This window comes from Alteriqipengyuania abyssalis, assembly GCF_019857185.1.
In the GTDB taxonomy this organism is placed as follows: Bacteria; Pseudomonadota; Alphaproteobacteria; order Sphingomonadales; family Sphingomonadaceae; genus Alteriqipengyuania; species Alteriqipengyuania abyssalis.
This window is the reverse complement of record NZ_JAHWXP010000004.1, coordinates 226,842-276,440: the sequence shown is the minus strand read 5'-3', so window position 1 is coordinate 276,440 and position 49,599 is coordinate 226,842. Positions and strand designations below refer to the sequence as shown.

Here is a 49,599-nt window from a genome sequence, read left to right as displayed (position 1 = left end):
GCCGGTGGTCTTGGCGTCGCCGGCTGCGCCCGGCCGGCACTGGCTCAGTCGCAGCGCCTTGCCCTGCTGCATGCCCTCGGCGATGTCGAACAGGACGATGTCGCCCATTTCCTTCTTCGCGGCGAGGTGGGCGAGGGTGCCTCCGATCATGCCGGAGCCGATGAGGGCGATCTTCTTGCGTCCTGCGGGAGTGGCCATGGGAGCGTATCAGTCCTTTTTGCCGGGGACGCCGCGGTTGCCGTTCGTTGGTGCAAGACTCTCACGCCCCTTCGGCGTCCCCGAGGGATTGCGCGCGAAAGCCTGCTTCTGGCGAAGGGACGTAGGCCCGGGTTTGCGCGATTGCAACCGGCAAAAAGGACAAGGGGCCGGGTGTTTTAGATAATGATTTGCAAGAGCTATTAGCGCGCTATGCGGCGCGCAATCCGTCGCCCTCGCGATCCTGCGCCAGCAGCATCGCGGCGAGGTAATCGGGCACCGCGCGGCTGAAGAAATAGCCCTGGCCCAGCGTACAGCCCGCATCCCGAACGGTTTCGACCTGGCACTGTTCCTCCAGCCCTTCGGCGACGATCTCCATGTCCAGCCCGCGGCCCATGGCGGCGACAGCGCGAATGATTGCGTGCGCACGCGGGCCCACATCCGCCCCGGAGACGAAGCAGCGATCGACCTTGATCTTGGAGAACGGGTACTTGTGGATGTACGAAAGCGAGGAATAGCCGGTGCCGAAATCGTCGAGCGCGAAGCGCACGCCCTTGGCCGACAGCTCGTTGATAAATGCGGCGGTCTGTTCGTGATCTTCGATGAACAGGCTCTCGGTCACCTCCAGCTCCAGCCGGCGGGGATCGAGATTGGCCTCTCGCAGCGCCTGCTCGATCGCGAGTACCGCGCCGGGCGCCTTGATCTGGAGCGGCGAGAGGTTGACCGCGACGCTGACGTCTTCGGGCCACTGCGCGCAGGCGAGTGCGGCCTGGCGGGTGATCCAGTTGCCCAGCGTCACGATCACGCCGGTTTCCTCGGCCACCGGGATGAACTCGGCCGGGCGCAGCTCGCCCTTGACCGGGTGGAACCAGCGCAGCAGCGCTTCGAAACAGCGGATGCGGCCGGTCTGCAGGTCGATGATCGGCTGGAAGAACAGCGACAGCTCGTCGCGCTGGATCGCCTGGCGCAGTTCCGCCTCGATCTCGCGCCGGTTGGCCAGCTCGCGGGTCATCTCGTCATCGAAGAAGCGCAGCTTGCCGCGCCCGTCCTGCTTGGCATGGTACAGCGCGAGGTCGGCGGCCTGCATCAGGCGGTCGGCATCCACGCCGTCCTCGGGCATCGTCGCGATCCCGATCGAGCTGGAGACCTCGAGACGCTCTCCATCGAGGCGCATCGGGCGGGTGATCTGGTCGAGCACGCGGTTGGCCAGCCGCTCGCACTGGGCGCGATCGTCGATCTGGCAGAAGAACACGAATTCGTCGCCGCCGAAGCGGGCGATCCCCGCATCCACCGGCAGGCTGTCGCGCAGGCGGCGCGCGATTTCGGACAGCACACGGTCGCCCATCTGGTGGCCGAGCAGGTCGTTCACCTCCTTGAACCGGTCGAGGTCGAGCCAGAACAGCGCGATCCGCTGATCCGAACCGCCATGGCGGACCTGCGCGGCAAGCACATCGTTCAGCCCGGCGCGGTTGTGCAGGCCGGTAACGATGTCGGTATGCGCCAGCACTTCCATCTTGCGGGCCAGCCGCTCGTTCGTCTCGGCCTCCGCGATCGACGTGCGCAGCGAGCGGTAGACGTTGATGGTGATCGACACGGTCGAGGGGATGTGCAGCAGCGCGACGACGCCCAGCACACGCACCAGCAGCGCATCGCTGAGCAGCAGCGCGCCGGTCAGCGGGGCCATCACCGCCAGCAACTGGCCGATGGCGATGAACGGACGCCCGGCATTGCGCGGCGCGATCGCGGTGGCATAGCCGACCGCATAGACCACCAGCACCATCTGCGCCTCGACGCTGACGTTATGGAGGATCGCCAGCGCGGCCATCAGGCTGACCGATCCGGCGTAGGCGAAGGCACCGAATTCGAACAGCAGTTCCAGCGTACTGCTCTTGGCGCGCAGGACGTTGCGAACCGCGACCATCACGGCGACCCGCATGAACGCGACGCCGGCCAAGACCCAGGCGACGACCTGCAGCGCCTGGTCGTCGGAGACGTAGGCGGTGTAGGCGCACACCAGCACGCCGCACAGCGCGCCGATCAGAAGGCTCATCGGATTGGAGTAGAGCGAGTCCACCAGGGTCCGTCGGAGCCTCTGGTCGATCACACTGCTCGGCTTCGCGCCCTTGAAAATCTTGCCTGACCCAAAAATGAGAATTTTCCCGTGGTTCCGCAGGAACGGTAGAGGGAGAATGGTGATCAAGCGGTTAAGATTTGGGTATCCGGTCGCTATCCGCCCAATTCGGTGTCGCTTGCAGACGCATCGGGACACCGGGCGAGCGGAAACGGCCGCTAGTCTTCCTGCCTGGCGAGGAAGGCGTGCGGATCAATTCCTTCCTCGCGGAAGATGTCCATCACCCTGTTATAGACGAGCGGCGTCGGCGTGTTGAACCGCGCCCTGACTTCTTCGAGCGGCAGCGCGAAAAGCTCCTGGATCGGTTGCTCGACGATCCTCGGGCAGCCTTTGCCATTGCGGCGTGCCTCGCGCAGCGCGCCGATGATCGGCGCGCGCGAACGCAGCGCCTGGGCGCGAACCATCAGTGCGCCGATCCACGCGAGATAGAGATGCCCGGGGCTGGGCCGCTGGTGATACATGTAGGCGAAGATGCACTGCTCACCGAGAATGTCGCGGCCGTAGCCGGTCACGATATGCAGGATGTCGTGGAAATCGCGCAAACGCTCGATGTACCAGTTGACCCCGTCGTCGAAATAATTGTCGTCCTCGCGCGCCTTCGTGGCTTCGACCATTCCGGCGGCGGTCAGCCCCTCGCGTTCCATGAAGTCGCAATAGGCGTGGGCGAAGCTGCCCTTGGGTGTGCGCCGCAGCGTCTCGTGATCGTCGAGGAAGGTGGGCAGATATGGTTCGGCCCGATAGATCTCGCGCCCGCGCTCGGTCCGCAGGAAGGCCGCGGCTTCGTCGTGCAACTCGCGCCACGGCAGGTTGTCGAACACGGCGACGACCTCGTTGGTCTGTTCCTTATCCTTGATGTAGCGTTTGAAGTGATACCACGCCTTGCCGACATTGCGCTGCGGCGGCTTGCGGTCGGGATGGATGACCGGGCGGATGTCCACCCGTCCGCCGATCTCGCGCACCAGCACGTCGTCGCCCGGCACGCTGCCGCTGTCGCTACCCTCATGCAGCATGAAAGAACGCGCATCGCCGCCGTCTTCGGGCGGTGCCGCCTGCGCAGCGGGATCAAGGGCGGTGCCAGAGGAAGCCATGACGCCCTGATTGTCTAGCATGGTTAATTTTGTGTCAAACGCGTTAACAAATGTTCTCGGGTTCAGCGACCGCGTGGCATATCAGGAAAGCCGGCGATCGGCGCGACGATCAGCCGGGAAGGCCCCGGACATCGGACAGGGTCGCCGCCAGCCGCCGGTCGAGCGCGCGGCAGATATTGGCCCAGAACGCGAATTCCTCCCGATCCCCGGTGGCGAGTGCCGCTTCGGCCCGCGCATGCGCGTCCTGCGCTGCGTTGAGGTGGTGCTGCGCGAAATGGCCCAGCGCGGCGCGGATCTCCGCCTCGCTCTGCGGCTGGCGTCCGGGGCGCAGGTTGTCGTTGGCCGCCTCGGGTATCCGCAAGGGGGCGGAACCGGCCTGGCAAATGCGGAAGGAGGGGCGGGAGGGGGCGAGGCCGCGACTCATTCGTGATGAAATCCTGCGTGATAGGGGAATACGCCCGGGGTACGTGGCGGCGCGTTTAGCTTTCGCGGATAAGCAGGGTTTCCAGCTACTTAACCAGATGCTGCATGCGGGGTGGCGCCCGGGCAAGGGGTCAGTTCGGCTGGCCGATCCAGCGCCCGCTATTGGCGTATTCGGGCCGCACGCTGCCGGACCCTTCCTGCGCTTCGGTGGGCTGCGGGCGGACGGGCTGGCTGCGCGGCTGGACGCTCTCTGCCTGCCGGGCATTTTCGCCAATCAGGCCCGGTGTCGGGGCGGTGCGGTCTGCCGCTTCATATTGACGGGCAATGGCGACCGGGTCCGGCGCGGGTTCGGCGGAGCGGGCGGCGATCGCGGGCTGGGGCAGCGGTTCGCCGCCGCGATAGATATCGCTGAATGCTTCGGGCCGGCTCGCCGCGCCGGGCCAGCGGTAGAAGCGATGCGCGCCGATCGTGCCGATATGCGCTAGGCTGGGCGCCCAGTACGGATTGACCCAGGTCGTGTGGTAGTGGGTCGCGAGGCCGACAGGCGCATAGACCTCGCCCGCCAGCGCGCGCCGCGCCACCGAGAGCGCGCGCGCCCAGTAGGTGGCGGATGGCTTGCGGCCCAGCGATCCGTCGCAGGTAAAGGTGAACTGGCACCCGGTGCGCCGCTGTGATCCCTGATAGACCACGCCGCACACCGTATCGGGATAGGCAGGATGCGCGACGCGATTGAGCACGACCTGCGCGACCGCGCGCTGGCCGCCCTCGCTCTCGCTCGCCGCCTCGTAATAGACCGCCTTGGCCAGGCAATCGAGCGCGCGCGCCTTGTCGATTCCCGTGCCCCGGCTGACGAAGCTGCGCGCGGCGGGCCCTGCCGTCTCGATCGCGATCGCGGCATCGGGGTCGCCATTCCATGCGGCAATCGGGTTGACCCCGGTGCTGCTTTCCACGGGCACGTTGACCGTGCTCGCCGCAGCGGGCGGATCGGCGAGGAAATAGAGCGCCGATCCGGGGAAGGTCGCGCCCGCCCGTTCGAACGGCAGCGGCTCGACCTGATTGCTGGCCACGATGGCGCTCGCCTCGGGCGCAACCTCGGGCAGTCGCCATTCGGCATGCGCCGCCATCGCGGGCAGCGCGATCGCGCCGGTCAGCACCGCGATCCCGTGCCACGCCTTGCGGCGCATCGGCGCGCGCCTGCCGGGCGTGTCCCGGTGCGAAGCGTGGCGGTCGGCCTGATGGCGGGATGGCGACAAAGGGGTCTTTCGGGGCAAAACGGACTGCGGGGGTGCGACCAGCATAGGCGAGATGGGGCAGGGGCGCGCCCGGTGTCGACCGCAGCGTATATATACGGGACACATCGCCAAAAGGCATGAAAGATCGCGGTTAATATGGCCCTTCATCGACACCCCAGTCGAGCGCGCGAGGTTGCGCGCCGCAGGTGATGGTCCTATGCGCGCGCCAGTATCGCAGGTGTGGCTGCGGATACGGCTTGCCCGGGCCGCTGCCACCTAAGAGGGAATGGAGTCGAAAGCTCCAGCTGCCCCCGCAACTGTGACCGGGTAGCGGACCGCCCGAATTGCCACTGTGCCAAGCTTGCCGCGGCACGGGAAGGTGGGCGGAACCGCGCTGATCCGGGAGCCAGGAGACCTGCCCGCGATGCGTCGTTCGACCACGGGCGGGGTGCACCGGGGAAGCGGAGGAAAGGCGCAGGCAATTCTGGCCCACGCCTTCCGTCATGAGCGACAGCACTGCTTGTGATGGAGAAATTATGCGTACATTTCTGTTTCTTGGTGGCTCGATCCTGGGTCTGACCGCGCCTGCCTACGCGCAGGACGTGCAGGACCCCGAGGCGGACGCCGACGAGATGGTTCTGGCCTCCGACGCGTTCGAGATCGACGAAGACGCGATCACCATCACCGTCACCGGCAACCCCAGCGAGGTCGAGGATACCGGCCAGCCCGTGACCGTGATCGGCGCGCAGGAAATCGCGCAGATCCAGGGCCCCGATCTGACCCGCGTGCTGCGCCGCGTGCCCGGCGTCACCATCAACCGCACCGGCGGGCTGGGCGCGACCACCGGCGTTTCGGTGCGCGGTGCCTCGAACGACCAGCTGCTGGTGCTGATCGACGGCGTGCGGGTCGCCGACACAGCCTCGCCCGCAGGCGCGTTCGACTTCGGCACGCTGACCAGTTCGAACCTCGCCAAGATGGAGCTGCTGCGCGGCGCGAACAGCGTAGTCTGGGGCGCCGATGCGCTTGCCGGGGTGCTCGTCGCCTCCACCGTGGAGCGCAGCGGCTTGGGTGGCTCGGTCGAGGCAGGCTCGCGCAGCACGGTCGCCTCCAGCATCGAGGGCGGACTGGCGGGCGATGTCGGCTTCATCGGCGGTTCGGCGAGCTATCTGACCACCGACGGCTTCTCCGCCGCCGCCAACGGGACCGAGCCCGACGGTTTCCGCCAGTTCGTGGTCAATGGCCGTGCGCGCGCCTATATCAGCCGCACGTTCGAGCTGATCGGCAGCCTGCGCTATGCCGAAGGCACGCTGGACATCGACGGTTTTGCGCCGCCGACCTACGCTCTGGGCGACACCGAGGAAATTCAGGAAACCAGCCAGCTGTCCGGCAATGTCGGCGCGATCTACGATGGCGGCGCGCTGTTCCTGCGGGGCGGCTACAGCTTCTCCGACACGGCGCGCGACAACCTGCCCGGGCCGGGTCAGGCGGCGACGTTTGAGAGCGACGGCCATTCCGACCGACTGGAGCTGCGCGGCGAATGGCGCCCGATCGGGCCGCTGATCGTCAATTTCGGCGCGGAGAACCTGTGGTCCGACTATGAAAGCACCTCCTTCGGGGCGACCAGCAGCGCGGACACCAGCATCTTCGGCGCCTATGTGCAGGCCGGGATCGAGTTCGGCGGCCTCGCCGGCCATGTCGGCGTGCGGCAGGACGAGCATGAGGATTTCGGCGGCGCGACCAGCTTCGGCGGTGACCTGACCTTCGAAATCGTGCCCAACCTACGGCTGCGCGCGAGCGTGGGCGAAGGATTCAAGGCCCCCTCGCTCTATCAGCTCTATTCGGATTACGGGAACGCGATCCTTCAGCCCGAGGAAAGCACCAGCTACGATCTGGGTATCGCCTATGGCACCCGGACCTCGCCGTTCTATGCGAGCGTGACGGCGTTCCAGCGCGACAGCGAGAACCTGATCGCCTTCGTCGGCTGCCCGGTGCAGACCGGGATCTGCGACAATCGTCCCTTCGGCACCTACGACAACGTGTCGCAGGCGCGCGCGCGCGGGATCGAGGTCGAAGCAGGCGCAACGCCGGTGAACGGCCTCACGCTGCGCGCGGCCTATGCCTATACAGAGGCCGAGGATCGCAGCACCGGCACGGCCAATTTCGGCAATGAACTCGCCCGTCGGCCGAGCAATGCCGCCACCTTGTCGGTCGACTGGGCACCGCTGCCCGATCGGGTCGGCGTGCCGGTGATCGGCGGCGACCTGCGGATCGTGGGCGAGGCGTTCGACAATGCGGCCAACACCGTGGTGCTCGACGGTTACACCGTGTTCGACCTGCGCGTCTCCATGCCGCTGGGCAAGATCGCGGGCGAGCGTCCGGTCGAGATTTTCGCCCGGGCGGAAAACCTGTTCGACGAGGAATACCAGACCGCAGCCGGCTATGCGCAGGCACCGCGCGGGGTCTTCGCCGGGCTGCGCGTGGGCCTGTGACCATGCGCGCGCGGGCGCTGGCCATCGCATGTGTGCTGGCGGCCTGTACGCTATCGGGGTGCGCAGCCCCGCCAGCTCCGCATGCACGGGGCGAGGGCCTGCGGATCGTCAGCCTCAACCCATGCACTGACGCGATCCTTGCACGGGTCGCGCCGGACAAGCTGGTCGGTGTCTCGCATTACAGCCACGATCCCTCTGCCGCCTCGATGCCGGTGGCAGAGGCGCGGCGCTGGCCCCCCAATGGCGGGTCGGTGGAGGATATCCTTGCCGCGCATGCCAACCTGGTCGTCGCCTCCAGCTTCCTGCCGCCCGCAACCCGCAAGGCGCTGGACGATCTGGGCATTCCGGTGGTGACGCTGGGCATGGCGAATGATGTCGATGGCAATCTGGCACAGGTGCGCGAACTGGCCGAAGCGGTCGGCGAGCCGCAGGCGGGCGAGGCGCTGGTCGGACAGATCGAGGCTGCGATCGCCGCTGCCGCGCCGTCCGATGGCCGCGCGGGGCCTGCCACCATCCTGTGGCAACCGGGCGGGATCGTCCCCGGCGATGGCGCGCTGGTGGTCGATCTTATGCGCCGGGTCGGGCTGCGCCCCGCCTCCGCCACGCGCGGGCTGGGGCAGGGCGATCGCCTGCCGCTGGAAGCAGTGCTGGTCGACCCGCCCGAGCTGCTGCTGCACTCAGGCCCGCGTGGAGACGAGCAGTCGCGCGCGCTCCACCACCCCGCACTGCGCAAGCTCGACCTGCGCAGCGCCGAATTCGACCCGCAGCTCTATTATTGCGGCGGCCCCAGCCTGATCCGCGCCGCCGAGCGGCTGGCGCAGATACGGGACGAGGCGGCATGAGCCGCGCCAGTGCGATCCTGCTTGCGGCCCTGCTGCTGGCCATTCCGCTATCGCTGGTCGCGGGGCGGACCTGGGTTTTCGGGATCGAGGAATCGCGTGCGATGCTGATCATTGCCGAACTGCGCCTTCCGCGCGCACTGCTCGCGGTCACCGTCGGCGCGGGGCTGGGCGCGGCGGGGGCGGCGATGCAGGGATATCTGCGCAATCCGCTGGCCGATCCCGGCCTGTTCGGGATCGCGCCGGGTGCGGCGCTGGGCGCCGTGCTCAGCTTTTCCTTCGGTCTCGCAGCGAGCGGCTGGCTGCTGCCGATCCTCTCGCTGGCGGGGGCGGGCGCGGCGATGGCGCTGCTCGCGCTGCTGGCCGGGCGCGGCGGCGGCATCGCTCTGTTCACGCTCGCCGGGTTGATGATCGCGAGCCTTGCGGGCGCGCTGACCAGCCTCGTCATCAGCCTTGCCCCCAACCCTTGGGCGCTGAGCGAGATCGTCACCTGGCTGATGGGCGCGCTGACCGATCGCAGCTGGGCCGACGTGATGCTGGCAGCACCCATGACGCTTGCGGGAATCGTAGTGCTCGCCCGTGCAGCACCCGCGCTCGACGCGCTGACTTTGGGAGAGGATGCCGCGCGATCGATGGGGGTGGACATGGAAAAACTGCTCATGCTGCTGGTCGCGGGCGTGGGGCTGACCATCGGCAGCGGGGTCGCGGTCGCCGGAATTATCGGTTTCGTCGGCCTGATGGTGCCGCATATCGTGCGCCCGCTGACCGATCGCCGCCCGTCCTCGCTGATCGTGCCGAGTGCGCTGGGTGGCGCGCTGCTGGTGCTGGTGGCGGATAGCGTGCTGCGGATGCTCCCGCTGGTCGGCGAGCTGCGGCTGGGCATCGCCCTGTCGCTGATCGGTGCGCCGTTCTTCCTGTGGCTGCTGCTGCGCCTGCGCCGCGGCGGCACGCTGGGGCTGACCTGATGGAGACGCCGATGCTGGAAGCACACAAGCTGGCCCTGAACCACCGACTGCGCGGCGTCTGCACGAAGATTGCGGCGGGCCGCGTCACCGCGATCTGCGGGCCCAATGGCGCGGGCAAGTCGACCCTGATCCGCCTGCTCGCCGGGGTGCTGGAGCCGACCGGGGGCGAGGCGCTGATGGATGGCGTGCGGCTGCGCGACATGCATCCCAGGGCGCGCGCGCGCGAAGTCGGCTACCTGCCGCAGGAACCGCAGATCGCGTGGGACGTGTCCGCCCGCAATCTCGTCTCGCTCGGGCGGCTGGCGCATGGCGATGCGCGGCGCGAGCCGGTCGACGCGGCACTGGCGGCGATGGGGCTGGAGGCGCTGGCCGATCGCCCGGTCTCGACCCTGTCGGGCGGGGAACGCGCGCGGGTGCTGCTGGCGCGGGTGCTGGCGGGTGAGCCGCGCTGTATCCTTGCCGACGAGCCCTTCGCCTCGCTCGACCTGGCCTACCAGGCCTCGCTCGCCCAGCACCTGCGGACGCAGGCGCACGAGCATGGGCGCGCGGTGGTGGTCGTGGTCCACGGCCTCAGCCTGGCGCACAATCTCGCGGACCGGGTACTGCTGCTGAATGACGGCCTGCTCCATGCAGAGGGTCCGCCGGAATACGCGCTTTCGCCCGAGAACCTGCGTGCCGTGTTCGGGGTCGAGGCGCACTGGCTGGGCGAGCCGGGGGCAAAGGTGCTGTCGCTCGCCGCCGGAGACGCATGACGGGATTTGTCATTTGAGTGTCCGCGGCGATGGCGGTTTATGATCTCTCGCCGACAATCGACGAGGATGCTTCGATGCTGCGCCTGCTTCTTGCCACGGCCCTTGCGGCCGCCACCGTCACGCCCGCGCTTGCGCGCGAGGATGCCGATCTCAACAGCCAGCTGAGGGCGATGGCGAAATGGAGCAACGAGCCGTGGCATATCGCGGCCTACGAGAAGATCCTCGCCGATCCCAGCCTGACCGATACCCAGCGCGCGCGTGTGCTCAATTTCCGCGCCAATGCCCGCTATAGCGCGGGTGACAAGCTGGGCCAGCTCGCCGATCTGGACCTGCTGGTGGAGCGCTATCCCAACGTCCCCAATGCCAAGGCGTACCGGACCGATCGGGCCTATGCCTATGTCCAGGCGTGGCACCTCGCCGACCGCGCGCTCAAGGGATTGAACAGCCTTGGCGGCCCGAGCGGCAGCGAGCTGCGCGATCTGTGGGAGCTGGGCTACTGGGAAGACGTCGCCGCCTTCGCGCTGAAGAACGGCGCGATCACCATCGGCAACGCCGAACAGGCCCGCGACATCGCGCGCAAGCTGGCTGCGTCCGGGCGGGGCACGCCGCAGATGTGCGTCGCGGTGATGAAGGACAAGCAGCCGTGCGAGATCGGCCCCAGCGAACCCTCGCCCCAGCCGTTGAAGGGTGCAGGGCTGGCCGCGGCACTGGCGGCCCTGCAGGTGCGCGCAGCGGTCTACAAGACCGATTAGCGCAGGAGGCTGCCGGCGGCGCGATAGGTGATCGCCGGTCTGGCGGGGGAAGCATGAAAAAGGCGGGGGCAGCGCAACGCCGTCCCCGCCTTCGTCAGTCTCGGCATGTGCGATCAGTTCGCGATCGGCGCGTCGCCATCCACGGTCTTGGCCGGCAGCTTGCCGTCCGAAGTGCCTTCCGCAGTCTGCTCGGGCGTGCCGGGCTCTTCTTCGGCCAGGCCCAGCGCGATCAGCATGTACTTCACGTCCGGATCGCGGCCCGCGAAGTTGCGGTACATTTCGCCGTAATCCTGCGTCCCGCCCTGACTGAGCACGGTCTCGCGATAGTGATCGCCGTTCTCGCGCGTCAGGCCGCCGTTCTGGAGGAACCAGGCGCGGCTGTCGCGGTCGAGCATCTGGGTCCACAGATAGCTGTAATAGCCTGCCGAATAGCCGGTCGGGCCTGAGAAGATGTGGTTGAAGTAGGTCGTGCGGTAGCGCGGCGGCACCAGAGCGACTTCCAGCCCCAGTTCGGACAGCGAGCGATCGGCATAGGCCGTCACCTTTTCAGGCGTATCGATCGCAGCCGCTTCGTCCTTCGAGAGCGCGTGCCACTTCATGTCGAGCAGCGCGGCTTCCAGCACTTCGCCGAAGTCGTAGCCCTGGTTGAACTTGGACGATGCCTTGATCTTGTCGACCAGCTCGGTCGGGATCGTCTCCCCCGTCTTGTAGTGCTTGGCATAGTGCTGAAGCACTTCGGGGTAGGTCGCCCACATTTCGTTGACTTGGCTCGGGTACTCGACGAAGTCGCGCGCGGTCGCCGTGCCCGACAGGCTCGGATACGTCTGGTCGGCGAAGAAGCCGTGCAGCGCATGGCCGAATTCGTGGAACGCGGTCTCGACCCAGTCGAAGCTCACCAGCTGCGGTTCGCCCGCAGGGGCCTTGGGAATGTTGAGCACGTTGTAGATGACGGGCTTTTCGTTCCACAGGTCGGACTGGTCGACGAAGTTGCTCATCCACGCACCGCCGCGCTTGGAGGGGCGCTGGAACGGGTCGAAATAGAACAGGCCCAGCTCCGAACCGTCGCGGTCCTTCACGGTGTAGACCCACACGTCGGGATGGTAGGTCGGCAGATCGTCGCGCTTTTCGAAGGTCAGGCCGTACAGCTTGTTGGCGGCGTAGAACACGCCATCTTCCAGCACCTTGTCGAGCTGGAAATACTGCATCACCTTGTCGTCATCGACCTGGTAACGCTCGGCCTTGATCTGGTTGGAATAGCGATACCAGTCCCAAGGCTGGACTTCGAAGTTGCCGCCATCCTCGGCGATCTTCTCGTTCAGCACACCCGCTTCGCGGCGCTGGGTTTCGGCCAGCGCGGGGACCATCTGGCCCATAAAGTCGAGCGCGGCCTGCGGGCTTTCGACCATCCGGTCGTACATGGTGTAGCTCGCCCAGTCGGGCTTGCCGAAGAGCGCAGCCTTTTCCGCGCGCAGTTCCACGATCTTGGCGACCAGTTCACGCGTGTCGATATCGGTCGTGCCGTCGGCGCGGTGGTAGCTCGCCATGAACAGCTTTTCGCGCGCGGCGCGGTTTTCCATGCTCGGCAGCAGCGGCTGCTGCGTGGTGTTCTGCAGCGCGATCGCGAACTTGCCCGGCTGGCCCGCTTCCTCGGCCAGTTCCGCAGCGGAGGAAATGTCCGCTTCGGACAGGCCGGCCAGCTCTTCACGCGTGTCGAAGAAGACCGGCTGGTCCGCCATTGCGGCGCGCGCGGTCTGCGCGAATTCGGTGGTGACGGTCGAAAGCTCGGTGTTGATTTCCTTCACCCGCTCACGCTCGGCATCGGTCAGCATCGCGCCTGCGTGGACCATGCCTTCGTAGGTGTCCTCCAGCAGCTTGGCGTCTTCGGGCGTCATGCTCATCGCGGCGCGGTTGTCGTACACCGCCTTGACCCGGGCGAAGAGCGCGGGGTTGAGCGTGATCGAGTCCGAATGCGCGGCGAGGACCGGGCTGATCTCGGTATTGATCTCGTCTAGCGCGTCGGTGGTGTTGGTGCCGGTCAGGTGGAAGAACACCGCCGAAACGCGGCCCAGCATGCGGCCGGACTTTTCCAGTGCGACGATGGTGTTTTCGAAAGTCGGCGGTTCGGGATTGTCGATGATCCGCTGAATCTCGCCCTTCTGGATTGCCATCGCCTTCTCGAAAGCGGGCATGTAGTCGTCTTCCGAGATCGCGTCGAAATCGGGCGCCTTGAACGGCAGCGTGCTTTCCAGCTCGAAATAGTTCGCGCCTTCGAGGTGATCCTGGGTGGTGACGCTGTCGGTGGTGTTCTGGGCCATGGCCGCTCCGTGGAATCCGCCGGCCAGGGCGAGGCTCGCGGCGGTGGCTAGAAGTATGCGCATAGGGCGTGTTCTCCGGTATTGCTTCAGATCAGAAATCTGCGTTGGCTCATGGCCTAGCAGCGGCCACTTGAACAGTGGCTGGTAGGATGTTCAGGTTCTATTCGGACGATTTGGCCGGGGCCTCGGTTCCCCCGCCGGCCTGTGCCTGTTCGCGGACGGCGGAGGCCGCTTCCCCCAGCGCCTGCTTGTTGACCGTGACGATGCGCGGGCGCCCGCCGTCGCGATCGACCACCAGCCAGACCGAGCCCAGCTTCACGAACGCGCCTTCGTCCGGCACGACGGTGAGCGCATCCAGATCCACCTCGCGCAGCAGCGCGAGCACATTATCGTCGAACACTTCGGAAAAGATCGCGTCGACATCTTCCGGGGCGGTCAGCTGCTTCCGGTTGCCTGCGGCATCGATATAGAGGAGCGGGAGGCCGGTCTGGTCGAGGATCGCGGCCTTGTCGCGTGCTTTGGCTGCGGCGCGGATCGATGCGAAGGCCCTGTCGAACTGGCTCGCGGTGGTGCCCGTCGCGCAGGAAATCGCCCCGCCATCGGCGCTGTCGTGCGCGAGGTCGAAGCGCTCGTCGCGCATCTCCTGCTCCTGCCACACCAGCAGCAGACAATTGTCGGACGCTGCTGTTTGGGTCGCCTGCGTTGCCTGCGGCGAGGAAGGCTCGCGCGCCGGTTCTCCCGAGGGCGATTGCGCGGACGGCGAGCAGGCGGCCAGCAGGGCGCACGGCGCGCTTAGCAATGCGAGTCTAGCCGGGGCGGACATCCGCATAATTGGCCTCGCGGAAAATCTTTGCGCGCCGCTCCGACCGGTGGACGAGCCCGCCCGCAATCCGGCCGCCGGCGAAACGGTAATCGAGTTCTTGGGCAATGCCTGTGTAGTCCGCTTGGGCGATCGCCCGGTTGAGATCGGGGCTCTCGCTTTCGGAAAGCGTTCCTTCGCCCACATTATACGCCAGATCGACCAGCGCATCGAATTCGTGCTGATACAGCTTCAGATCGCCGACCACCTTGACCACCGCCTGTTCGGCCGTTTTCAAGTCTTGCGCAAGAAAGGCCATCGCCTTTTCGCGGGTGATCCGGTCGCCCACTTTCAGCCCGTCTTCGGGGCGCACCAGATGGCCGATGCCGACCGTGGGATAACCTGCGACATCGCGGTAGACGGTCAGCCGCATCCCTTCCTCCTGCGCCAGCGCCTTGCGCATCCGCTCACTGGTGGTGAGCAGCGCGGGGTTCACGCGGGTGAAGTTGGGATTGGTCTTGAGGTTGGTCTGGTACGACCAGCCGCGGACATCGTCCGAGGTCTGGCCCGGGGCGCAGCTTCCCAGCGATCCTGCCGCGACGGATACTACGGCGAGCGCCCATGGCGCACGCTTGAGCCGCCGGCGCAGCCTGCTTCTGCGGGACACGCTCTCGCCCGACCGCATGGCACGCAGCTTGTCCCGCGAGGCACGCTTGTCGCGCGCAATATTCGGGCGGGAGGGGGCATGCGAGGTGGCGGAACCGGTCATGCCCGGCCCCCTACGGCGTGCGCGCCCCTGCTGTGTGCTGTCGCCGCTGGGGCGATCATGCGATTTCCTCCTGTTGCCTTACCATTTCAACGGACAAGCGGCGCGATAGGTCCGCAACTCGTCGGGCGCAGTCCACGACTCGGAGCGGTCGGCGACCCGTTTGTGCCCTTTGCGGAGGTGCCCGTGCTGGGCTACCGGCATGACATGTCCGACGCCCAAACGCTCGCCGCAGACCCGCACTGGCTCCCCCACCGGATCGATCCCGCCGCACGCACGATGGAGTTTCTCCGGGTCGAGCGCGCCGCACTGGCGGAGACGGGCTTCCTAGCCGACCGCACTGGGCAGACCCGCATGCTGCCGCTGGCAAAAGTGCAGGGCCTCTCGCCCGAAACCGGCCCGCTGCACTTCATCTTCCACACCGCCTTCTGCCGATCGACCCTGCTGGTCCGCGCGCTCGACATTCCGGGCGTGTCCGCCGGGCTGAGCGAGCCGGGGATTATCGCCAGCCTCGTCAATGCAGGGCAGGCAGGCGAGCCGCTTGTCGCCCCGGTGACGCGGCTGCTTGCGCGGCCCTGGGGGCAGGGCGAGGCGGTGTTCGTCAAGCCGACCAACCACGCCAACCGGCTGGTCCCCGCGCTGATGAACGCCGCCCCGCAGGCGCGCGCGATCCTCATGACCAACCCGCTGCCCAGCTTCCTCGCGGCGGTGATCCGCAAGGGGATGATGGGGCGGCGCTGGGGGCGCCAGCTCTATCTTGAGATGATGGGCTATGCGCCGCTCGATCTGGGGATGGACGGGCGCGAGCAATTCTCGATGACCGACCTGCAGGCCGCCGGTCTCGCGTGGTTCCTCAATCAGCGCTATCTCGATGCGATCGCGCGGCAATATGGCGAGCGTGTCCGCGTGCTCGACGGCGACCGTTTCGATGCTGCGCGGGCGGAGACGCTGGCGGCGATCGGCAGCTTCACCGGGACCGCGATCGACATCGCTAGAGCGAAGGAAATCGCGCAGGGCCCCGTCTTCACCCGCGACGCCAAGACCGGAGCCGACTTCACCGAGAAATCCACCCGTGACCGCGAAGCTACCCACAGCGCGGTGGTGGAGGACGAGATCGCCAAGGTCGGCGAATGGGTCGGCATGATCGCGCAGCAGGTGGGGCTGACCGTGCCGGTGAAGCAGACGCTGTTGTGATGCGCTAGCCCGTCAGGGGAAACGCGACGACCGGCTCGTAATGCGCGCCGCCTGCATCCAGCCGGCTCTCGTAAAGATGAAACGCATCGACCTGCCAAACCGGCAGCGCGAGCCGGGAATGCTGGGCCAGCCACCCGCTGATCGGCCCGGTCGAGCTGTTGACCCGCGCGATGGTCACATGAGGCACGAACTTGCGCGTCACCGGTTCCAGCCCGGCGGCGCGGCAGGCGCGCTCGACCCGGCGCTGGAGAATGTTCAGCGGCTCGCTGTCCTCGACCCCGGCCCACAGCGAGCCGACCCGGCCCTTGCGCTCGAACGTGCCGACGCCGCGCAGTTGCAGGGCAAAGCGCGGCGCGCGAACAGCCTCCAGCGCACTCGCCAGATCATTGGCCAGCGCCCGGTCGACCTCGCCGACAAAGCGCAGCGTCAGATGCAGTTGCTCATCGGACTGCCACCGCGCGCCCTCGACGCCCTCCATGGTGTCGATCAGCGGATCGCGAATGGCCTCGGGTGGACGAAGGGCGACGAACAGGCGGTGCATGACGCTCCTGTCCTCTTCGCCGCCCGTTTCGTCAAATGCCGTGCGATTCCATGGGCACGACGCGATTCTCCAGCGCGTCGTCGTCCACCGCGCGCACCAGCACTGCGGCAAGGTCGCCGCGCGCGGTGGTGCCGTCGCCTTCGACATCGTCGCCCAGGCGAATGTCGCGCTTGCCGTCGTCATGCGTCAGCGCGCCGGGACGGATAATCGCGTAGGGCACGCCCGAGGCGATCAGGTGCTCGTCTGCCGCCTTCTTGGCGAGTGCGTAGTGATAGAGATCGGAGTCCGGATCGGGATCGTCCACGCCGCGCGCGCTCAGCATCACGAAACGCTTCACGCCCGCCGCCTTGGCCCGATCGACCAGCGCCTTCGCGCCGTCACGGTCGACCTTGTCGGTCATGTCCGGCCCGGTCTTGCTGCCCGATCCCGCGGCGAAGATCACCGCGTCGATGCCCTCGCACACATCCTGCGGCAGGTCGGTCAGATCGCCCTTGCGCGTGTCGCATCCATCGGGGAGCGAAGAGGTGTCGGACCCGTCGCGCACCAGCGCGATGGGCGAATGGCCCGCTTCGATGAGCTGGGGAACGAGACGCTTGCCGGTATGCCCGGTCGCGCCGGAGACGAGTACTTTCATGGGTGGGTATCCTTCGAATATGTCGTTCGACTTATCGACGATTGCGCAAGCGAGATGTTCCGCCGCGCTGGCCGACGAGAGTTGCGGTTGGAAATTGCACCCCGCCGCACCACATTCCTGCGCAAGAGGGCGGAACCGCCCATGCCGGTCGCTCGCTTCACTGCGGACACGCCCATCGGCATCCTTGACAGATAAGAACACAAGCGGAACACGCCCACCATGGCACTTACCAAAATCTCCGTGCGCGGTGCGCGCGAGCATAACCTCAAGGGCGTCGATATCGACCTGCCGAGGGATTCGCTGATCGTCATCACCGGGCTCTCGGGCTCGGGGAAGAGTTCGCTCGCCTTCGACACGATCTACGCGGAAGGCCAGCGGCGCTATGTCGAGAGCCTCTCCGCCTATGCGCGCCAGTTCCTCGAGATGATGCAGAAGCCCGATGTCGAGCATATCGAGGGGCTCTCGCCCGCGATCAGCATCGAGCAGAAGACGACGAGCAAGAACCCGCGCTCGACCGTGGCGACCGTGACCGAGATCTACGACTATATGCGTCTGCTGTGGGCGCGGGTGGGCGTGCCGTACTCGCCTGCGACCGGCTTGCCGATCGAGGCGCAGACCGTCTCCAACATGGTCGACCGGGTGATGGCGCTGCCCGAAGGCACGCGGCTCTACCTGCTCGCGCCGGTGGTGCGCGGGCGCAAGGGCGAATACCGCAAGGAACTGGCCGAATGGCAGAAGGCGGGCTTCACCCGCGTGCGGATCGACGGGGAAATCTACCCGATCGAGGACGCGCCCGCGCTCGACAAGAAGTTCAAGCACGACATCGAAGTGGTGGTCGATCGCCTCGCGGTGAAGGAAGGGCTGGAGACGCGGCTGGCGGACAGCTTCGAGACCGCGCTGCGGCTGGCCGAGGGGCTGGCCTATGTCGACCTCGCCGATGGCGTGGTGCCGGGGCGCGAGGGCGAGGATACGGGCGAGGGCAACCTCAAGGGCGCAGGCGTGCCCGCCAACCGGATCGTCTTTTCCGAAAAGTTCGCCTGCCCGGTCAGCGGGTTCACGATCGAGGAGATCGAGCCGCGGCTGTTCTCCTTCAACGCGCCGCAGGGTGCCTGCGCGACCTGCGACGGGATCGGCGAGAAGCAGCTGTTCGACCCGCAGCTGGTCGTGCCCAACGAGGCGCTGACGCTCAAACAGGGCGCGATCATGCCGTGGGCGAAGAGCAATCCGCCCTCGCCCTATTACATGCAGGTGCTCGCCAGCCTGGCGAAGGAGTTCGGCTTCGACCTGACCACCCCGTGGCAGGATCTTGGCGCGGAGAACCAGGATGTCATCCTCTACGGCACCAAGGGCAAGCGCGTGCCGCTGACCTTCAAGGATGGCCGCAAGCAGTACACGGTCAACAAGCCGTTCGAGGGCGTGATCGGCAACCTCAACCGCCGCCTGCTGCAGACCGAGAGCGCGTGGATGCGCGACGAGCTGAGCAAGTTCCAGACCGCGCAGCCGTGCGAGACCTGCGGTGGCAAGCGGCTGAACGAGAAGGCGCTGGCGGTGAAGATCGGCGGGACGCCCGGCTCCGGCGAAGACGCGATCGACATCGCCACCCCGTCGCAGATGAGCGTGGGCGACGCGAAGGTGTGGTTCGAGGACCTGCCCGAACGCCTGACCGACCAGCAGCAGCAGATCGCCCGCGCGATCCTCAAGGAAATCAACGAGCGGCTGGGCTTCCTCGACAACGTTGGCCTCGACTACCTCAACCTCGACCGCAAGTCGGGAACCTTGTCAGGCGGCGAGAGCCAGCGCATCCGCCTCGCCAGCCAGATCGGCAGCGGGCTGTCGGGCGTGCTCTACGTACTCGACGAGCCGAGCATCGGCCTGCACCAGCGCGACAACGACCGGCTGCTCGAAACGCTGAAGCGCCTGCGCGACCTCGGCAACACCGTGATCGTGGTCGAGCATGACGAGGACGCGATTCGCACCGCCGACTACGTGGTCGACCTCGGCCCCGGCGCGGGCGTCCACGGGGGCGAGATCGTGGCGGAGGGCACGCTCAAGCAGGTGCTCAAGTCCAAGAAGTCGCTCACCGCGGCGTACCTCAACGGCACGCGCGAGATCGAAGTCCCGGCCACGCGCCGCAAGGGCAACAAGCACAAGCTGACCGTCCACGGCGCGCGCGCCAACAATCTCAACAACGTCACCGCGTCGCTGCCGCTGGGCACCTTCACCTGCATCACCGGCGTGTCCGGCTCGGGCAAGTCGAGCTTCACCATCGACACGCTCTACGCCGCCGCGGCGCGCGAGCTGAACGGCGCGCGGGTGATCGCGGGCGCGCACGACAAGGTCACGGGCCTCGAATATTGCGACAAGGTTATCGAGATCGATCAGTCGCCGATCGGCCGCACCCCGCGCTCCAACCCCGCGACCTATACCGGCGCCTTCACCCAGATCCGCGACTGGTTCGCCGGCCTGCCCGAAAGCCAGGCGCGTGGGTACAAGCCCGGCCGCTTCAGCTTCAACGTCAAGGGCGGCCGGTGCGAGGCGTGCCAGGGCGACGGTCTGATCAAGATCGAGATGCACTTCCTGCCCGACGTCTACGTCACCTGCGAGGAATGCGGCGGCAAGCGCTACAACCGCGAAACGCTGGAGGTGAAGTTCAAGGGCCACTCCATCGCCGACGTGCTCGACATGACGATCGAGGATGCGGAAAGCTTCTTCAAGGCGGTCCCCCCCATCCGCGACAAGATGGCGATGCTGAACGAGGTCGGGCTGGGCTATATCAAGGTCGGCCAGCAGGCGACCACGCTTTCGGGTGGCGAGGCGCAGCGGGTGAAGCTGGCCAAGGAGCTGAGCAAGCGCAGCACCGGGCAGACGCTCTATATCCTCGATGAGCCGACCACCGGCCTGCACTTCGAGGATGTGCGCAAGCTATTGGAAGTGCTCCACCGGCTGGTCGACCAGGGGAATTCGGTGGTGGTGATCGAGCACAACCTCGACGTGATCAAGACCGCCGACTGGGTGCTCGACCTTGGCCCGGATGGCGGTGTGCGGGGCGGGGAGATTGTGGCTGAGGGCACGCCGGAAGAGGTTGCGGAGGTAAGCGGGAGCTATACGGGGGCGTATCTCAAGCCGATGCTGGAGCGGGCGGGGGGGCTGGCTGAGTAAGCGGCAAGATGCGACGCTCTCCCAGAGCTTGGTGATAATGCATTCTGGCAGTATGGTTTCTTACTCCGCGTCAGGCAGCTGGAAACTAAGATGAGAGCAATCAAGAGGCATCGACCACGAACCCGGGAAAAGTGCGGCGATTTTGATAGAGCTCAACTGGCTGCGATTGCGACTTCATCAAGTTATATCGGAAGTCCGGAACACAAGAATGTCCCATCTCCTGCGGGACAACCCAAACCAAGGGCCGATGCCAACATTTGCGACGCGAGACTCAGTAGGAATTTCGCCAAGCCTACCCGGTGGCTCAGAAAGGCCATTCGAGAAGGAAACGTTGGTAGTCCTATCGAAGGCTCGTTTCCTCGCTATGTCTGGCATAAGGACGGCGATACTGTTTTTGAGGCACGACTGGTAAACCGGGAGCAGGGTCAATATAAAGGATATCCGCTGGAGCACCATGAGTGGCCAGCCTTTCTCTCATGAGCATCCAATTCCATCTTGAGTGGGAAAATCCAGCCCAAGCGCGAGGGGAAGACCTGCGCGCCACGTGGGCGCGAATATCGATCTCGGTTAACGGACTTCCTGTGATCTCGCTCTTTGACCGAGTCTCCGGTGCCGAGCGTGACGCGGTTTATGCTCCCGCACTCCCCATGGCGGAATGGATTGCGGAGAACTGGTTCTTTCTGACCAACGAGGTTGGCCACAAGCAAGGCTTTTCATCAGAATACCACAAGCGGCATAACCTGCATTGGGTCGGCGATGGTTTCTCGCTTCCACCGATCGCGTTCTACCCGCTGGGTGAAATCGTCCAGGTCGTCTGGAAACCCTTCACTCCGCAGTTTGCGAATGTGAGGTTCCTGAGCTCAGGTAACGAGCTCATTACCCAAACCGCACTGGTCGAGGGGCTTGGCCAGTTTGTCGAAACGGTTTGCCAGCGACTGAAGGAGCGCGGGACTCCGGATCATAGGCTGATCGGAGAATGGAATGCGATTCGTCAGTTGGATGTCGAAGAGCAGCAATTCGCGCGAGCCAGCTCTCGGGCGGGTTTGGACCCGTTCGCAATCTCGCCCGATAATGCGGCTACGATCATTTCGGCTTATGAATCGCTACCTAGGAAGATGTTTGAGGATTTCATCACAGTAAGCCCGTTCAACCAGCTGCCCGAGCAGGTGGCGTGGGCTGGGAAGAGTCTGAAAGAATTGGAAGAACTTCCCAACGGGATTCCGAAAGATGAACTCAAAGTTCCGAAACACGCACGCCCCAAGGGTGGAATGTCGTTTTCTTCCGCAGCATTGCCACCACATGCTTATGGTCGCGAAATCGCGAGGATATTGCGTGCGGAGAGAAGCAGCGACGATGATCCGATACGCGGTATCGATGGCTTGTTACAGACGTTTGGCGCTTCGACTCCGCATGACGTATTAATTGTCCAGAATGCCGTACAGAATCCGGTACATGCGTTACAGTCAAATGAGGAAGGTCTGCGTATTCTTGTGACGCGGGAGCGAGAGGATTCGCAACGATTTGCTATCTGCCGAACGATCTTTAATTTTATTCACGATCAAAGTCGCAGCGCGGATCTCGTTGCGGATTCCTACCTAGCGAAAGACAAGGCTAGCCGAGCTTTCGCTGCCGAGTTTCTCGCTCCACATGAAGGCTTGGCAAAACGAGTGAGCGACAAGGTCATTAGCTTGGATGAGTTGAACGAACTGGCATCGACTTACGAGGTATCAACTCATGTTATTCAACATCAGCTAGAAAATTTTGACATTGCCAAGCTGAGCCAGACTTGGTGAGGTTCGGAGGTCCCTCAAATACGCCCGCACAGCTGCTTCGCCATATGCGCAACGAGGAAGTGCTGCTGGGCAGAGCGGTGACGGTCAAAGTCCATGTGCGCGAGGAATTGCGGGGGCGGTGAGCTTTGGTGCATTCCTGCGCAAGCAGGAACCCAGGGGCTCTGGGCTCCTGGTTGGCGATCCGCGCCGTCTTCGCTTCGCTACGACCCGGCAGGAGCTCACACAAGGCTCAAGACGAGCGGATTTCAATATTGCGGTGCATCCGCACCGGCGCCTCGCAATGACGAAGGAAAGAAGCTGGACCCCGGAGTCCTTTGTTTGGCTTCAAGCGCCAGCGCTCGCATCCGCTCGCTTGGCTTACGGCCTGACGGCCAACGGGCGGTCGCCCTTGCCTCGGCTGCGCCTCGGTTTGGTGCGCGCCAAACAGGTAGCGCTCGTTGCTGTCCTACAGGGCGGCTAGATCGGTCCCTCGCAGCCAATGCTCACGGACCCGCTCATGACCTCTCCCGGCACCACGCCCAATCTCCCCGCAGCGCCCGTCGACACAGCGCCGCAAGAGCCCGAAACGCTCCCCGCGATCCCCGAGCAGTTCAGTCGCGATGCGCAGGCGGATTTCCTCGATGCGCTGGCCGAGTGCGGCAATGTGCGTGCGGCGACGCGCGTCGCGGCGTCTCTCGCTCCACCACCTACCGCATGCGCCGCGCCTGCCCGCGCTTCGCGCGTCTGTGGGATGCCGCGCTGCTGGTCGCGCGCACGCAGGTCGAGGCGGTGCTGGCGGACCGCGCGCTCAACGGGGTGGAGGAGACGATCTTCTACCACGGGGAGACGGTGGCGACGCGGCGCCGCTACGACGCGCGGCTGCTGCTCGCGCATCTCGCGCGGCTCGACCGGCTGACGCAGAACCCGGCGACCCACCATGCCGCTACCGGGTTCGATATTGCGCTCGACGAGCTGCTCGATGCGCCCGAAATGGTCCAGCACTATGCCGATGAGGAAGGCGATCGGGCGGCCTGATGCGCGCGGGCGGGGAGGGGGTGCGTTTTTAGCCCCTGGACTGTGTGTCAGGTGTGTCAGGCCCGGGCCGACATACGCCTCAGATGAACACCCAGGGGGAGAGGGCGGCCAGCACCACGAAGTGCAGGTTGAGCACCACCAGCACCGCGATCGCCCAGCGGCGCGAGCGGATGAAGGGCATGGCGAGGATCGCGACCGAGCCGACGTTGTTGGTCCAGTCGACCGTGCTCACGATCCATGCGGGCGCGGTGGTCGGCTCGAGCGGCGGCTCGAACAGCGCGCGGCCGAAATCGGCGAGCAGGGCGACCGCGATCACGCCGAACCAGATGAAGCGGCGGTGGGCCATGTAATAGGCGTCGAAATCGGGCCACGCCTCGGGCTCGTCCGGCCACAGCGCGGCGCTGATCAGGTAGTACCAGCCGATCACGCCGAGCACGCAGATGAGGCTGAGGAAGTTGAGCGGGACGTTGCCCTGAACGTCGAACATGAACAGCCAGAAGGTCGCCTGGTGGAACAGCACGACCGCGGCGGAGAGCGGGACCAGCCAGCCGATGCGGACCTGCTCGACCACGCCGTCGCCGCCCTGGTCGCCATAGGCAAGGCGGTTGTGGCGGATGCGGCTGCGCAGCTTGTAGGTGCGGGCATAGCCGGCCAGCACCTCGGCCATGGTCAGGCCCAGCAGCAGGGTGAACAGTTCGAATGTGATGTCGAATTCGCTCATACCGCCGCCCCCCAGCTGTTGGGCCAAAGTCTAGCCCCGGTGGCTGGGGGTGGCCAGCGGTTTGCGCGATGACGCGGCGATGTCGCTGGTCGAGCGGATCATGCCGTTGGCAGAGAAGGGCTTGCCTTTTGCTGCGGAGCCAATCGCGCATCTTGCGCAACCCCGCGGCGCCGGATAGCTATCGTGCGATTCGAAACGGCAATTGGGGGATTGCTACCATGGCGACAGCCAGCGCGCGCAAAGCTGTGGCGAGTGCGGAGTACAGCGTCAAACCGCTGTTCGCGGAGCCGGTCTTCGTGACCAATATCGGCCACGCGATCTCGCCCGAGCAGGTCGAGTTCATCCAGTCGGTGACGATGCTCGAAAACCAGATGAACCGGATTTCCGAGGATCTCTACCTGTTCGACCGGCGCGAGCTGAAAAGCATCAAGCACGCGGTCCACGCCGCGCTGGAGACCTACTCCCGCGACGTCATGGGGGTGAGCAGCCGGCTGGAGGTGACGCAGAGCTGGGCGCTGATGAACCCGCCGGGGGTGGGCATGCATGCGCACACGCATTCCAACTCGCTGGTCTCGGGATCGCTGTACTACGCGCCGATGCCCGATCCGCCAGGCAACATGATCTTCGAGCGGACCACCGGATACCGCCAGATCGAGCTTGGGGTCGAGAGTGGGCGGACCAACATCTACAATGCGCCGCGCAATGCCGTGGTGCCAAAACAGGGGGATCTGGTGCTGTTCTCCAGCTCGATCCTCCATTTCGTGGAGGAGAACCGATCGAACCAGAACCGCTATTCGATCGCGTTCAACACCTTCCCGCGTGGTACGATCGGTGCCTTCCGAGATGTCAGCGAACTGAAGCTGTAGCGCGCGTCATACAAGTCCGGCGATCGTCCAGCTGCTGAGCGCGTAGAGGATCTGCGTTGCGATGATGAACAGCATCAGCGCCAGCGATACTCGTGCGCGCCTGGTGAAGATCAGCCACGCGAAGGCGGGGAAGTTGAGGTATACCATCAGCACCGATGTCACGAAGACCGGGTGCGTGGCTGGCGAGATCTGCGGCGCGCCCTCCGGGGAGGCACCGAGCGCCATGCCGGTGAGGTTGATCGCAAGATTGATCGCCAGCATCCCGCCGAACACCCAGCGCTTCTGCTGCCAGAAATAGGCGTCGAAATCGGGCCACATCTCCGGTTCGTCCGGAAACACCAGCGTTGCCACCAAGTAATAGCCGCCGATCAGCACCAGCACGCCGAAGATGGTGGCCATGCGCATGTCGAGCACGCCGCGCATGGTCCAGATGATGCTCCAGAACGTGGCTAGGTCGATCAGCACCAGCAGCCCGAGAATCGGGACCAGCCAGCCGACCTTGACGCGCATGGCCGCCGGATCGATCCCGGCCCTGCGGCGGGCGCGCAGTTTCAGGATGCGGGAGAAGCCCAGCAGCATTTCCGCAACCGCAAGGCCGATCAGCAGCGTGAACAGCTCGAAGATGTAGTCGAATTGTGGATCCACGCCCGTGCCCCCGAATGCCCTCTCGGCATTGCTATTGCGTGAGGCGGGGGCGGCGGCAAGCGCTAGTCGATCAGCGCGAGCTCCACGGTGCCGTGGCCGCGCTGGACGAGGCCGAGCTCGACCGCCGCAGCGCGCGATACGTCGATCTCGCGTCCATGCGCATAGGGCCCGCGATCATTGATCCGCACCACCACGCTCTTGCCGGTGCGCGGGTTGGTGACGCGCACCCTGGTGCCGAAGGGCAGCGTCTTATGCGCGGCGGTGAAGGCGTTCATGTCGAAACGCTCGCCACTGGCAGTGGGGCGGCCGTTGAAGCGTGCGCCGTAATAGGAGGCAACGCCGCTGCGCCACACTGCGGGTTCGGCTTCGATCGGCGGATCGATCTGGTCAAGATCGACCGCACGCGCGCTCGCCACCGGCATCGGCGGCGCGACATCGAAACGCGCAAAGCTGGCGTCGAACTGATCGGCAGCGGGCACACGCTCGTCGGTCAGCGAGACCGGACGTGCCTCAGCGGAGAGGTCGGCCACCAGCGGCTGCTGGCCCGGCGCATCCTGCGCTCCGGCGCCTGCGAGCGGCAGAGCGAGCACAGCAAGCGCGAGCGTGGGGAGCGCAGCGCGGCGAAGGGTCTTTTTGTTCCCGTCCATGGCGGGGCAAGTTAGGCGCGCTCCCCGAATAGGGAATACACCTGGAGGCGGCTCGCCGCGCTTTCGCCACATTTGAACGGAAAGCTTCGGACCTTTCGCGCACCTTGCCGGTTATTGCGCGAATTCCCTAATTTCCGCTGCGCTGGTCGCGTTTTGCCAGCAATTTCAACCGCAAGGCGTTGAGCGAAATGAACCCTTGCGCATCGCGCTGGTCGTATGCGCCGGCGTCATCCTCAAACGTGACGTGCGCTTCGGAATAGAGGCTGTGCGGGCTGCGGCGACCTACGACCGACGCGTTCCCCTTGTACAGCTTGAGTCGCACGTCGCCGGAAACGCGTTCCTGGCTGTGGTCGATCGCCGCCTGCAGCATCTCGCGCTCGGGGCTGAACCAGAAGCCGTTATAGATGAGCTCCGCATATTTGGGCATCAGCTCGTCCTTGAGATGCGCCGCCCCGCGATCGAGCGTGATCTGTTCGATCCCGCGATGCGCGCGGGCGTAGATTTCGCCACCGGGCGTCTCGTACATCCCGCGGCTCTTCATGCCGACGAAGCGGTTTTCGACCAGATCGAGCCGCCCGATGCCGTGCTTGCGGCCCAGATCGTTGAGCGCGGCGAGAAGCGTGGCTGGGCTCATCGCCTCGCCATTGAGCGCGACGCCATCGCCCTTCTCGAACGCGATCGTGATGTATTCCGGGGTGTCCGGCGCATCCTCGGGATTGTCGGTGCGCGAATAGACGTAGTCGGGCGTTTCCTCCCACGGATCTTCCAGCACCTTGCCCTCGGACGAGGTGTGGAGGAGGTTCGCGTCGGTCGAGAACGGGCTTTCGCCGCGCTTGTCCTTGGGCACCTCGATCTGGTGCGCCTCGGCCCACGCGATCAGCGCGGTGCGGCTGGTCAGGTCCCATTCGCGCCACGGCGCGATCACGGTGACGTCGGGGTCGAGCGCATAGGCGCTCAGCTCGAAGCGAACCTGGTCGTTGCCTTTGCCGGTCGCGCCATGCGCAATCGCCCCTGCGCCAGTCTCACGCGCGATCTCGACCAGGCGCTTGGAAATGAGCGGTCGCGCGATGCTGGTGCCGAGCAGGTAGTCGCCTTCGTAACGGGCATTGGCGCGCATCATCGGGAACACGAAATCGCGCACGAATTCCTCGCGCAGATCTTCGATGAAGATGTGCTTGTCGGGAATGCCCATCGCCTGCGCCTTGCGGCGGGCAGGCTCCAGCTCTTCGCCCTGGCCGAGATCGGCAGTGAAGGTGACCACCTCAAGCCCGCGCTCGACTTCGAGCCATTTGGCGATGACGGAAGTGTCGAGGCCGCCCGAATAGGCGAGGACGACGCGGTTATTGGTGCTGGCGTTGTTGCTCATGGCGCGCGGCTAGCAGCGACCGGGGAACCGCGCAACGCGGATTGCGGCCAGCAACAGGCGCAGTTCAGCGCAACTGGCTGTCCTTGCTGCCGCGACGGTTGATGCCACTGCTGCGAACGGCGGCATCGAGGCCGGACTGGCATTGCACGCACCGCTTTACCCCGGGCAGCGCGGCGCGGCGCTTTTCGGGAATCTCTTCCCCGCACTCGACACACCACTGCTCACTCTCGCCGGTCGGCATGCGCGATCGCGCCGCGCTGACCGCGTCGGATACGGTATCGTCGATCTGGTCCTGAACCGCGCCATCGCGCGCCCATCCACCTGCCATGTGCCTGCTCCTGCAAACGTCCAGAACCCAATCTGGGGTCGGAAGCCGCCGAAATCAATCGCTTGGCCGGATCGAGGCGCGGCGGGTCACCCTTTGGCGAGCAGATCCTTCTCCGCCTGCGCCATGTAATCGCGGGACAAGGGCAGGGCATGGCGGTGGCGTGCAAATTGCAGCTGGTAGTTGCACATGGTCCCGCTTTCGAACGCGGCGGTGGCTCCTGCCAGATAGAAGGTCCACATGCGATAGAACCTCTCGTCGTACATCTGCACGATCCGGTCCCGATTGGCTTCGCACTTGGCGTACCAGGCGCGCAGCGTGTGCGCATAGTGCAGCCGCCAGGTCTCGACATCGGTGGCGATCAGGCGGCTCTTCTCGCTCGCGGCGACGGTTTCGCTCAGCGCGGGGATATAGCCGCCGGGGAAGATATACTTGCGGGTGAAGGCATCGGTCGATCCCGGTCCGCCCATGCGGCCAATCGTGTGGACCAGCATCACCCCATCGGTGTCGAGCAGCTTGCCGGTGCAGCGGAAGAAGGTATCGAACTGCTGCTGCCCGACATGTTCGAACATGCCGACCGAGACGATCCGGTCGTACTTGTGGCCCTGGTCTGCGTGGTCGCGGTAATCGACCAGTTCGATGCTGACCTTGTCTTCCACGCCCGCCGCCGCAGCACGCTCGCGCGCCAGCGCGGCCTGTTCCTTGGACAGGGTGATCCCGGTGACGTGCACCCCGGCGCGCTGCGCGAGGAAGATCGCCATGCCGCCCCAGCCGCAGCCGATATCGAGCACCCGCTGACCCGGCTCCAGCGCCAGCTTGGCCGCGATATGGGCCAGCTTCGCCTCCTGCGCATCGCCCAGCGTCATGCCCTCGCGCGGCCAGTAGCCGCAGCTGTACTGCATGTGCTCGGGATCGAGCATCAGGCGGTAGAGCGCGTTGCCGATATCGTAGTGATGCGCGACGTTCGCGCGGCTGCGGACCGCGTTGTTGAGCTGTTCGCCGTGGAAGGCGATCCGGTTGCCGAGTCTCCTGAGGGGGCTGGGACGGTTGTAGCTCGCCCCTGCCTCCCACGGGGCATTGCGCGCGAACAGGTCGACCAGGCCCATCACATCGCCGCGCTCGATCACCAGCCGCCCGTCCATGAAGGCTTCCGCTGCACCCAGCGCCGGATCGAGCAGGATGCTGCGCGCGACTCCCGAATCGGTCAGCCGGATCGCGATATCGAGCGAGTTGGAGCCGGGCGAGCCGAACTGCGTGCGGCTACCGTCTGCGAAGACCACTTCCAGCGCGCCGGCCTTGATGTGCCCGTCGAGGAAGCGGCAGAACAGGAGGTTGGCGGGGCCGCGCGGGCGGCCGCTACCGGTCGGTTTGGATGTCGTTTGATCGAGCAGTTTGCCAGTCCTTCTTGGCTGGGGTCTGTGGGCACGCCGCGGCTATGCGCCTAGTCCGACTTGCGGGCAAGCATACGGTCCAGCAGGGGCGGCTTCGCGGTCTTGGGCGGCAGGCGGCCCGAAAGTTCGAACAGCACGTTGCCCAGCTGCACCGCCTGATCCTTGTTCAGAACCATGCGCGACACCAGCACGTCGTCTGCGTTCTGCGGCATGTTGGTGACGGTTTCCAGACGCAGGACCATGCTGGCCCCGTAATCCTCGGCCGTCCAGCCGACCAGCACGCGCACTTCCTCGTCGCTCCAGACGTTCGCCATGTTCGGTAAGGCCCTGTTCGGTAAAGAGGGCTCGACTTTATCCAGCGGGCTTTGCGCTCGCAAGGCGGTCACATCCCGGCGTACCATTGATAGCCACCATAATCTTCCCAGTAGCCGCCCTTGCCGAGGCCGATCGTATCGAGGCTGGCGACCAGTTCGATGCCGGTGAGATATTTGGCATGCTTGTACCCCAGCTGCCGCTCCACCCGCGCGCGCAGGGGCGCACCGTTCTTGACCGGCAGCGGCTCGCCATTGAGGCGGTGCGCGATAATCGTCTGCGGGTGGTAGGCATCGTCCATATCGATGCTCTCGTAATAGCGGCCGCGCGTGTAATCGTCGGCGCAGCGGAACACGACGTAGTTCGCGCCCTCGCGCACCCGCGCCAGCTCAAGGAAGGTCGACAGCTGCGGGCCGGTCCACTGGCCGATCGCGCTCCACCCCTCGACGCAATCGTGCCGGGTGATCTGGGTGCGTTGGGGCAGCGTCATGATCTGGTCGAGCGTGAAGGACAAGGGCCGTTCGACCAGGCCGGTGACGGTAAAGCGCCAGTCGGCAAAGCCATTGGCGACATGCTCGGGGTAGCCATCGTTCTGCGGGTCGGTCGATCCGTTGCCGCGGAAGGTGGGCGAGATGTCCTCCGGCGCGTATTCGGGGGCGAGGGCGTTGCGTGCGCGCAGCGCGCGTTGCAGGCCCATCTGCCAGTCGTCGACGGTTTCGAAAAAGCGCTTGCCTGCCTGGCTGTCGCCAACCTTGGTGCACGCGCCAAGCATCAGCGCGCCCGAGCCGAGCAGGACGGAGCGGCGTTTCATCGTGAAGCTCATGCGCTCTCTCCCTCGGATTTAGCTGGGCGGGCGAAGGGCGGGTTGGTCGGCTGGTGGTCGCCGCCAAGGATCATCGCGCGCAGTTGCCCGACCGGGCCGCTGAGCAGCACGAGCACCACGTGGACCACGAAGAATCCGAAGATGCCCCATGCGCACAGGAAATGGAGCGAGCGCGCGCTCTGCCGTCCGCCGAAGATGTCGACCAGCCACCACAGGCTCGGCTCCATACCCGGACTGATCGCCAGCCCGGTTAGAACCATGCCGGGCAGCAGCACGCCGAACACGGCGCCATAGGCGATCTTCTGGAGGAAGTTGTACTTCCCCTCTCCATGGGTGAAGTCGAACTGCAGGTGCTTGGCAATGTCCGCCCTGATCGCGGACCAGCGCCATTCGCGCCGCGTAGTCTTGATGTCACGGCGGAAATGCCCGTTCCACAGCATCGCGATCCACATGCCCAGCAGGCCGAAGGCGAAGGGGAAGGCCATCAGCAGATGCCAGTCGCGCGCCTTGGCGAGGCTGTAGTAATCGGGAATGGTCATCCAGCCGGGAAAGCGGGGCACCGCCAGCCAGGCCTGCGTGGGCGAGAAGCCCCAGTCGCCCCAATAGAGGTAGGGGTGGGCGTTGGAGATGTTCAGCCCGCTCATGAACAGCACCACGATCGCGATCAGGTTGATCCAGTGCCAGATGCGGGTCGAGACGAAGTGCCTCATCGCGCGCCCTCCCGTTCCAGATAGATCACGTCGCGCGGCTGGCTGAGCAGGTGCTGGCCGTTATCGACGAACAGTGTCTCTCCGCTCGCCAGATCGCCGCCGGCCAGCATGACTGCGGCCTGCGCGACATCCTGCGCGGTCGTGCGGCGGCGGCGCAGATTGAGCAGGTGGGATCGTTCCGCCTCCTCCTCGCTCTGGTCGTGGCTCGCAAGGATCGCGCCGGGGGCAAGGCCATAGACCCGGTCCGCGCTCCGCGTGGCACCCATCGCGAGCATCCGGATCGTCGCGTCGAGTGCGTGCTTGCTCATGGTGTAGCTGAAGAAATCGGGGTTCGGGTTGGCGAGCTTCTGATCGGTCACCTGAATGACATGGCGACCGGATGATGCGCGTGCGTGTGCAAGATAGCTCTGCGCAAGCATCGCAGGCGCGTGCGCATTGGTCCGCATCGCCCGGTCGTGAATCGCCGGGTCGAGCGCCGTCACGCTGTCCTGTTCGAAAATCGCAGCGGAGTTGATCAGCGCGCGCCAGTCTTCCAGCCGTGCCGAGAGGTCCTGCGCCAGCGCATTGGCCGCGCCGTCCTGCGCGAAATCCGCCTGCGCGATCTCGGCGGAGGGAAGCTCGCCGGCAAGCGCATCGGCTTCCTCGCGTGAGGATCGGTAATGGATGACCACGTGCCAGCCTGCCTCGGCGAAGGCGCGCGAGAAGGCCGCGCCCAGTCGCTGCGCGCCCCCGGTAATCAGCACGCTCGGCCTGCTCATACTCCCCTCCTTTCAGGCCGACCCATATCGGTCCGGGCGCATATTACAAAGGGGCCGCACACCGGCGTGGTGTGCGGCCCCAGCATATTGGGCGATGATCGCCTCAGCGGCAGCGCAGATCGCCGCGTTCGATTTCGCGGCCGAGCAGGCCGCCGCCAATCGCTCCGATGATCGCGCCAAGCGTCGAATCGGCGGCGATCTGCGACCCGGCGAGCGCACCCACGCCCGCGCCGATCACCAGACCGGTCGACCCGTCGCTGCGGCGGCAGCGGTAGCGGCCGTCCTGCCCGCGCCACACACGGTCACCGCGATCGAGACGCCGTTCGTGGCGCGCCTCGCGCCGCGCATCGCGGTAGCCGCGCCGGTACTCGCGCCGATCGCGATAGTCGCGGCGCTGATACTGGTGCGCGCTGGCGGGCGTGGCGGAGAAGGGCGAGGCCGCAATGGTGCTCGTGCGGCTCTCGACGGGAAGCTCTGCGGCCAGCGCGGGGGCAGCTGGCAGGGCGAGGGCTGAAGCGGCGATTGCCATCATGGGGATCTTCATCGGGTCACTCCTTCGAATTGTTCTGTCCCAACCAATTCCGAAGGAGCGCCCCGGCTCCCCAACCTCAGATGAACGATGCGTTGGCTTGGCGATTTGCGGACGAGCCGTGCGAAGTCCGCGATAAATTAACCATGCTCGGTGCGCCGAACCGACTTCCCGTCAGTCGATCTTGCGGACGGTCAGCGCGTACCAGTCGCGCTGGGTGCCGTCGCAAGCCTTGCCGCGATAGCGTTCGGCCTCCTCGACCGCGAAACCTGCGTGGGCATAGGTCTGCTCGAGCCACGCAGGGCTGGGGAGGTTGGTCCACCGGCCCAGCAAATCGCGACCCTCGTCCGGGTGGGCATCGTCGCCCAGCTTGAAGTTGGCGAAATGCCACCCTGCGGGCTTCAGCGCGCGGTGAATGCGTCCGAGGATGTCGGGCAGTGCACCGCGTGGCGCGTGCAGCAGGGATGCATGGGCCCACACGGCATCATAGCTCTGGCAAGCGTCAAGCTCATCGAACCGCATGACGCGCGCGCCGATGTCGAAGCGTTCCCGCGCCTTGCGTGCCATCGCCGCCGTCCCGTCTGTCGCGTCGACCCGGAACCCGCGCTGTGCATGTGGGCCGCGTCCGCGCCGCAGCCACACCCCAGCTCCAGCACCGATGCACCCGCCTCCAGAAGATTCAGGAAGGGGTCGAGGTGCCGGTGCCGGTCCTGCGCGGTGCTGGCGGTGTAGTGCGGCGCGGCCCGCGCGTAATAGTCGATCGTGGCCTGATCGAAGCTCATTCGCCTTTGAGATGCTCGGCGAGGAAGGCGAGCGTCGCGGGCCAGATTTCCTGCTGCGCGGCGAGCGTGGCTTCGTCGTAACGGAACTCGCCCTCGGTCCGCTGGACGCCGGTGCCAGACAGCGCGTGGCCTGCGCCCGGATAGATCATCGCGACCGTCTCCAGCCCGCCCGCCTCGGCACGTCGCTCGGCAATATTCTGCGCCATCCCGCCCGAATTCCAGGTGTTGTCGGCATCGCCGCCCGCGACCAGCACGGGCTCGTCGATTTCTTCCACGCGAATGCGCGCGGCGGGCACCCGGTCGGGATTGGCACGGCGTCCCGCATCCTGCGGGGTGCGCAGGCGGACGACCGCGCCGGGGATCGCGTATTTCGCGAATTCCTCTTCCATGCCGAGATAGGGCACGAAGGGAAGCGGTTCGCCCGCCCATGAGAAGCTGCTGACCTCACCCGGCTTAGCGCCCGGACCCCAGCCTTCCCAGATCACGTCGCTGGGCACGATGGCCACGACGGCTGCAAATCCGTCGATCCGGCTCGCCCCTGCAAGCACGAACTCCGCACCCTTGGATACGCCGTAGAGACCGATGGCATCTGGCTGCACGTCGTCACGCGCGCGCAGCCAGTCGCGCGCGATCGCCAGCTTTTCGAGCGGAATGGAGTCGAACGCCTCGGGCAGGTCGGGCAGCTGCCGTGCGGGAGGAAGATAGCCGGGCGAGTAGTAGGGCAGGCCGAGTACGGCATAGCCCTGCTCGATGAAGCGCGGGGCCGAGCTGCGCGAGCCCATGTCACCCCCTTCGCTCCCGCCGAGCACGATGACGACGGGGAAGGGGCCTTCGCCCTCCGGCGTGGCGAAATAGGCATACGGCAGTTCCTCGCCGACCATGATTTCGGTCGGGGCGACCGGTGGCCCCGGATCGGCGGCCGCACTGGTGGAGAGCCCCAGAGCGAACGCGGCAAGAATTGTCAGAAATGTGCGCAAGCATAACCTCCCTTGGTGTGTTATGAGAGTGTTACACCTCTAAGCGATTGTTTCAAGAGCCGGAGAGCTGATCGCGCCGATCAGGCGGCCGGATGCTTGCGGCGAATGTCGTGGACCAGCCGGTCCGATACGCGGGGCAGGCTGGCCAGCTCTTCCAGCTCGCCGCGATCCGGCTTGCCGCCCGCATAGACGAGGTGAAAGGCGCGCCGCACGGTCCAGTCGGCTGCCCCTTGCTCTATCGGGTCAAGCGAGTCTCCCGCCTGGGCGAGGCCGGGCTCGATCACCCGAAAGAACATGCCGCAGCGGCCGCTCTCGACGATCGCCTTGACGACGCCCTTGCGGCCCAGATGGCGTTCGATCGTCGCGCACGGCTGGCGCGGCTGCGAAACCTCGATGATTGCGGTGCCGAGGCGGAACCGGTCGCCGATGCAGACTGCGGTTTCTTCGATCCCATGAACGAACAGGTTTTCGCCCATGCTGCCTGGCCCGGCCAGCGTGGGGCGCTCGCCGACAAGATCCCGCAGCCATGCGTAATGGTCTGCCGGGTAGAGATGCACGGCCATCGCCGGAAAGCCGTGGTACTTACGATTCACCTGCTCGTCGCCCGCGACACCGCGCGGGCCTATTTCAACCGGGCCGTCGAGTGGCGATTTGGAGATGGCGCTGCGTTTGTCGCCGGGGAGCCGGGCTGCGCGTCCGGCGCAGATCGCCTCGACGGTCAGGCTCACGCGGCGCTTTTTTCCTCGGCAGCTTGCGCCGCTTCGCGATCGCGCTGGGCGCGGCTCTTCTTCTCGGCAGCGGTCTTCAGCTGGCCACAGGCTGCACCAATGTCGCGCCCGCGCGGGGTGCGGACCGGCGCGCTGATCCCGCCTTCGAAGACGATGTCGGAAAAGGCGCGAATGCGCTCGGGCAGGGAGGTTTCGTAATCGCTGCCCGGCCACGGGTTGAACGGGATGAGGTTCACCTTGGCGGGCAGGTCGTACTGCTTGAGCAGACGGACAAGCTCGCGCGCATCCTCGTCGCTATCGTTCTTGTCCTTGAGCATGATGTATTCGAAGGTGATCCGCCGCGCGTTGCTGGCACCGGGATAGTCTGCGCAGGCCTGCAGCAGTTCTTCGATGCCGTATTTCTTGTTCAGCGGGACGATCTCGTCGCGCACGTCCTTGCGCACGGCGTGGAGCGAGACCGCCAGATTCACGCCGATTTCCTCGCCGCAGCGTTCCATCATCGGAACCACGCCGCTGGTCGAGAGCGTGATGCGGCGCTTCGACAGGGCGAGCCCGTCGCCATCCATGACCAGCTTCATCGCGTCGCGGACATTGTCGAAATTATACAGCGGCTCACCCATGCCCATCAGCACGATATTGGTCAGCAGGCGCCCGTCGGACGTATATTCGGCGCTGTCCTCGACCTCGTCCAGCCCCGCCATCGAGCCCTTGGGCCATTCGCCAAGGCTGTCGCGTGCGAGCATGACCTGGCCGACGATCTCGCCCGGCGTCAGGTTGCGCACCAGCCGCATCGTACCGGTGTGGCAGAAACGGCAGTTGAGCGTGCAGCCGACCTGGCTGGAGATGCACAGGGTTCCCCGATCCGCATCGGGGATGAAGACCATCTCGAAATCGTTCCCGTCGGCGGTGCGCAGCACCCACTTGCGGGTGCCGTCGGTCGAGTGATGCGCCTCGACCACCTCGGGCCGTCCGATCACGAAGCGTTCCGTCAGCCACGGGCGCATGGTCTTGGCGATGTCGGTCATCGCCTCGAACTCGGTCACGCCGCGATGATAGAGCCAGTGGAACACCTGCTTCGAACGCAGCTTGGCGGCCTTGGCGTCGAGCCCGGCGGCCTCGAAAAGCTCGCGGATGCGCGCCTTGGGCAGGCCGATGAGGTCCACGCGCCCGTCCGCCCTAGGCGTAATATCGCGCGGGGTCGGAACCGGATCGAACGCTCCGGGGGTGGGCATGAGGTCTGTATTGGCCATGGGAGAGCCGCACATAATCGCTTCTGCGGCGAAATTCCAGCGGCGCACGCACATGCCGCCGTCCGGTTCCTGCCGTTGATCGTGCGAAAACGTCAGCTGGGCGAACGAATGTTACCGGAATGCCACAGTTTCTTGTTGTGTGACATTCATGAAACTTCGCAGGCGGAGAACCATTTCCTTGCTGTGTGCCGCATCGCAGACGGCATGACAAAGAAGGAAGTATCTGAAATGAAAATCGCATTTGCTATTCTCGCCACCGGTTCCCTGGCCGCGCTCGCCACGCCTGCCGCCGCTCAGGCCGATCCGGACTCGCCGTTCTCGGGTTTCCGCATCCAGGGCACGACCGGCTATGACCAGATCACCGCCGGAAGCAGCGTCGATGACGATGGCAACGACAACAACGACCAGTCGGCCGAAGGCGTCATCTATGGTGCCACGATCGGTTACGACGTCGATCTCGGCAACATCGTGCTCGGCCCGGAAGCCGAACTGACCGGTTCGACCGCCGATACGGATTACGAAGCCGGTGACTTCGAAGGCTTCGGCTTCGGCAACGTCTCGGCCGGTCGCGACATCTACGTCGGTGCCCGCATTGGTGTGAAGGCCAACCCGAACATGATGTTCTACGCCAAGGGCGGCTACACCAACGCCCGCCTCAACGTGCGCAGCAGCGACGGCACGACCGAGTTCGACACGAACTACGATCTCGACGGCTACCGCGTGGGTGGCGGCCTTGAATATGCGTTCGGCAAGAACCTCTTCACCAACATCGAATACCGCTATTCGAACTATTCCAAGGCTGAAGTCGATTTCGACGGCACGCTGCCCGATAGCGACCGCTTCGATGTCGATACCGACCGTCACCAGGTCACCGTGGGTCTCGGCATGCGCTTCTAAGCGCACCTGATCTTACGATCTCAAAGGGAGGGCGTGGCCTTGGCGGGCCGCGCCCTTTCTTGTTGGGCTAGTCGCGCGCGCAGGCGATGGTCGCCGCGTCGATCGCGGTGGCGACGCCGGACAGGCTGTAGCGATCGGTGAAGCGGTTCCCGCCGCGGTCTGTGGCGGACACACTCATCCGGGTGCCCGATCGCATGGCGGCGACGATGGCTGCGTCCATCCGCCTGTCCTGCGCCCAAGCGTCCGCTTCTCCAGCGGTCAGGCGATAGCTCTCTCCGCCGACGCGCAAGGTGACCGAGGGATCGCTTGCCAGGCGGCGCGACAGACGCACATGCACCTGATTGCGGACCTTGCGGTTGGGCCAGGTGCCGATGGTCGCATAAGGCTCGAACTCGCGTGCGCCCCGGCTCCGATCCGCCTTGGAGATCGCATAGCAGCGCGGCAGGCGCGGATCGCGAAAGGCGCCCCAGTCGTCGAACACGCCAAGCGAGGAGCGGGCGAGCGCCGGGCTGGCCAGTATTGCTAGAGTTCCCAGCAGAATGATTGCGCGCTTCACGCCGCTGCGCCCTTGCGTTCGGGATAGGAGATCTTGAGAACTTCCCATTCGCGCAGGCCCGTGGGGCCTTTGACCATCCGTAGATCGCCGACCTCCGCGCCGCGCAGCGCGCGTGCCATGGGCGAGCCCCAGCCGATCCGGCCCTCGCTCGCCTCCGCCTCGTCGTTGCCGACCAGGGTGAGCACTTTCTCGCGATCGTCCTCGTCCACCAGAGTCACGGTCGCACCGAAGAAGACGCGGTCCCGGTTGGGCTGGTCGGCGGGGTCGATCACCCGCGCCGCCTTCATCCGCCGGGCAAGATGCGCCAGTTCGCGGTCGATCTCGCGCATCTTCTTGCGGCCATAGAGATAGTCGCCGTTTTCGGAGCGGTCGCCATTGCCCGCCGCCCAGCTGACGATCTCCACGATTTCGGGCCGGGCGGTGCCCAGCAGGTGGTCGTAACGCGCCTTCATCGCGGAATAGCCCGCGGGAGTGATCGGATTGTCGCCTTTCATGCCCCCAGCCTAGCGCGGCTCAGCGCAGGAAGTCACCCGCCATTCTGGGCTTGCCGAACTGCGCGCGGTCGGGATTGAGCTGCTCGTAGACGGCGGCATTCTCGATCACGCGCTGGACGTAGTTCTTGGTCTCGTAGATCGGGATCCGCTCGATCCAGGTGACCCAGTCGATCCCGCCATCGCGCGGGTCGCCATTGGCGCGCAGCCACTTGTTCACGTTGCCCGGGCCCGCGTTATAGGCCGCGATGGCGAGCGGGTAGGACCCGCCATAATAGCTCATCATCCGGGCGAAATAGCCATCGCCCAGCTGCATGTTGTAGCTCGGGACCGCGATCAGGTTCTCCCGATCATAGCCAAGGCCCAGCTTGCCCGCCTGTTCGCGCGCGGTGCCCGGCATCAGCTGCATCAGGCCGCGTGCACCGGCGTGGCTGATCGCATTGGCGGCGAACTGGCTTTCCTGCCGCGCGATCGCGTGAACCATGGTCCAGTTCGCGCCGCCCGGCGGGGTGACGGTGGGGAAGCCCTGGCTGACGAAGCCGCGATGGCCGTCCGCCGCAGCGGCCTCGGCGACGTTGACCGCCAGATCGCGGCGGCCCGTCTCGCGCGCCAGCTCGGCGACCAGCGCGTGTTCCTCGGGCGTGTCGGCCTGTTCGGAAATCGCCTGGTAGAACTGGATCCCGGTGCGCCACGGAGCGCCGCGGGCCACTTCGCGCACTGCCTTGGTCAGCGCCGCGTTCTCGAATTCGGCGCGCTGCTGCGCGGTGGGCAGGGCGACGCTGTCTCCGCCGAGCGGCGGGACTTCGCGGCCCAGCTTGGCGAGCGCCAGCTGGCCGTAGAAACGGTCGGCATAGCGCGCGGCCATCTCGTAATAGCGGTTGGCTTCGCTGCGGTCGCCCGCACGTTCGGAGGCGAGGCCGGCCCAGTAGAACCCCTTGGAGCGGGTCTGCGGGGTCTGCGCCGCGGCGCCATAGCGGTAGAACAGCGGCGCCGCGCGGCCCGGCTGGCCGAGGTTCCAGTAGGCGTTGGTCCCGCCCAGCCACATCAGCGAGGTATAGTCGTCGCGCAGGCGATAGGCTTCCTTGCTGATATCGGTGCCCGGCGCGAACAGATCGTCGACCTTGGCAGCAATCTGCGCGGACGGGTCGGAGCCCGCACCGCGCGCAACGCGCAGCGCTTCGCCCACGAAATCTTCCGGGTCGAAGGCGGGGCGCTGGAACGAAGGACGGCTGGCGAGCAGCGTGATCGCCTGCGGCAGCTGCCGGTTTTCGCGGTAATACTTCGCCAGATTATAGACGTAGCCCGCATCCTGATTGGCATCGGGGGGAACCGGCAAGCCCTGGCTTTCGGGCGAGTAGCCCTGGATCAGGGCGAGCCGCGCCATGAACATGTCGCGCTTGGCGGGCGAGACGCGATTGATCTGCCGCTGCGAGGCTTCCAGCGCGCTCTGCCACAGCAGCGCGTCCATCCGCGCGTCGTCGTCTGCGGGCGAGAACTGGTTGCCGAAGATCGACAGCAGGTAGGGCTCGCTGGTCGCGCTCATGCTGCCGCCGCGCCATGCCTCGCGGGCAACCGCAGCAGCTTCGGGCCGCCCGACCGAGGACAGCGCGAGCGCGTAACGCGCCTTGCCCGCATTGGTGAGCGGGGGCAGCGCGTCGAAATAAGCGACCAGGCTTTCCGGGCTGGCGACGCTCTCGTCGAGCGCGTTTTCGGCCCGCGCGCGCAGCCGGTCGGCCTGCGGGAAGTCGGGATAGGCGAGCAGGAAGCTCGCATAATCGGTAAAGGGCAGGCTGTCCTGGCCGATCAGATAGTCCCACCGCGCGACGACCTGCGCCATCTGCGAGGGGGCGGACGCGATCAGGTCTGCCCGCGCACGATCCCAGCTCGACGCATCCTGCGCGTAGGCGGGTGGGACGATCGAGGTGGTGGAAACTAGCGCAAGCGCCAAAAAGGGGAGTCTGGTCATGCTGGACATTATGGCCGCTGGCTCCTTATCAGGCACTGAACGAAGGGATTGATGGGGCGATGAAAGCTCCGTTTCTCGCCCCTCATATAAGCTCAACGCAGGAGCGACTCAAATGTTCTCAGGCTCAATCCCCGCGCTCGTCACTCCATTTCGGGACGGCAAGGTCGACGAGGCGGCGTTCCGCACGCTGGTCGACTGGCAGATCGAGCAGGGTAGCGCCGCGCTGGTGCCCTGCGGCACCACCGGCGAAGCCTCTACGCTGTCCAATGCCGAACACCACCGGGTGATCGAGATGTGCGTGGAGCAGGCGGCGGGCCGCGTGCCGATCATCGCGGGTTGCGGCAGCAACGACACCAACAACGCGTTGCTGCATCTCAAGTTCGCGAAGAAGGCCGGCGTCACCGCGGGGCTGTGCGTCGCGCCCTATTACAACAAGCCGAGCCAGGCGGGGCTGATCGCGCATTTCAGCCATCTGGCCGAACATGGCGACCTGCCGATCGTGCTCTACAACGTGCCGGGTCGCACGGTGACCGATCTCCAGCCGGAGACCGTGTGCGAGCTGGCGGAAAAATTCCCCGAGGTGATCGTGGCGATCAAGGACGCGAGCGAGGATCTTTCGCGCGTGGCCGACCACCGCATGGGCATCAGTCGCGATTTCTGCCAGCTGTCTGGCAATGACGAACTCGCGTTGCCGTTCAACGCGGCGGGTGGTTCGGGCTGCATTTCGGTGACCGCGAACGTCGCGCCCGCCCTGTGCGCCGAATTCCAGAAGGCCTGCGCCGACAATGACCTGGTCCGCGCGCGCGAACTCAACGACCGGCTCTACCCGCTGCACTACGCGATGTTCGAGGATTCGAGCCCTGCGCCGGTCAAGTACGCGCTGTCACGCACGCAGAGCTGGATGACCGACGAGGTCCGCCTCCCGCTGGTCGCCTGCTCCGACCACGCCCGCCGCGCGGTCGACAAGGCGCTGGAGCACGCGGGGCTGGTGTGAGGTATGTCGAAGCCTTGATTTTTTTGGTTCTGTCGGCGCTAGTTGCCATTTTCGTGACGACTTGGACGACCTTCGCGTTATCCGCCTTGAACGATCTCGCGCAAGGCGAAAGCCCGTTAGCGCTAATCGACCTGATAAATCCGTTGGCGTGGGCATTGATACTTCTGTGGGGCGCATTTCTCGCGCTGATTCCGACCACGGTCCTGCTGGGAATTGCCTTCGCGAGCGCGCGACGCTTTGGAGCAGGATGCCGGGTTGTTGGCCTGATTGCTGGACTAGTGCACGCATGCGCAGGCAATGCAGTCAAGTTTGCTGACCTTTCGCTTCACGATCCAAATTCTGGGCTTTGGCCAACAGTTGCAACGGGATTTGGGCTGATCGAGATGCTGCCTGGCCAATCTGGTTTACTGGTCATCCCTTCATCCGCGCTAGGCGGCTGGTTCGCTGGTGCATTCTTTGCCCGCCTTATTCGCCCGATACCGGCACTTCCGAACCAGGCGTCCTAATCTAAAGCACCTCGTCCTCGTCCAGCAGCGTGGTCGGCGGGTGGGGCGGTTCGCTGACTGCCAGCGCATCGGCGATGCTGCGTGCGCCGTGACCGACGCCATCCAGCGTCTCGACCTCGGCGATATGGAACAGCGCGTCGCCCTGGTTGACCACCGGCAGGGTCGCGTGGCCGATGATTATGCCGTCGACCGGGCTGACCAGTTCCTGAGCGTCCTCGCCGAACAGGCCGCCGACCACCGCCAGCATGTCGCCCCGCCGCACCACGTCGCCCGACTTGCGCACCCGGCGCGAGACTCCGCCGCGCGGTGCGCGCACCCAGCTTGAGCGGTTGGCGCGGGTCGGCACCTTGACCGCCGCGAGCCCGTCGTCGAGCTCGATCATCCCGATATGCGCCAGCACGCGCAGTACCCCGCCGACGCCGACATTGATCGCATAGCGATCGAACCGCAGCGCCTCGCCCGCTTCCAGTAGCAGCATCGGCGTTTCGCGATCATGCGCGAGCGCGCGCATCGATCCGGGCCGCAGCGGGCTCTCGATAATGATCGGCGGGGCGAAGGCCATCGCCAGTTCGGTGAGGTAGGGGCTGCCCGAAGCGATGCGGATCTGCGGCAGATTGTACCGGTGGACTGCGGCGGTGTGCAGGTCGATGCCGAGCGAGCAGCGGTCGATCACCTGCTCCAGAAACGTATGCGCCAGCTGCGCGGCGAGGCTGCCGTTCTCGTAACCCGGGAAGCTGCGGTTGAGATCGCGCCGGTCGGGCAGGTAGCGGCTGTGCGAGGCGAAACCGTAGATATTGACCGCCGGGGCAAGGATCAGCGTGCCCGCCATCGCGCCCGGCATCAGGTGGTCGAGCAGCCGCTGGATGATCGCGGTCCCGACAATCTCGTCCCCATGGATCGCCGCGCTCACGAACACCGCCGGGCCGGGCTTCGCCCCGTGCAGCACTTTCAGCGCGAGCGATGCGTCGAGCCCGGTGACCTGCTGGCTGACCGGGATGGTCAGGATTTCGGAACTGCCCGGCGCGATTGCGCGGTCGTGAATGCGGAAGGGCTCTGGCGCGCTGGATTGCATCAAGCAGGAATAGCCACGCTGCGGCCGCGCTGCGCAAGCGCAGGCGCGATTTCATCCCCACTCCATGCGCGGCCCCTTTCCCTTTCGTCCGCGTGCCCCTACATCGCGGCCCCTTATGGCACGTCCCAAACCTCCTACCTTCGACAAGCGCAAGACCGTCGCCGAGAACCGGCGCGCGCGGTTCGACTATGCGGTCGAGGAAAAGTTCGAGGCAGGGATCGCGCTGCAGGGGACCGAGGTCAAATCGCTCCGCTCGGGCGAGGCGACGATCGCCGAATCCTACGCCGAGGTGCGCGATGGGGAGGCATGGCTGATCAATGCCAACATCCCCGAATACACCCACGGCAACCGCCTGAACCACGAGCCCAAGCGCCCGCGCAAGCTGCTGCTCCACGAAAGGGAGATCGAGAAGCTGCTAGGTGCGGTTGAGCGCAAGGGAATGACGCTTGTGCCCCTGTCGATGTATTTCAACGGGCAGGGTCGGGCGAAGGTCGAACTGGCGCTGGCCAAGGGCCGCCAGACCAAGGACAAGCGCGACTACATCAAGGATCGCGACTGGCAGCGCGACAAGGCACGAATCCTGCGCGACCGGGGATAGTTTCAGGTGCGCTGGGAAGGGCGGATTTTGCGACGATCCGGGCCGCTTGATTAATGAACCAGCCACCCCGTTTCGGCTAGTGCTCCTGCGCCTCTACTATGGGGTAAAACGACGACCTCCGGCTTGCCCTTCGGCATGGCCGACACCACTATCGAACGAGCATTATGATCCAGCCATCAGATAGCCTTCACAAGCCGTCCGCACGTTCGGCAACGTGGAGCTACCTGCGTCGATATACCGACCGGGAAAAGCTGGCCGAAAGCCGTGTCTTGCGGCCTATCGCACACCGTTTCCTCAGCCCCGAACTATGGCGCTTCACCCGCCGCAACGTGCCGCGCGGCGTCGCGCTCGGCCTGTTCGCAGGGTTCGTGATTCCGTTCGGCCAGATTTTCCTCGCCTTGGTACTCGCCTTCACCGTGCGCGCCAATGTGCCGATCGCCAGCGCGACCACGCTGGTGACCAATCCGCTGACCTTTCCGTTCTGGCTGTGGGCAGCCAACCGGGTCGGCCACAAGGTGCTGACCATCATCCCCGATGGCGGCAACGTGCTGTTGCCGCAGGACGGGTTGATGACGCTTGGCGGCCTGTTCGAGGCGGCGGGCGCGACCGTGTTCGGCTTCTTCCTCTTCGCGGCGCTGTTCCCCCCGATCGGTTATCTCCTGACCAAGTGGATATGGCGCGCCGCCATGGGCCGGCGGCGCAAGAAACGGCTGAAGCGCGGCGCGATCGCCCGCGAAGCGGCCGCCGCGCCATCGCAGGCAACGCCATCGTGAAGCCATTCGCTCAGCCTGGCGCCGGGGGAACCCCGCTCGGCTGGCTGGTCCTGCTGCTCGCGCTGGTGGTCAGCGTTGCGGCGGTATGGCTGCTGAGCGACCTGCCGATCCTGACCGCCGCCTATGCTGGCGGGCTCGCGACGCTGATGACCCTGCTGATCGTTCTGCGAGGCAAGGCCGCAGGTGCGGAGCGGGTGGAACTGGCACCGCCCGACTGGAGCGTGACGCTCACCGCGATCGACCAGCCCGGTGCGCTGGTGGCGATCACCGACCGCGCGAACCGGCTGGTCTGCGCGAGCGCGTCGTTTTCCTCCCGCTTCGGGGTCGAGAAGGCTCCGCCCAATCTCGCCCTGAGCGAGGAGGCTGCCGCCGAAGCACTGCTCAGAACCGCGCGCGAGGCCTGGCGCGAAGGGCGCGCGCACGCGGCGCACCTCTCGCTGGGCAAGGACGATGTGCGCTGGGAGGTCGAGGCGCAGCGGGCGGGGCGGGGCGAGGATCACCTTGTCTGGCGCTTCCGTCCCGAATCGAGCGAAGATCTTGCCAGCGACATATCGCAGCTGGTCACAGGCGCGCTGGGCAGGATGCTTGGCCGCGCGGGGGTGGTGGCCGCGCTGGTTACCGCCGAAGGCACCGTACGCGCAGCCTCGCCTGCATTTGCAGAGCGCGCTGCGGGCGACCCTTCGGCCACGCTGGTCGGCCGTGAATTCGCCGATTTCCTCCGGCTCGACGAGCGCGAGCGGATATATTTTGCCCGCGCGGGCCGGGAGGGCGAGCCCTTCCAGCTGATCCACGTGCCACTCAACGATATCGACGATGAATGGGCCGCCAACCCGCAGGATGCGCCTTCGCTGATGCTGCTGGTCGAGGCGCATGTCGCTCTTGCCGAGCATGTCTCCGCCGATACCGCGCCCAAGGTGGAGTCGCTGATCGAGGCCCTGCCGCTGGGCCTGGCGATGACCGATCGCGACGGACGCTTCCTGTTCGCCAACCCGTCTTTCCTGCGCGCGGTCGGACGGACAGAAAAGGGCCTGCCGACCTTCCCCTCCGACCTGGTCGTGCGCGAGGACAAAGGTGCGATCTCCGACGCGGTGCGCCGTTTCGGCAAGGGCGGGGTGGCGAGCGGCGACGTTGCGGTGCGGCTCGAAACCGCGCCGGGTGAGCCGGTCTCGCTGGGTCTCGCCAGCGTGCGCGGGCTGGGCGAACCCGCCGTACTGCTGTCGCTGGTCGATTCGAAGGAAGAAACCGAGCTCAAGCGGCAAATCGCGCAGGCGAGCAAGATGCAGGCGATCGGCCAGTTGGCGGGCGGCGTGGCGCACGATTTCAACAACGTGCTGACCGCGATCATCGGCTATTGCGACCTGATGCTGCTGCGCCACATGCCGGGCGACAGCGATTACGACGACATTCAGCAGATTCGCGCCAATTCCAATCGTGCGGCCAGCCTTACCAGGCAACTGCTTGCGTTCAGCCGCCAGCAGACGCTGCGCCCCGAGGTGCTGCAACTGCCCGACGTCATCTCCGAGGTCAGCCAGCTGCTCAAGCGCCTGCTGGGGGAGAAGATCGAGCTGCGCGTGCGGCACGATCGCGATCTTGGTCCGGTCCGCGCCGATCCGGGGCAGCTCGAACAGGTGATCGTGAACCTGGCGGTCAACGCGCGCGATGCGATTGCCGCGCAGGGCGACGGAACGGGCACATTGGTGATGTCGACCCGCAAGGTCTCGCTCAAGGAAACGCGCAGCCTCGGCCCCGACATGCCGCCCGGTGACTACACCGCGCTGATCGTGCGCGACACCGGGGGCGGGGTCCCGGCCGCGGTGATGGGCAAGATCTTCGATCCCTTTTTCACCACCAAGGAGCTGGGCAAGGGCACCGGGCTGGGCCTGTCGACCGTCTACGGCATCATCCGCCAGTCGGGCGGCTATATCTATGCCGAGAACGTGGGCCCTCGCGATGGACTGGGCTCCGGGGCCGCCTTCACTGTCTATTTGCCGGTGCACCACGGCGCGCCCACTGCGGAAGAGCGCCGCGCCGATCCCGACGAGCCAGCGCGGCGCTGGTCCGGCGGTGGGCGCGTGCTGCTGGTCGAGGACGAGGATATGGTCCGCGCGGTGGCCGAGCGCGCGCTGGTCCGCGCGGGCTTCACCGTCACCGCCCAGCCCGATGGAGAGGACGGCCTCGCCGAGATCGCCAATGGCGGCGTCTTCGACCTGGTCGTCTCCGACGTGGTGATGCCGGGAATGGACGGTCCGGCAATGGCTCGCGCGATCCGCAAGCTGAAGCCCGACCTCCCGATCCTGTTCATGTCGGGCTATGCCGAGGAAACTCTGCGCAACGAGATCAGCATCGACAACATGTATTTCATCGCGAAGCCATTCAGCGTGGAACAGATCTCACGCAAGGTGGGTGAGGTGCTGGGCGCTGCAAGCGCCTGATTTCCAACGTTTCATCTCGCGTTCCGAAAAATATTCGTTCCCCCCTTGTTCTATAAGAACATAAGCGGTACATACTGCTCATGTCGAAAAGGCGAGAGCCTCTCTAGGAACATGAAGGAGGGCGTGCGATGGCTGCTGCGAAACTGAAGCTGGTAGACGACAAGGAAACCAACGTGGACCGTCAAAAAGCGCTCGACGCGGCACTCGCACAGATCGACCGCGCATTCGGCAAGGGTTCGGCGATGAAGCTGGGCTCGAAGGAAACGATGAATGTCGAATCGATTTCGACCGGCTCGCTCGGTCTCGATATCGCGCTCGGCATCGGCGGCCTGCCCAAGGGCCGGGTGATCGAAGTCTACGGGCCGGAAAGCTCGGGCAAGACCACTCTGGCGCTGCATGTGATCGCAGAGGCGCAGAAGGCCGGCGGCACCGCCGCCTTCGTCGACGCCGAACACGCGCTCGACCCGGTCTACGCCAAGAAGCTGGGCGTCGATATCGACGAACTGATCGTCTCGCAGCCCGATACGGGCGAGCAGGCGCTTGAAATTACCGACACGCTGGTCCGCTCCAATGCGATCGACGTGCTGGTGGTCGACTCGGTGGCCGCGCTGGTCCCGCGTGCCGAAATCGAAGGCGAGATGGGCGATAGCCACGTCGGCCTTCAGGCACGCCTGATGTCCCAATCCCTGCGCAAGCTGACCGGGTCGATCAACCGTTCCAAGTGCATGGTCATCTTCATCAACCAGCTGCGGATGAAGATCGGCGTGATGTACGGCAATCCGGAAACGACCACCGGGGGCAATGCGCTCAAGTTCTACGCCAGCGTGCGGCTCGACATCCGCCGCACCGGCCAGATCAAGGACCGCGACGAAATTATCGGTAACTCCACACGTGTGAAAGTGGTCAAGAACAAGGTCGCACCGCCGTTCAAGCAGGTCGAGTTCGACATCATGTACGGGCAGGGCATCTCCAAGATCGGCGAAATCCTCGACCTCGGCGTGAAGGCGGGCGTGGTGGAGAAATCCGGCTCATGGTTCTCCTACGACAGCATCCGGATCGGGCAGGGCCGCGAGAATGCGAAGACCTTCCTCAAGGAAAACCCCGAAATTTGCGACAAGTTGGAGGCTGCGATCCGCGGCAAGACCGACGATGTCGCCGAGGAGATGATGGTCGGCCCTGACGCGGAGGACTGATCGCTTCTTCTCAAGCGGGCGCTGCAGACCTCGCGCCCGGGAACCCGGAAAACCGGTTGCGTCGCTTTCCTCTGGAAGCCTCGCGGCCGGTTTTTCCGTTGTCTGGCGCGTTGCTGCCAGAGGCCTGACGTAACCTCCACCGGTGATCCCGCATCAACGCGCTTTGTGAAAGCTTGTCGGCCACGGCCTTCTTGCCTAACTCGGCTGGATCATGACCAGCACCAACGACATCCGCCGGACCTTCCTCGAATTCTTCGAATCGCGCGACCACAAGCGTGTCGCCTCGGCGCCACTGGTGCCGCATAACGATCCGACCCTGATGTTCGTCAACGCGGGTATGGTGCCGTTCAAGAACGTCTTCACCGGCCTCGAAACGCCCCCGGCCCCCCGCGCAGTCAGCGCGCAGAAGTGCGTGCGTGCAGGCGGCAAACACAATGACCTCGACAATGTGGGCTACACCGCGCGGCACCACACCTTCTTCGAGATGCTCGGCAATTTCTCGTTCGGGGACTACTTCAAGGAACAGGCGATCCATAATGCTTGGACGCTGCTGACCGAGGAGTTCGGTCTCGACAAGAATCGCCTTCTCGCCACGGTCTATCACACGGATGACGAGGCGTTCGATCTGTGGCGCAAGATTGCGGGCCTACCCGAAGACCGCATCATTCGCATCGCGACCAAGGACAACTTCTGGGCGATGGGCGATGATGGCCCGTGCGGACCGTGCTCCGAAATCTTCTGGGATCACGGCGATCATATCCCCGGCGGCCCTCCCGGTTCTCCGGAAGAGGATGGCGACCGCTTCGTCGAGATCTGGAACCTCGTCTTCATGCAGAACGAGCAGCGGGGCGGCGAAATCATCGGCGACCTGCCCAACCAGAATATCGACACCGGCATGGGGCTGGAGCGGATTGCTGCTGTTCTGCAGGGTGTCCACAACAACTACGACACCGACACCTTCCGCACGCTGATCGAATCCACCGAAGCCCAGCTTCACGCCGATGCGACGGACCAGACAATCGCCAGCTACCGCGTGATCGCCGATCACCTGCGCGCGACCGGCTTCCTCATCGCGGACGGGGTGCTCCCGTCGAACGAAGGGCGCGGCTACGTACTGCGGCGGATCATGCGGCGCGCCATGCGCCACGCGCATCTTCTGGGCGCTAAAACGCCGCTGATGCACCGCCTCGTCCCCACGCTGGTCGGCGAGATGGGCCAGGCCTATCCCGAACTCGGCCGTGGCCAGGCGCTGATCGAGGAAACGCTCGAGCGCGAAGAGACGCGCTTCCGCGAAACGCTGGAGAAGGGCCTGCGTCTGCTCGACGAGGCGACCGGCTCGCTGGCCAAGGGCGATCAGCTCGACGGCGAGGTAGCGTTCAAGCTCTACGATACCTACGGCTTCCCCTACGACCTCACCGAAGATGCGCTGCGCGGCCAGGGCATCGCGGTCGATCGCGAGGGCTTCGACGCTGCGATGGCTCGCCAGCGGGAGGCTGCGCGTGCGGCGTGGAAGGGCAGTGGACAGGCCGCCGATAGCGAGGTGTGGTTCACCATCGCCGAGCGCGAGGGCGCGACCGAGTTCACCGGCTATTCCGCCACGCAGGGGGAGGGCCAAGTGGTCGCGATCGTGAAAGATGGCGTCGAAGTGACGTCGGCGGCTGCTGGCGAAGATGTCGTGCTGCTGACCAACCAGACGCCCTTCTACGGCGAGAGCGGCGGCCAGAGTGGCGACAGCGGCAGCATCACCACACACGATGGCCTACGTATCGCGGTGCGCGACACGGGCAAACCGCTCGGTCGGCTCCACACACATCAGGGCAAGATCGAGGCGGGCGAAGTGCGCGTGGGCGACGAGGTCCGGCTGACCGTCGACGAGCAGCGCCGCAACCGAATTCGCGCCAATCACTCCGCGACCCATCTGCTTCATGCTGCACTGCGCCGGCGCCTTGGCGATCAGGTCACCCAGAAGGGCTCGCTGGTGGCGGAGGATTACCTGCGCTTCGACTTCTCCTACCCGGAGAAGATCGACCGCGAAGGGCTCGACCGGATTGAGCAGGATGTGAACTCCCAGATCCGTGGCAATTCCGAAGTCGGCACCCGCCTGATGACACCCGACGATGCGGTCGCTGCAGGAGCGATGGCGCTGTTCGGGGAAAAATACGGCGACGAAGTCCGCGTGCTTTCGATGGGGCGCGATGCCGACGCGGATT

Annotated in this window: 47 protein-coding genes and 1 riboswitch (1 of these 48 cut by a window edge); of the genes, 18 read left to right on the top strand and 29 right to left on the bottom strand. The window is 65.6% G+C overall.

Going from position 1 to position 49,599, the window contains the following annotated elements; genetic code table 11:
* The 5 genes from KYN89_RS14675 to KYN89_RS14655 all read right to left on the bottom strand — a co-directional run.
* The coding region (locus KYN89_RS14675) for a lactate/malate family dehydrogenase (RefSeq protein ID WP_429699577.1) at nucleotides 1-198 on the bottom strand (198 nt) is incomplete at its 3' end.
* A 208-nt stretch (nucleotides 199-406) separates the two neighbouring features.
* A complete protein-coding gene (locus KYN89_RS14670; RefSeq protein WP_346727246.1) occupies nucleotides 407-2,269 on the bottom strand; it encodes a putative bifunctional diguanylate cyclase/phosphodiesterase in 1,863 nt (620 codons plus the stop codon).
* Between the two features lie 215 nt (nucleotides 2,270-2,484).
* Nucleotides 2,485-3,414 carry a Coq4 family protein gene (locus tag KYN89_RS14665; RefSeq protein ID WP_222825765.1) on the bottom strand — a complete coding sequence of 310 codons (930 nt, stop codon included), beginning with the start codon at nucleotides 3,412-3,414 and terminating at the stop codon, nucleotides 2,485-2,487.
* Nucleotides 3,415-3,523: 109 nt separating this feature from the next.
* Nucleotides 3,524-3,838, bottom strand: a complete 315-nt coding sequence (locus KYN89_RS14660; protein WP_248285317.1) for a hypothetical protein — start codon at nucleotides 3,836-3,838, stop codon at nucleotides 3,524-3,526.
* Between the two features lie 130 nt (nucleotides 3,839-3,968).
* A complete protein-coding gene (locus KYN89_RS14655) occupies nucleotides 3,969-5,021 on the bottom strand; it encodes a cell wall hydrolase (RefSeq protein ID WP_222825764.1) in 1,053 nt (350 codons plus the stop codon).
* A gap of 272 nt (nucleotides 5,022-5,293) precedes the next feature.
* Nucleotides 5,294-5,506, top strand: a riboswitch (cobalamin riboswitch).
* A 99-nt stretch (nucleotides 5,507-5,605) separates the two neighbouring features.
* Here KYN89_RS14655 and KYN89_RS14650 point away from each other — a divergent pair.
* Genes KYN89_RS14650 through KYN89_RS14630 form a run of 5 tightly spaced genes read left to right on the top strand, consistent with a single transcriptional unit; the run spans nucleotide 5,606 to nucleotide 10,866 of the window.
* On the top strand, nucleotides 5,606-7,558 hold the full coding sequence (locus KYN89_RS14650; protein WP_222825763.1) for a TonB-dependent receptor plug domain-containing protein: 1,953 nt from the start codon (nucleotides 5,606-5,608) through the stop codon (nucleotides 7,556-7,558).
* Nucleotides 7,559-7,560: 2 nt separating this feature from the next.
* Nucleotides 7,561-8,400, top strand: coding sequence for an ABC transporter substrate-binding protein (locus tag KYN89_RS14645; protein ID WP_248285332.1), 840 nt, complete (start codon nucleotides 7,561-7,563; stop codon nucleotides 8,398-8,400).
* Nucleotides 8,397-9,362, top strand: coding sequence for a FecCD family ABC transporter permease (locus KYN89_RS14640; RefSeq protein ID WP_222825761.1), 966 nt, complete (start codon nucleotides 8,397-8,399; stop codon nucleotides 9,360-9,362). The genes KYN89_RS14645 and KYN89_RS14640 overlap by 4 nt, the downstream gene beginning before the upstream one ends.
* Nucleotides 9,363-9,373: 11 nt before the next feature.
* Nucleotides 9,374-10,114: an ABC transporter ATP-binding protein gene (locus KYN89_RS14635; RefSeq protein ID WP_248285316.1), complete on the top strand. Its 741-nt coding sequence runs from the start codon at nucleotides 9,374-9,376 to the stop codon at nucleotides 10,112-10,114.
* 29 nt (nucleotides 10,115-10,143) lie between these two features.
* Nucleotides 10,144-10,866, top strand: a complete 723-nt coding sequence (locus KYN89_RS14630; protein WP_222825759.1) for a hypothetical protein — start codon at nucleotides 10,144-10,146, stop codon at nucleotides 10,864-10,866.
* Between the two features lie 113 nt (nucleotides 10,867-10,979).
* Here the strand turns inward: KYN89_RS14630 and KYN89_RS14625 are convergent, their stop codons facing one another.
* The 3 genes from KYN89_RS14625 to KYN89_RS14615 all read right to left on the bottom strand — a co-directional run bounded on the left by KYN89_RS14625 (nucleotide 10,980) and on the right by KYN89_RS14615 (nucleotide 14,749).
* A complete protein-coding gene (locus tag KYN89_RS14625) occupies nucleotides 10,980-13,244 on the bottom strand; it encodes a M3 family metallopeptidase (RefSeq protein ID WP_222825758.1) in 2,265 nt (754 codons plus the stop codon).
* Between the two features lie 97 nt (nucleotides 13,245-13,341).
* Nucleotides 13,342-13,821, bottom strand: coding sequence for a hypothetical protein (locus KYN89_RS14620; protein ID WP_248285314.1), 480 nt, complete (start codon nucleotides 13,819-13,821; stop codon nucleotides 13,342-13,344).
* A gap of 166 nt (nucleotides 13,822-13,987) precedes the next feature.
* Nucleotides 13,988-14,749, bottom strand: a complete 762-nt coding sequence (locus KYN89_RS14615) for a lysozyme (protein ID WP_222825756.1) — start codon at nucleotides 14,747-14,749, stop codon at nucleotides 13,988-13,990.
* Nucleotides 14,750-14,953: 204 nt separating this feature from the next.
* On the opposite strand from KYN89_RS14615, the gene KYN89_RS14610 reads away from it, so the two are divergent.
* Nucleotides 14,954-15,940, top strand: a complete 987-nt coding sequence (locus KYN89_RS14610; protein WP_222825755.1) for a hypothetical protein — start codon at nucleotides 14,954-14,956, stop codon at nucleotides 15,938-15,940.
* A gap of 4 nt (nucleotides 15,941-15,944) precedes the next feature.
* Here KYN89_RS14610 and thpR read toward each other — a convergent pair whose 3' ends face one another.
* Together thpR and KYN89_RS14600 are read right to left on the bottom strand one after the other, a co-directional pair.
* The gene (gene thpR, locus KYN89_RS14605) at nucleotides 15,945-16,481 is read right to left on the bottom strand and encodes an RNA 2',3'-cyclic phosphodiesterase (RefSeq protein ID WP_222825754.1); all 537 of its coding nucleotides are present in this window, start codon (nucleotides 16,479-16,481) and stop codon (nucleotides 15,945-15,947) included.
* A 31-nt stretch (nucleotides 16,482-16,512) separates the two neighbouring features.
* A complete protein-coding gene (locus tag KYN89_RS14600) occupies nucleotides 16,513-17,115 on the bottom strand; it encodes an SDR family oxidoreductase (protein ID WP_222825753.1) in 603 nt (200 codons plus the stop codon).
* A 219-nt stretch (nucleotides 17,116-17,334) separates the two neighbouring features.
* Here KYN89_RS14600 and uvrA point away from each other — a divergent pair, with 219 nt between their 5' ends.
* The 3 genes from uvrA to KYN89_RS14585 all read left to right on the top strand — a co-directional run bounded on the left by uvrA (nucleotide 17,335) and on the right by KYN89_RS14585 (nucleotide 23,081).
* Nucleotides 17,335-20,274 (top strand): excinuclease ABC subunit UvrA, encoded by a 2,940-nt coding sequence (gene uvrA, locus KYN89_RS14595; protein WP_222825752.1) that lies wholly within the window; start codon nucleotides 17,335-17,337, stop codon nucleotides 20,272-20,274.
* A gap of 476 nt (nucleotides 20,275-20,750) precedes the next feature.
* Complete coding sequence (locus KYN89_RS14590; protein ID WP_222825751.1) at nucleotides 20,751-22,067, top strand: ImmA/IrrE family metallo-endopeptidase; 1,317 nt, start codon at nucleotides 20,751-20,753, stop codon at nucleotides 22,065-22,067.
* Between the two features lie 693 nt (nucleotides 22,068-22,760).
* Nucleotides 22,761-23,081, top strand: coding sequence for a hypothetical protein (locus tag KYN89_RS14585; RefSeq protein WP_222825750.1), 321 nt, complete (start codon nucleotides 22,761-22,763; stop codon nucleotides 23,079-23,081).
* 79 nt (nucleotides 23,082-23,160) lie between these two features.
* On the opposite strand, the gene KYN89_RS14580 is transcribed toward KYN89_RS14585, so the two are convergent.
* The gene (locus KYN89_RS14580) at nucleotides 23,161-23,802 is read right to left on the bottom strand and encodes a hypothetical protein (RefSeq protein ID WP_222825749.1); all 642 of its coding nucleotides are present in this window, start codon (nucleotides 23,800-23,802) and stop codon (nucleotides 23,161-23,163) included.
* A 218-nt stretch (nucleotides 23,803-24,020) separates the two neighbouring features.
* Here KYN89_RS14580 and KYN89_RS14575 point away from each other — a divergent pair, with 218 nt between their 5' ends.
* On the top strand, nucleotides 24,021-24,668 hold the full coding sequence (locus KYN89_RS14575; protein ID WP_248285313.1) for a putative 2OG-Fe(II) oxygenase: 648 nt from the start codon (nucleotides 24,021-24,023) through the stop codon (nucleotides 24,666-24,668).
* Between the two features lie 6 nt (nucleotides 24,669-24,674).
* Here KYN89_RS14575 and KYN89_RS14570 read toward each other — a convergent pair whose 3' ends face one another.
* From KYN89_RS14570 to rlmN, 14 genes are all read right to left on the bottom strand, one after another.
* Nucleotides 24,675-25,313 carry a hypothetical protein gene (locus tag KYN89_RS14570; RefSeq protein WP_222825747.1) on the bottom strand — a complete coding sequence of 213 codons (639 nt, stop codon included), beginning with the start codon at nucleotides 25,311-25,313 and terminating at the stop codon, nucleotides 24,675-24,677.
* Between the two features lie 62 nt (nucleotides 25,314-25,375).
* Nucleotides 25,376-25,960: a septal ring lytic transglycosylase RlpA family protein gene (locus KYN89_RS14565; protein ID WP_222825746.1), complete on the bottom strand. Its 585-nt coding sequence runs from the start codon at nucleotides 25,958-25,960 to the stop codon at nucleotides 25,376-25,378.
* Between the two features lie 127 nt (nucleotides 25,961-26,087).
* Complete coding sequence (locus KYN89_RS14560) at nucleotides 26,088-27,326, bottom strand: argininosuccinate synthase (RefSeq protein ID WP_222825745.1); 1,239 nt, start codon at nucleotides 27,324-27,326, stop codon at nucleotides 26,088-26,090.
* Nucleotides 27,327-27,390: 64 nt separating this feature from the next.
* Entirely contained in the window at nucleotides 27,391-27,654 is a 264-nt protein-coding gene (locus KYN89_RS14555; protein ID WP_222825744.1) for a DksA/TraR family C4-type zinc finger protein, read from the bottom strand.
* A gap of 86 nt (nucleotides 27,655-27,740) precedes the next feature.
* Nucleotides 27,741-28,931: a class I SAM-dependent methyltransferase gene (locus tag KYN89_RS14550; protein ID WP_222825743.1), complete on the bottom strand. Its 1,191-nt coding sequence runs from the start codon at nucleotides 28,929-28,931 to the stop codon at nucleotides 27,741-27,743.
* 161 nt (nucleotides 28,932-29,092) lie between these two features.
* A complete protein-coding gene (locus tag KYN89_RS14545) occupies nucleotides 29,093-29,356 on the bottom strand; it encodes a hypothetical protein (RefSeq protein ID WP_010234834.1) in 264 nt (87 codons plus the stop codon).
* Nucleotides 29,357-29,424: 68 nt separating this feature from the next.
* A complete protein-coding gene (locus tag KYN89_RS14540; protein WP_222825742.1) occupies nucleotides 29,425-30,177 on the bottom strand; it encodes a molybdopterin-binding protein in 753 nt (250 codons plus the stop codon).
* Complete coding sequence (locus KYN89_RS14535; protein ID WP_222825741.1) at nucleotides 30,174-30,887, bottom strand: cytochrome b/b6 domain-containing protein; 714 nt, start codon at nucleotides 30,885-30,887, stop codon at nucleotides 30,174-30,176. Before KYN89_RS14535 ends, KYN89_RS14540 begins: the two co-directional genes overlap by 4 nt.
* Entirely contained in the window at nucleotides 30,884-31,645 is a 762-nt protein-coding gene (locus tag KYN89_RS14530) for an SDR family oxidoreductase (RefSeq protein ID WP_222825740.1), read from the bottom strand. The genes KYN89_RS14535 and KYN89_RS14530 overlap by 4 nt, the downstream gene beginning before the upstream one ends.
* A 103-nt stretch (nucleotides 31,646-31,748) precedes the next feature.
* Nucleotides 31,749-32,189, bottom strand: coding sequence for a glycine zipper 2TM domain-containing protein (locus KYN89_RS14525; RefSeq protein ID WP_222825739.1), 441 nt, complete (start codon nucleotides 32,187-32,189; stop codon nucleotides 31,749-31,751).
* Nucleotides 32,190-32,348: 159 nt separating this feature from the next.
* The gene (locus KYN89_RS14520; protein WP_346727245.1) at nucleotides 32,349-32,816 is read right to left on the bottom strand and encodes a class I SAM-dependent methyltransferase; all 468 of its coding nucleotides are present in this window, start codon (nucleotides 32,814-32,816) and stop codon (nucleotides 32,349-32,351) included.
* A 136-nt stretch (nucleotides 32,817-32,952) separates the two neighbouring features.
* Nucleotides 32,953-33,933 carry an acyl-CoA thioester hydrolase/BAAT C-terminal domain-containing protein gene (locus KYN89_RS14515; RefSeq protein ID WP_222825738.1) on the bottom strand — a complete coding sequence of 327 codons (981 nt, stop codon included), beginning with the start codon at nucleotides 33,931-33,933 and terminating at the stop codon, nucleotides 32,953-32,955.
* 80 nt (nucleotides 33,934-34,013) lie between these two features.
* Nucleotides 34,014-34,661 (bottom strand): MOSC domain-containing protein, encoded by a 648-nt coding sequence (locus tag KYN89_RS14510; protein ID WP_222825737.1) that lies wholly within the window; start codon nucleotides 34,659-34,661, stop codon nucleotides 34,014-34,016.
* The gene (gene rlmN, locus KYN89_RS14505) at nucleotides 34,658-35,911 is read right to left on the bottom strand and encodes a dual-specificity RNA methyltransferase RlmN (protein WP_222825736.1); all 1,254 of its coding nucleotides are present in this window, start codon (nucleotides 35,909-35,911) and stop codon (nucleotides 34,658-34,660) included. The genes KYN89_RS14510 and rlmN overlap by 4 nt, the downstream gene beginning before the upstream one ends.
* Nucleotides 35,912-36,139: 228 nt before the next feature.
* Between rlmN and KYN89_RS14500 the strand changes: the two genes are divergently transcribed.
* Entirely contained in the window at nucleotides 36,140-36,808 is a 669-nt protein-coding gene (locus tag KYN89_RS14500; RefSeq protein WP_222825735.1) for an outer membrane protein, read from the top strand.
* A 67-nt stretch (nucleotides 36,809-36,875) separates the two neighbouring features.
* Here KYN89_RS14500 and KYN89_RS14495 read toward each other — a convergent pair whose 3' ends face one another.
* From KYN89_RS14495 to KYN89_RS14485, 3 genes are read right to left on the bottom strand one after another with little or no spacing between them, the layout of a single operon-like run.
* Nucleotides 36,876-37,364 (bottom strand): invasion associated locus B family protein, encoded by a 489-nt coding sequence (locus KYN89_RS14495; protein ID WP_222825734.1) that lies wholly within the window; start codon nucleotides 37,362-37,364, stop codon nucleotides 36,876-36,878.
* On the bottom strand, nucleotides 37,361-37,858 hold the full coding sequence (gene greB / locus KYN89_RS14490; RefSeq protein ID WP_222825733.1) for a transcription elongation factor GreB: 498 nt from the start codon (nucleotides 37,856-37,858) through the stop codon (nucleotides 37,361-37,363). Before greB ends, KYN89_RS14495 begins: the two co-directional genes overlap by 4 nt.
* 19 nt (nucleotides 37,859-37,877) lie before the next feature.
* Nucleotides 37,878-39,830: a lytic transglycosylase domain-containing protein gene (locus KYN89_RS14485; protein WP_222825732.1), complete on the bottom strand. Its 1,953-nt coding sequence runs from the start codon at nucleotides 39,828-39,830 to the stop codon at nucleotides 37,878-37,880.
* A 103-nt stretch (nucleotides 39,831-39,933) separates the two neighbouring features.
* On the opposite strand from KYN89_RS14485, the gene dapA reads away from it, so the two are divergent.
* Both dapA and KYN89_RS14475 read left to right on the top strand, forming a co-directional pair.
* The gene (dapA, locus tag KYN89_RS14480) at nucleotides 39,934-40,815 is read left to right on the top strand and encodes a 4-hydroxy-tetrahydrodipicolinate synthase (RefSeq protein WP_010234872.1); all 882 of its coding nucleotides are present in this window, start codon (nucleotides 39,934-39,936) and stop codon (nucleotides 40,813-40,815) included.
* 14 nt (nucleotides 40,816-40,829) lie between these two features.
* Complete coding sequence (locus tag KYN89_RS14475; RefSeq protein WP_222825731.1) at nucleotides 40,830-41,321, top strand: hypothetical protein; 492 nt, start codon at nucleotides 40,830-40,832, stop codon at nucleotides 41,319-41,321.
* A gap of 1 nt (nucleotide 41,322) precedes the next feature.
* Here KYN89_RS14475 and KYN89_RS14470 read toward each other — a convergent pair whose 3' ends face one another.
* Nucleotides 41,323-42,393, bottom strand: a complete 1,071-nt coding sequence (locus KYN89_RS14470; protein ID WP_222825730.1) for a succinylglutamate desuccinylase/aspartoacylase family protein — start codon at nucleotides 42,391-42,393, stop codon at nucleotides 41,323-41,325.
* A gap of 115 nt (nucleotides 42,394-42,508) precedes the next feature.
* On the opposite strand from KYN89_RS14470, the gene smpB reads away from it, so the two are divergent.
* The 5 genes from smpB to alaS form a co-directional block, all read left to right on the top strand.
* Entirely contained in the window at nucleotides 42,509-42,991 is a 483-nt protein-coding gene (gene smpB / locus KYN89_RS14465) for an SsrA-binding protein SmpB (protein ID WP_010234884.1), read from the top strand.
* A gap of 164 nt (nucleotides 42,992-43,155) precedes the next feature.
* A complete protein-coding gene (locus tag KYN89_RS14460) occupies nucleotides 43,156-43,764 on the top strand; it encodes a DUF2062 domain-containing protein (RefSeq protein ID WP_248285310.1) in 609 nt (202 codons plus the stop codon).
* Complete coding sequence (locus tag KYN89_RS14455) at nucleotides 43,761-46,196, top strand: hybrid sensor histidine kinase/response regulator (RefSeq protein WP_222825729.1); 2,436 nt, start codon at nucleotides 43,761-43,763, stop codon at nucleotides 46,194-46,196. The genes KYN89_RS14460 and KYN89_RS14455 overlap by 4 nt, the downstream gene beginning before the upstream one ends.
* Before the next feature lie 128 nt (nucleotides 46,197-46,324).
* Nucleotides 46,325-47,389: a recombinase RecA gene (gene recA, locus KYN89_RS14450; protein ID WP_010234893.1), complete on the top strand. Its 1,065-nt coding sequence runs from the start codon at nucleotides 46,325-46,327 to the stop codon at nucleotides 47,387-47,389.
* Between the two features lie 211 nt (nucleotides 47,390-47,600).
* Nucleotides 47,601-49,599, top strand: the 5' portion of a protein-coding gene (alaS, locus tag KYN89_RS14445) for an alanine--tRNA ligase (RefSeq protein ID WP_222825728.1). Its footprint extends 662 nt past the window's final position; the window shows 1,999 of its 2,661 coding nt (coding positions 1-1,999); the start codon lies at nucleotides 47,601-47,603; the stop codon falls past the right edge of the window.

Bases quoted from the DNA above. Each gene is read 5' to 3' on its own strand.
- KYN89_RS14665 (WP_222825765.1), bottom strand. From the start codon at position 3,414: ATGGCTTCCTCTGGCACCGCCCTTGATCCCGCTGCGCAGGCGGCACCG.
- KYN89_RS14660 (WP_248285317.1), bottom strand. From the start codon at position 3,838: ATGAGTCGCGGCCTCGCCCCCTCCCGCCCCTCCTTCCGCATTTGCCAG.
- KYN89_RS14655 (WP_222825764.1), bottom strand. From the start codon at position 5,021: ATGCGCCGCAAGGCGTGGCACGGGATCGCGGTGCTGACCGGCGCGATC.
- KYN89_RS14650 (WP_222825763.1), top strand. From the start codon at position 5,606: ATGCGTACATTTCTGTTTCTTGGTGGCTCGATCCTGGGTCTGACCGCG.
- KYN89_RS14645 (WP_248285332.1), top strand. From the start codon at position 7,561: ATGCGCGCGCGGGCGCTGGCCATCGCATGTGTGCTGGCGGCCTGTACG.
- KYN89_RS14640 (WP_222825761.1), top strand. From the start codon at position 8,397: ATGAGCCGCGCCAGTGCGATCCTGCTTGCGGCCCTGCTGCTGGCCATT.
- KYN89_RS14635 (WP_248285316.1), top strand. From the start codon at position 9,374: ATGCTGGAAGCACACAAGCTGGCCCTGAACCACCGACTGCGCGGCGTC.
- KYN89_RS14630 (WP_222825759.1), top strand. From the start codon at position 10,144: ATGGCGGTTTATGATCTCTCGCCGACAATCGACGAGGATGCTTCGATG.
- KYN89_RS14625 (WP_222825758.1), bottom strand. From the start codon at position 13,244: ATGCGCATACTTCTAGCCACCGCCGCGAGCCTCGCCCTGGCCGGCGGA.
- KYN89_RS14620 (WP_248285314.1), bottom strand. From the start codon at position 13,821: ATGCGCGACGAGCGCTTCGACCTCGCGCACGACAGCGCCGATGGCGGG.
- KYN89_RS14615 (WP_222825756.1), bottom strand. From the start codon at position 14,749: ATGACCGGTTCCGCCACCTCGCATGCCCCCTCCCGCCCGAATATTGCG.
- KYN89_RS14610 (WP_222825755.1), top strand. From the start codon at position 14,954: ATGTCCGACGCCCAAACGCTCGCCGCAGACCCGCACTGGCTCCCCCAC.
- thpR (WP_222825754.1), bottom strand. From the start codon at position 16,481: ATGCACCGCCTGTTCGTCGCCCTTCGTCCACCCGAGGCCATTCGCGAT.
- KYN89_RS14600 (WP_222825753.1), bottom strand. From the start codon at position 17,115: ATGAAAGTACTCGTCTCCGGCGCGACCGGGCATACCGGCAAGCGTCTC.
- uvrA (WP_222825752.1), top strand. From the start codon at position 17,335: ATGGCACTTACCAAAATCTCCGTGCGCGGTGCGCGCGAGCATAACCTC.
- KYN89_RS14590 (WP_222825751.1), top strand. From the start codon at position 20,751: ATGAGCATCCAATTCCATCTTGAGTGGGAAAATCCAGCCCAAGCGCGA.
- KYN89_RS14585 (WP_222825750.1), top strand. From the start codon at position 22,761: ATGCGCCGCGCCTGCCCGCGCTTCGCGCGTCTGTGGGATGCCGCGCTG.
- KYN89_RS14580 (WP_222825749.1), bottom strand. From the start codon at position 23,802: ATGAGCGAATTCGACATCACATTCGAACTGTTCACCCTGCTGCTGGGC.
- KYN89_RS14575 (WP_248285313.1), top strand. From the start codon at position 24,021: ATGGCGACAGCCAGCGCGCGCAAAGCTGTGGCGAGTGCGGAGTACAGC.
- KYN89_RS14565 (WP_222825746.1), bottom strand. From the start codon at position 25,960: ATGGACGGGAACAAAAAGACCCTTCGCCGCGCTGCGCTCCCCACGCTC.
- KYN89_RS14560 (WP_222825745.1), bottom strand. From the start codon at position 27,326: ATGAGCAACAACGCCAGCACCAATAACCGCGTCGTCCTCGCCTATTCG.
- KYN89_RS14555 (WP_222825744.1), bottom strand. From the start codon at position 27,654: ATGGCAGGTGGATGGGCGCGCGATGGCGCGGTTCAGGACCAGATCGAC.
- KYN89_RS14545 (WP_010234834.1), bottom strand. From the start codon at position 29,356: ATGGCGAACGTCTGGAGCGACGAGGAAGTGCGCGTGCTGGTCGGCTGG.
- KYN89_RS14540 (WP_222825742.1), bottom strand. From the start codon at position 30,177: ATGAGCTTCACGATGAAACGCCGCTCCGTCCTGCTCGGCTCGGGCGCG.
- KYN89_RS14535 (WP_222825741.1), bottom strand. From the start codon at position 30,887: ATGAGGCACTTCGTCTCGACCCGCATCTGGCACTGGATCAACCTGATC.
- KYN89_RS14530 (WP_222825740.1), bottom strand. From the start codon at position 31,645: ATGAGCAGGCCGAGCGTGCTGATTACCGGGGGCGCGCAGCGACTGGGC.
- KYN89_RS14525 (WP_222825739.1), bottom strand. From the start codon at position 32,189: ATGAAGATCCCCATGATGGCAATCGCCGCTTCAGCCCTCGCCCTGCCA.
- rlmN (WP_222825736.1), bottom strand. From the start codon at position 35,911: ATGGCCAATACAGACCTCATGCCCACCCCCGGAGCGTTCGATCCGGTT.
- KYN89_RS14500 (WP_222825735.1), top strand. From the start codon at position 36,140: ATGAAAATCGCATTTGCTATTCTCGCCACCGGTTCCCTGGCCGCGCTC.
- greB (WP_222825733.1), bottom strand. From the start codon at position 37,858: ATGAAAGGCGACAATCCGATCACTCCCGCGGGCTATTCCGCGATGAAG.
- KYN89_RS14485 (WP_222825732.1), bottom strand. From the start codon at position 39,830: ATGTCCAGCATGACCAGACTCCCCTTTTTGGCGCTTGCGCTAGTTTCC.
- dapA (WP_010234872.1), top strand. From the start codon at position 39,934: ATGTTCTCAGGCTCAATCCCCGCGCTCGTCACTCCATTTCGGGACGGC.
- KYN89_RS14470 (WP_222825730.1), bottom strand. From the start codon at position 42,393: ATGCAATCCAGCGCGCCAGAGCCCTTCCGCATTCACGACCGCGCAATC.
- smpB (WP_010234884.1), top strand. From the start codon at position 42,509: ATGGCACGTCCCAAACCTCCTACCTTCGACAAGCGCAAGACCGTCGCC.
- KYN89_RS14460 (WP_248285310.1), top strand. From the start codon at position 43,156: ATGATCCAGCCATCAGATAGCCTTCACAAGCCGTCCGCACGTTCGGCA.
- recA (WP_010234893.1), top strand. From the start codon at position 46,325: ATGGCTGCTGCGAAACTGAAGCTGGTAGACGACAAGGAAACCAACGTG.